51 protein-coding genes and 1 riboswitch (1 of these 52 only partly in view) are annotated in these 56,228 nt (G+C 70.7%); of the genes, 17 read left to right on the top strand and 34 right to left on the bottom strand.

Going from position 1 to position 56,228, the window contains the following annotated elements; translation table 11 throughout:
• Positions 1–41: 41 nt before the first annotated feature.
• From CXQ92_RS12425 to CXQ92_RS12415, 3 genes are all read right to left on the bottom strand, one after another.
• A complete protein-coding gene (locus tag CXQ92_RS12425) occupies positions 42–1,772 on the bottom strand; it encodes an alpha/beta fold hydrolase (protein ID WP_104168005.1) in 1,731 nt (576 codons plus the stop codon).
• Positions 1,773–1,800: 28 nt separating this feature from the next.
• Entirely contained in the window at positions 1,801–2,904 is a 1,104-nt protein-coding gene (locus tag CXQ92_RS12420; protein ID WP_104168004.1) for an acyl-CoA desaturase, read from the bottom strand.
• Positions 2,905–3,050: 146 nt separating this feature from the next.
• Positions 3,051–3,353 (bottom strand): hypothetical protein, encoded by a 303-nt coding sequence (locus CXQ92_RS12415; RefSeq protein ID WP_219815718.1) that lies wholly within the window; start codon positions 3,351–3,353, stop codon positions 3,051–3,053.
• A gap of 298 nt (positions 3,354–3,651) precedes the next feature.
• Between CXQ92_RS12415 and CXQ92_RS12410 the strand changes: the two genes are divergently transcribed.
• Entirely contained in the window at positions 3,652–3,951 is a 300-nt protein-coding gene (locus CXQ92_RS12410) for a hypothetical protein (RefSeq protein WP_104168003.1), read from the top strand.
• A gap of 72 nt (positions 3,952–4,023) precedes the next feature.
• Here the strand turns inward: CXQ92_RS12410 and CXQ92_RS12405 are convergent, their stop codons facing one another.
• From CXQ92_RS12405 to CXQ92_RS12390, 4 genes are read right to left on the bottom strand one after another with little or no spacing between them, the layout of a single operon-like run.
• Entirely contained in the window at positions 4,024–6,360 is a 2,337-nt protein-coding gene (locus CXQ92_RS12405; protein ID WP_104168002.1) for a glycoside hydrolase family 3 N-terminal domain-containing protein, read from the bottom strand.
• Between the two features lie 2 nt (positions 6,361–6,362).
• Positions 6,363–7,181, bottom strand: coding sequence for a carbohydrate ABC transporter permease (locus CXQ92_RS12400; RefSeq protein WP_104168001.1), 819 nt, complete (start codon positions 7,179–7,181; stop codon positions 6,363–6,365).
• Positions 7,181–8,128 (bottom strand): carbohydrate ABC transporter permease, encoded by a 948-nt coding sequence (locus tag CXQ92_RS12395; RefSeq protein WP_104168000.1) that lies wholly within the window; start codon positions 8,126–8,128, stop codon positions 7,181–7,183. Before CXQ92_RS12395 ends, CXQ92_RS12400 begins: the two co-directional genes overlap by 1 nt.
• A gap of 8 nt (positions 8,129–8,136) precedes the next feature.
• Complete coding sequence (locus CXQ92_RS12390; protein ID WP_104167999.1) at positions 8,137–9,438, bottom strand: ABC transporter substrate-binding protein; 1,302 nt, start codon at positions 9,436–9,438, stop codon at positions 8,137–8,139.
• 165 nt (positions 9,439–9,603) lie between these two features.
• Here CXQ92_RS12390 and CXQ92_RS12385 point away from each other — a divergent pair, with 165 nt between their 5' ends.
• Both CXQ92_RS12385 and CXQ92_RS12380 read left to right on the top strand, forming a co-directional pair.
• Entirely contained in the window at positions 9,604–10,662 is a 1,059-nt protein-coding gene (locus CXQ92_RS12385) for a LacI family DNA-binding transcriptional regulator (RefSeq protein WP_219815717.1), read from the top strand.
• An 86-nt stretch (positions 10,663–10,748) separates the two neighbouring features.
• Positions 10,749–11,909 (top strand): ROK family transcriptional regulator, encoded by a 1,161-nt coding sequence (locus CXQ92_RS12380; protein ID WP_258069890.1) that lies wholly within the window; start codon positions 10,749–10,751, stop codon positions 11,907–11,909.
• A gap of 108 nt (positions 11,910–12,017) precedes the next feature.
• On the opposite strand, the gene CXQ92_RS12375 is transcribed toward CXQ92_RS12380, so the two are convergent.
• Complete coding sequence (locus tag CXQ92_RS12375) at positions 12,018–12,257, bottom strand: DUF3073 domain-containing protein (RefSeq protein WP_104167997.1); 240 nt, start codon at positions 12,255–12,257, stop codon at positions 12,018–12,020.
• Between the two features lie 308 nt (positions 12,258–12,565).
• On the opposite strand from CXQ92_RS12375, the gene CXQ92_RS12370 reads away from it, so the two are divergent.
• Complete coding sequence (locus CXQ92_RS12370; RefSeq protein WP_104167996.1) at positions 12,566–13,750, top strand: septum formation family protein; 1,185 nt, start codon at positions 12,566–12,568, stop codon at positions 13,748–13,750.
• Between the two features lie 10 nt (positions 13,751–13,760).
• Here CXQ92_RS12370 and clpB read toward each other — a convergent pair whose 3' ends face one another.
• Both clpB and CXQ92_RS12360 read right to left on the bottom strand, forming a co-directional pair.
• The gene (gene clpB / locus CXQ92_RS12365) at positions 13,761–16,379 is read right to left on the bottom strand and encodes an ATP-dependent chaperone ClpB (RefSeq protein WP_104167995.1); all 2,619 of its coding nucleotides are present in this window, start codon (positions 16,377–16,379) and stop codon (positions 13,761–13,763) included.
• A gap of 74 nt (positions 16,380–16,453) precedes the next feature.
• The gene (locus CXQ92_RS12360) at positions 16,454–17,599 is read right to left on the bottom strand and encodes a serine hydrolase (protein WP_258069889.1); all 1,146 of its coding nucleotides are present in this window, start codon (positions 17,597–17,599) and stop codon (positions 16,454–16,456) included.
• Here CXQ92_RS12360 and CXQ92_RS12355 point away from each other — a divergent pair.
• Together CXQ92_RS12355 and CXQ92_RS12350 are read left to right on the top strand one after the other, a co-directional pair.
• Positions 17,598–19,583 carry a penicillin-binding transpeptidase domain-containing protein gene (locus CXQ92_RS12355; RefSeq protein WP_104168239.1) on the top strand — a complete coding sequence of 662 codons (1,986 nt, stop codon included), beginning with the start codon at positions 17,598–17,600 and terminating at the stop codon, positions 19,581–19,583. The genes CXQ92_RS12360 and CXQ92_RS12355 overlap by 2 nt on opposite strands.
• Before the next feature lie 141 nt (positions 19,584–19,724).
• Positions 19,725–21,209: a flotillin family protein gene (locus CXQ92_RS12350; protein WP_104167994.1), complete on the top strand. Its 1,485-nt coding sequence runs from the start codon at positions 19,725–19,727 to the stop codon at positions 21,207–21,209.
• A gap of 65 nt (positions 21,210–21,274) precedes the next feature.
• Here CXQ92_RS12350 and CXQ92_RS12345 read toward each other — a convergent pair whose 3' ends face one another.
• A complete protein-coding gene (locus CXQ92_RS12345) occupies positions 21,275–21,676 on the bottom strand; it encodes a YccF domain-containing protein (RefSeq protein ID WP_104167993.1) in 402 nt (133 codons plus the stop codon).
• A gap of 95 nt (positions 21,677–21,771) precedes the next feature.
• Positions 21,772–23,445, bottom strand: a complete 1,674-nt coding sequence (locus CXQ92_RS12340; RefSeq protein WP_104167992.1) for a DEAD/DEAH box helicase — start codon at positions 23,443–23,445, stop codon at positions 21,772–21,774.
• A gap of 293 nt (positions 23,446–23,738) precedes the next feature.
• Here CXQ92_RS12340 and trmB point away from each other — a divergent pair, with 293 nt between their 5' ends.
• Together trmB and CXQ92_RS12330 are read left to right on the top strand one after the other, a co-directional pair.
• On the top strand, positions 23,739–24,617 hold the full coding sequence (gene trmB, locus CXQ92_RS12335; protein ID WP_104167991.1) for a tRNA (guanosine(46)-N7)-methyltransferase TrmB: 879 nt from the start codon (positions 23,739–23,741) through the stop codon (positions 24,615–24,617).
• A gap of 27 nt (positions 24,618–24,644) precedes the next feature.
• Positions 24,645–25,679, top strand: a complete 1,035-nt coding sequence (locus tag CXQ92_RS12330) for a DUF695 domain-containing protein (protein ID WP_104167990.1) — start codon at positions 24,645–24,647, stop codon at positions 25,677–25,679.
• A 34-nt stretch (positions 25,680–25,713) separates the two neighbouring features.
• Here CXQ92_RS12330 and CXQ92_RS12325 read toward each other — a convergent pair whose 3' ends face one another.
• On the bottom strand, positions 25,714–26,307 hold the full coding sequence (locus CXQ92_RS12325) for a TetR/AcrR family transcriptional regulator (RefSeq protein ID WP_181033646.1): 594 nt from the start codon (positions 26,305–26,307) through the stop codon (positions 25,714–25,716).
• Between the two features lie 26 nt (positions 26,308–26,333).
• Between CXQ92_RS12325 and CXQ92_RS12320 the strand changes: the two genes are divergently transcribed.
• The gene (locus CXQ92_RS12320) at positions 26,334–27,518 is read left to right on the top strand and encodes an MFS transporter (RefSeq protein ID WP_104167988.1); all 1,185 of its coding nucleotides are present in this window, start codon (positions 26,334–26,336) and stop codon (positions 27,516–27,518) included.
• 28 nt (positions 27,519–27,546) lie between these two features.
• On the opposite strand, the gene CXQ92_RS12315 is transcribed toward CXQ92_RS12320, so the two are convergent.
• Entirely contained in the window at positions 27,547–28,230 is a 684-nt protein-coding gene (locus CXQ92_RS12315; protein WP_104167987.1) for an SDR family oxidoreductase, read from the bottom strand.
• A 98-nt stretch (positions 28,231–28,328) separates the two neighbouring features.
• Here CXQ92_RS12315 and CXQ92_RS12310 point away from each other — a divergent pair, with 98 nt between their 5' ends.
• Entirely contained in the window at positions 28,329–28,907 is a 579-nt protein-coding gene (locus CXQ92_RS12310; RefSeq protein ID WP_104167986.1) for a DUF5655 domain-containing protein, read from the top strand.
• Here CXQ92_RS12310 and CXQ92_RS12305 read toward each other — a convergent pair.
• The 6 genes from CXQ92_RS12305 to CXQ92_RS12280 form a co-directional block, all read right to left on the bottom strand.
• Positions 28,864–29,565, bottom strand: coding sequence for a PspA/IM30 family protein (locus CXQ92_RS12305; RefSeq protein ID WP_104167985.1), 702 nt, complete (start codon positions 29,563–29,565; stop codon positions 28,864–28,866). The two genes, CXQ92_RS12310 and CXQ92_RS12305, sit on opposite strands and share 44 nt — an antisense overlap.
• Positions 29,566–29,612: 47 nt before the next feature.
• Complete coding sequence (locus tag CXQ92_RS12300) at positions 29,613–30,179, bottom strand: hypothetical protein (protein ID WP_104167984.1); 567 nt, start codon at positions 30,177–30,179, stop codon at positions 29,613–29,615.
• A gap of 82 nt (positions 30,180–30,261) precedes the next feature.
• The gene (locus tag CXQ92_RS12295; protein WP_104167983.1) at positions 30,262–32,157 is read right to left on the bottom strand and encodes a glycoside hydrolase family 13 protein; all 1,896 of its coding nucleotides are present in this window, start codon (positions 32,155–32,157) and stop codon (positions 30,262–30,264) included.
• Positions 32,158–32,160: 3 nt separating this feature from the next.
• On the bottom strand, positions 32,161–33,102 hold the full coding sequence (locus CXQ92_RS12290; protein ID WP_104167982.1) for a sugar ABC transporter permease: 942 nt from the start codon (positions 33,100–33,102) through the stop codon (positions 32,161–32,163).
• Positions 33,102–34,697, bottom strand: a complete 1,596-nt coding sequence (locus CXQ92_RS12285; RefSeq protein ID WP_104167981.1) for an ABC transporter permease subunit — start codon at positions 34,695–34,697, stop codon at positions 33,102–33,104. The genes CXQ92_RS12290 and CXQ92_RS12285 overlap by 1 nt, the downstream gene beginning before the upstream one ends.
• 129 nt (positions 34,698–34,826) lie before the next feature.
• The gene (locus CXQ92_RS12280) at positions 34,827–36,125 is read right to left on the bottom strand and encodes a maltose ABC transporter substrate-binding protein (RefSeq protein ID WP_104167980.1); all 1,299 of its coding nucleotides are present in this window, start codon (positions 36,123–36,125) and stop codon (positions 34,827–34,829) included.
• 255 nt (positions 36,126–36,380) lie between these two features.
• Here CXQ92_RS12280 and CXQ92_RS12275 point away from each other — a divergent pair, with 255 nt between their 5' ends.
• The 3 genes from CXQ92_RS12275 (at position 36,381) to CXQ92_RS12265 (ending at position 39,584) form a co-directional block, all read left to right on the top strand.
• The gene (locus CXQ92_RS12275) at positions 36,381–38,123 is read left to right on the top strand and encodes an alpha-amylase family glycosyl hydrolase (protein WP_104167979.1); all 1,743 of its coding nucleotides are present in this window, start codon (positions 36,381–36,383) and stop codon (positions 38,121–38,123) included.
• Positions 38,124–38,208: 85 nt separating this feature from the next.
• Entirely contained in the window at positions 38,209–39,222 is a 1,014-nt protein-coding gene (locus CXQ92_RS12270) for a LacI family DNA-binding transcriptional regulator (RefSeq protein ID WP_104167978.1), read from the top strand.
• A gap of 113 nt (positions 39,223–39,335) precedes the next feature.
• On the top strand, positions 39,336–39,584 hold the full coding sequence (locus CXQ92_RS12265; RefSeq protein WP_104167977.1) for an SCO4226 family nickel-binding protein: 249 nt from the start codon (positions 39,336–39,338) through the stop codon (positions 39,582–39,584).
• A 165-nt stretch (positions 39,585–39,749) separates the two neighbouring features.
• Here CXQ92_RS12265 and pulA read toward each other — a convergent pair whose 3' ends face one another.
• Positions 39,750–42,830, bottom strand: coding sequence for a pullulanase-type alpha-1,6-glucosidase (gene pulA, locus CXQ92_RS12260; RefSeq protein WP_104167976.1), 3,081 nt, complete (start codon positions 42,828–42,830; stop codon positions 39,750–39,752).
• Positions 42,831–42,982: 152 nt separating this feature from the next.
• On the opposite strand from pulA, the gene CXQ92_RS12255 reads away from it, so the two are divergent.
• Complete coding sequence (locus CXQ92_RS12255; protein ID WP_104167975.1) at positions 42,983–44,041, top strand: LacI family DNA-binding transcriptional regulator; 1,059 nt, start codon at positions 42,983–42,985, stop codon at positions 44,039–44,041.
• Here CXQ92_RS12255 and CXQ92_RS12250 read toward each other — a convergent pair.
• From CXQ92_RS12250 to CXQ92_RS12215, 8 genes are all read right to left on the bottom strand, one after another.
• Entirely contained in the window at positions 44,038–44,478 is a 441-nt protein-coding gene (locus CXQ92_RS12250; protein ID WP_104167974.1) for a heat shock protein transcriptional repressor HspR, read from the bottom strand. The genes CXQ92_RS12255 and CXQ92_RS12250 overlap by 4 nt on opposite strands.
• A gap of 64 nt (positions 44,479–44,542) precedes the next feature.
• Positions 44,543–45,538 (bottom strand): DnaJ C-terminal domain-containing protein, encoded by a 996-nt coding sequence (locus tag CXQ92_RS12245; protein ID WP_104167973.1) that lies wholly within the window; start codon positions 45,536–45,538, stop codon positions 44,543–44,545.
• A gap of 161 nt (positions 45,539–45,699) precedes the next feature.
• Positions 45,700–46,362 (bottom strand): nucleotide exchange factor GrpE, encoded by a 663-nt coding sequence (locus CXQ92_RS12240; RefSeq protein WP_104167972.1) that lies wholly within the window; start codon positions 46,360–46,362, stop codon positions 45,700–45,702.
• Between the two features lie 2 nt (positions 46,363–46,364).
• Complete coding sequence (gene dnaK / locus CXQ92_RS12235; RefSeq protein WP_104167971.1) at positions 46,365–48,236, bottom strand: molecular chaperone DnaK; 1,872 nt, start codon at positions 48,234–48,236, stop codon at positions 46,365–46,367.
• Between the two features lie 138 nt (positions 48,237–48,374).
• On the bottom strand, positions 48,375–49,688 hold the full coding sequence (locus CXQ92_RS12230; RefSeq protein WP_104167970.1) for a DUF2252 family protein: 1,314 nt from the start codon (positions 49,686–49,688) through the stop codon (positions 48,375–48,377).
• 117 nt (positions 49,689–49,805) lie between these two features.
• Positions 49,806–50,366, bottom strand: a complete 561-nt coding sequence (locus CXQ92_RS12225) for a hypothetical protein (protein ID WP_146067465.1) — start codon at positions 50,364–50,366, stop codon at positions 49,806–49,808.
• Positions 50,363–50,737, bottom strand: coding sequence for a permease prefix domain 1-containing protein (locus CXQ92_RS12220; RefSeq protein WP_104167968.1), 375 nt, complete (start codon positions 50,735–50,737; stop codon positions 50,363–50,365). The genes CXQ92_RS12225 and CXQ92_RS12220 overlap by 4 nt, the downstream gene beginning before the upstream one ends.
• Positions 50,734–51,078, bottom strand: a complete 345-nt coding sequence (locus tag CXQ92_RS12215; RefSeq protein WP_104167967.1) for a PadR family transcriptional regulator — start codon at positions 51,076–51,078, stop codon at positions 50,734–50,736. Before CXQ92_RS12215 ends, CXQ92_RS12220 begins: the two co-directional genes overlap by 4 nt.
• Before the next feature lie 104 nt (positions 51,079–51,182).
• Here CXQ92_RS12215 and CXQ92_RS12210 point away from each other — a divergent pair, with 104 nt between their 5' ends.
• Positions 51,183–51,404 carry a hypothetical protein gene (locus CXQ92_RS12210; RefSeq protein ID WP_104167966.1) on the top strand — a complete coding sequence of 74 codons (222 nt, stop codon included), beginning with the start codon at positions 51,183–51,185 and terminating at the stop codon, positions 51,402–51,404.
• 31 nt (positions 51,405–51,435) lie between these two features.
• On the opposite strand, the gene CXQ92_RS12205 is transcribed toward CXQ92_RS12210, so the two are convergent.
• Positions 51,436–52,041 carry a LysE/ArgO family amino acid transporter gene (locus CXQ92_RS12205; protein ID WP_104167965.1) on the bottom strand — a complete coding sequence of 202 codons (606 nt, stop codon included), beginning with the start codon at positions 52,039–52,041 and terminating at the stop codon, positions 51,436–51,438.
• A 69-nt stretch (positions 52,042–52,110) separates the two neighbouring features.
• Here CXQ92_RS12205 and CXQ92_RS12200 point away from each other — a divergent pair, with 69 nt between their 5' ends.
• Both CXQ92_RS12200 and CXQ92_RS12195 read left to right on the top strand, forming a co-directional pair.
• Positions 52,111–53,007: a LysR family transcriptional regulator ArgP gene (locus CXQ92_RS12200; RefSeq protein WP_104167964.1), complete on the top strand. Its 897-nt coding sequence runs from the start codon at positions 52,111–52,113 to the stop codon at positions 53,005–53,007.
• 113 nt (positions 53,008–53,120) lie between these two features.
• A riboswitch (cyclic di-GMP riboswitch) is annotated at positions 53,121–53,195 on the top strand.
• 110 nt (positions 53,196–53,305) lie between these two features.
• The gene (locus tag CXQ92_RS12195; protein WP_104168238.1) at positions 53,306–54,121 is read left to right on the top strand and encodes a response regulator transcription factor; all 816 of its coding nucleotides are present in this window, start codon (positions 53,306–53,308) and stop codon (positions 54,119–54,121) included.
• Here CXQ92_RS12195 and CXQ92_RS12190 read toward each other — a convergent pair.
• From CXQ92_RS12190 to CXQ92_RS12175, 4 genes are all read right to left on the bottom strand, one after another.
• Positions 54,118–54,606, bottom strand: coding sequence for a hypothetical protein (locus CXQ92_RS12190; RefSeq protein ID WP_146067464.1), 489 nt, complete (start codon positions 54,604–54,606; stop codon positions 54,118–54,120). The genes CXQ92_RS12195 and CXQ92_RS12190 overlap by 4 nt on opposite strands.
• A gap of 168 nt (positions 54,607–54,774) precedes the next feature.
• Positions 54,775–55,035, bottom strand: a complete 261-nt coding sequence (locus CXQ92_RS12185; RefSeq protein ID WP_104167962.1) for a DUF6221 family protein — start codon at positions 55,033–55,035, stop codon at positions 54,775–54,777.
• A 10-nt stretch (positions 55,036–55,045) separates the two neighbouring features.
• Positions 55,046–55,738, bottom strand: a complete 693-nt coding sequence (locus CXQ92_RS12180; protein ID WP_104167961.1) for an AAA family ATPase — start codon at positions 55,736–55,738, stop codon at positions 55,046–55,048.
• Positions 55,739–55,838: 100 nt separating this feature from the next.
• A protein-coding gene (locus CXQ92_RS12175) for an efflux RND transporter permease subunit (protein WP_104167960.1) crosses the window boundary here: on the bottom strand, positions 55,839–56,228 show its final stretch. It continues 1,764 nt past the right edge of the window; only the last 390 of its 2,154 coding nucleotides appear in the window; its start codon lies off the right edge, out of view — the gene reads right to left on this strand; its stop codon occupies positions 55,839–55,841.

The following is a 56,228-nucleotide window of genomic DNA, read 5'->3' as shown; positions in this document are numbered from 1 at the left end:
GCCCACGACCCGCCGGGGCGAGGCGGGGCGGCGAGCATCGATCATGCGGTCCTGCGCCGCTGCAGGAAGTCGACGACGGCGGTGGCCACGGCGCCGGCGGCACTGTGGTGCGCGGCGTGGGGCGCGCCGTCGATGGCGGCGGATTCGCCGCGCTGTGCGGTGCGCGCGAGCCGGTCCGACCACGCAGCGCCGGCGACGACGTCACGTGAGCCGCGCAGGACGAGCACGGGCTGTTCCACCCGGGGCAGCCGGTCCTCGAGCGGATAGCTCATCGCCAGTCCGAGCTGGGAGACGTACCACCGCGGACCGCACCGCAGGACATCCAGGAACTGCACCATGCTCAGCAGCGGCTTCTCGAAGACGGAGTTGACGCCCAACCTCAGGGCCTGCTGGCGGGCGGTGCGGCGCTCGACGTCCACGGCGGCACCGATCAGCACGAGGTGCGAGACCAGGTCCGGGCGTGCGACGGCCAGCTCCGTCGCACTCTGCGCGCCCATGGAATGTCCGACGACGACGCAGGACGATGCCCCGGCCTCGTCGAGGAGCGCCCCGATCAGCTCCGCCGTCCCCTCGTTGGTCGTCGCGTGCGCCGGCCGCCCCGTCCATCCGTAGCCCGGCAGATCGATGAGGTGCACCTCGCCGTGGGCGGCGAGGAGGGCGCCGAGGCGGCGGAAGTACCGGTGCGACATGCCGATGCCGTGGATCAGTACGAAGACCGGCGCAGGTGTCCCGCCGTCGGGCCCGATGCGGGCCGCGGCGGAGTCGTGGCCGTCGGGATAGGAACGGCACTGCCTGTCCTGCACCGTGACGCTCCGCATCTCGAGGACCTCCTCGGTCGCGTACGGCCCGGGCGGGTAGGTCCTCGAGATGCGGGTGAGATGTGTCGGTGTCTCTCCTGCCCGGCGTGGAACACCGGCCGGCGCCGATGCCCGGAGCCCCGCCCCACGATCGGGGAGGGAGTCGAGAATCGCCTCCGCGATGTCCACGGCGCCTCCCCGGTGCGCCGTGTGCGGCCGGCCGGGAAGCTCGACCAGGCGGCCGTGGCGTGCCGTGCGCGTGAGCTTCTCGCACCAGTCGCGGCGCGAGATGATGTCGCGGGTCCCCCGGACCACCAGGACGGGGCAGGCGACCAGGGGCAGCCTGTCGTCCAGTCGGTACCCGAGCATGACCGGCAGTTCCTTCAGGTACCAGCGGATCCCGCAGCGTGCGTACGCTCCGCCGACCATCAGGTTGTTGACGGGGGGTTCCACGAGCGAATCCGCGGCGAGCATCAGGGCATGCTCCACCACGGACCGGCGTGCAGTGTCCGTGACCGGACCGATCAGCACCAGCTGGGAGACGAGATCGGGTCGGCTGATGGCGAGTTCGGTGACGAACTGGGCGCCCATCGAGTGGCCGATCACCACGCACCCCTGCGCGCCCTCCTCGTCCAGGGCGCGTGCGAGAACCGCCGCGTAGGCGTCGATGCCGAGCTGATGATCGGGAGTCGGCGTCCCGCCGAAGCCGGGTAGGTCCACGACGAGGGTGTCGCCGTGCTCGATGAGTGCGCCCTGCAGCCTGTCGAAGTAGCGGTGGGACATCCCGAGCCCGTGCACGAGCACGAAGAGCCGGCGCGGGCCCCCCGGTTCCGGTGCCCGCCGGGCACGATGCACGCGACAGGACAGTTCGTCGCGCACCGGCAGATCGGCGGTCGCGGCGGTCGCGGCGGTGCCGCCATGGGTGCTGTCCTCGGTGCTGTCATCGGTGGTGACAGGGGCGTGTATCGGGTTCACAGTAGTCCAGTGGTTCGGGATCGGGGGCTCAGGGGCGGCGGTAGCGGGTGAGCATGGGGCAGTCGAAGGGGTCGCGGGCAGCGAGGCCGACGCGGTTGAGGTAGGCGATGACGGCGGCGTAGGAGGCGGTGACGCCGACTTCGGTGTAGGGCACGCGGAGGCGTTCGCAGTGCTCCTTCACGATGACCGCGGCGCGGCGCAGGTGCGGGCGCGGCATGTCGGGGAAGAGGTGGTGTTCGATCTGGAAGTTCAGGCCGCCGTAGGCGTTGTTGATGAAGGCCCCGCCGCGGATGTTGCGGGAGGTCATGACCTGTTTCTGGAAGAAGTCCAGGGTGCTGTCCTTCGGGACCACGGGCATGCCCTTGTGGTTGGGGGCGAAGCTGGCGCCCATGTAGAGGCCGAACACGGCCAGTTGCACGCCCAGGAACGCGAACGCCATCCCGGCGGGCAGGAACCAGAACAGGACGCCGAGATAGGCGCCGAACCGGGTGGCGAGGAGGGCCAGTTCGATCCACCGGCCGGGGATGGTGCGGCGGGCGAACAGGGTGGCGATGGAGCGGGCGTGGAGGTTGAGGCCTTCGAGCATCAGCAGGGGGAAGAACAGGTAGCCCTGCCGGCGGGTGATCCAGGCCTGGAGGCCGCGGGCCCTGGCGGCGTCCTCTGCGAGGAAGGAGATGGTGTCGACCTCGATGTCGGGGTCCTTGCCGCGGGTGTTGGGGTCGTTGTGGTGGCGGGTGTGCTTGTCCATCCACCAGGCGTAGCTGATGCCCACGACACCGGCGGCGAGGATCCGCCCGGACCAGTCGTTCGCGCCGCGGGTGGTGAAGATCTGCCGGTGGGAGGCCTCGTGGGCGAGGAACGCGACCTGGGTGAGCAGGACACCGAGGACGGCCGCGATGAGGAGCTGGAACCAGGTGTCGCCCAGCAGGGCGAACCCGGTCCACGCCGCACCCAGGGCCAGGGCCAGGACCGCGAACACCGTGAGATAGAACCGCCGCCGCCGGGTCAGCAGCCCCTCCTTGCGGACCTGCTTCAACAGCACCGAGTACGACGCCACCACGTCATTGGGCCGGGACAGACGGACCGTACGCGAGGCTGCAGGCGTGGGTAGCGGGACGGCGAGATCGCTCATGAAGGTCCTTGGCGGTCGTGACGGGTACTGCGCGGGTCAGGGTCGGTGCGGCGCTGACCGGTGGCCGTCAGGATCGAGCGGGCAGGTGCGCGGGATACAGCTCATCCCCGTGCCTGGGATTCCAGGCACGGGGATGACGATGCGGGCTATGCGTTGTAGTACTCGCGGCTTCCGGACTTCGCCAGTCCGCGGGACACCATGTAGCCGATGGTCAGGTACGTGATCAGCTGCATGGCGTCGCGCCCGTCGAAGATGTCGTCGCCGCCACCTTCGCCATTACCGACCATCACGGAGGTGATGACCGTGGCAAGGACCATGGCGACATAGGCGAAGAACTCGGTGGTCTTGGTGGAGGCCTTCGTCTCGGTCGAGCGGCGGGTCTCCACCGCATGATCACCGGTGCCGGTGTTGTTCGAGTGGGCGTTGTTGTGCGCGTTGTTGTTAGCCAAGGGATTCTCCTGAAGAAAGGGGGGCCGGATTCCGGCGATGGACGCCCTGATCGGGCTCGTCCTGTGCGGGCGGGAGGTCCGCAGTGTGCTCTACGACCGCCCCACACCCTTGACGCTACGGTGTCGGGACCAGAATAGCAAGATGGCTTACTACTTCGGATCCGCCCACCAGCGCCTCCTCGCAGAAGGTAGGCTTGCTTGCACTAAGTGTCCGCCTGGGGCTGTTCCGGTTCCCCGGTGGTGTTTTCAAGAGCACGGACATGAATCGTTCACCGGTCGAAGCCTGAGCAGGCATTTCATGACCTCGCAGACCCAGCAGCAGAGCTCCTGGCTTGCAGCCCATCACGCGGAACTGACCGCCGGCGACCTGTGGCTCCATTACTTCAGCATCGGTGGATACCTCACGGAATTCGAGCTGGACGCCTACCTGCACGGCATGCTCCCGATCCCCCAGGGCGAGGGCAACACCGTGGCACTGGCCCTGAACGAACTGATCGACGATCTCCCCCGACGACCCAGGGCCGAATACGTGCAGGGTCCGTCAGCGGACCAGCGCCCGCCCGCGGCCCCCTGCGGTGGGGCCCCGGCTGACGAGTAGGCCACCCGGCCGGCCCGAGCGTGACCCGCGCCCGCCGGAGCAGGCGCGGGTCGTCGCCGGGCGACGTTCCCGTCAGAGTGCCGTGACCTGCACGCCGCAGTGCAGCCGGCGTGTGTGGTCCACCGACCGCACGCCCCCGGTCAGGGTGAGGGGCAGGGCTGCGCGGAGATCGCTGCTCGATGCCCCCAGGCGCAACTCGAGCGCTCCCGGTTCGACGATCCGCCCGCCGTCCCTGCCGGTGAAGGACGTGACATCGGCCGGGACCGTGAAGGTGATCCTGGCCGAGGCCCCCGCACCGAGAGCGACCCGCGCGTAGCCGATCAGGCGCTGCACCGGTCGTACGACGGACGCCACCGGATCGTGCAGGTACAGCTGCACCACCTCGACGCCGTCGCGCTCCCCGGTGTTCGTGACCGTCACGTGGACGTCCACCTCGCCGTCGGTCGCCGCGGTCTCGGCGGTCGCCGCCGCATCCGACCAGGCGAACCGGGTGTAGCCCAAGCCGTGACCGAAAGCGAAGGCCGCCGTCGGATCGATGTTCGACACCCCGCTCGCCTGCGCGAGCGGCGCGGCCAGATAGGTGGACGGCTGGGCGCCCGGCGACCCCGGGATGCTGACGGGCAGGCGCCCGGCCGGGTTGATCCGCCCGCTCAGCACACCGGCGACGGCGGCTGCGCCCTCCTCGCCGGGGAAGAATCCCTGGACGATCGCGGCCGCGCCGTCCGCCGCTGCGCCGAGCGCGTACGGCCGCCCGGTCAGCAGGACGACGACGACGGGCTTCCCCGTCGCGAGCAGCCCGTCGAGGAGCTGCTGCTGGACGCCCGGGAGCTCCAGCGATTCGGCGTCGCACCCCTCGCCGCTGGTGCCGCGCCCGAACAGGCCGGCCCGGTCGCCGAGGACGGCGACGACGACGTCGGAGCCCTGCGCGACGGCGAGCGCCTCGTCGAAGCCCGTGGTCGCGCTCCCGTCGATGGTGCAGCCGGCAGCGATGGTGATGTCGCTGTCCGGGAACTCGCCCTGGAGCGCTTCGGCGACCGTCGGGATGGCGAGGCCGATCTCGACGTCGGGGTGCTGCTCGCCGACATGTGCCGGGAACGAGTAGCAGCCGAGGAAGGCGCGATGCGTGTCCGCGTTCGGCCCGATGAGCCCGATGCGCGGCGTGGCGGCGAGCGGGAGGATGCCCTCGTTGAGGACCAGGACGATCGACTGCTCGGCGAGCTCGCGGGCGATGGCCCGGTTACCCGGGGAGTCGAGGTCGACCACCGGTGCGCCGCCGCCCTGGAGTGCCGGCGGGACGGGCGACCAGTCCGCGTCGAGGAGGCCCAGGTCCAGCTTCTGCCGCAGCACCCGCCGGAGCGCGCGGTCCACCAGGCCCTCGTCGAGCCGGCCGCCGTCGATCTCCGCGATCAGGTGCTCACCGAAGGTGTGGATGGTGGGCAGCTCGACGTCGACCCCTGCCGTGAGTGCCGCGCCGGCTGCTTCACCGAGGGTCGCGGCGACGCGGTGGAGCTCCTTGAGGAACGCGATGCCGAAGTAGTCGGCCACCACGGTGCCGTCGAAGCCCCAGGTCTCGCGGAGCAGGGCGGTCAGGAGGGACGCGTCGGCCGCCGTCGGTACGCCGTCGATGTCCGTGTACGCGTGCATCACCGAGCGCACGCCGGATTCGCGGATGGCCATCTCGAACGGCGGCAGGAGCACGTCCGCCCGCTCGCGGTCGCCGATGGACACGGGGGCGAGGTTCCGGCCCGCCTTCGACGCCGAATAGCCGACGAAGTGCTTGAGCGTGGCCACGATCCCGGCCCGCTCGAGCCCCTGGACGTAGGCGGTCGCGATGGTGCCGATGAGGTAGGGGTCCTCGCCGATGGTCTCCTCGACCCGGCCCCAGCGGGCGTCGCGGACGACGTCGAGCACGGGGGCGAGGCCCTGGTGCACGCCCACCGAGCGGAGGTCGGCGCCGATCGCGGAGGACATGCTCCGGACCAGGTCCGGGTTGAACGTGGCACCCCAGGCGAGGGGTACCGGGTACGCCGTCGCCTTCCAGGCGGCGAAGCCGGCGAGGCACTCCTCGTGCACGAGGGCGGGGATGCCGAAGCGGTTCGCGGCCGCGATCCGCTCCTGCGAGCGCTGCAGGGACAGCGCGCCGAGGCCGGGTTCCACCGGTGCGGTGCCGAAGGGGCGCGTCAGCTGTCCGAGGCCGTGCGGCAGGAGGTCGTCGAGGTCCACGGCCTCGTTCATCTCGTGCTGGTGCGGGGCCACCTCCCCGCCCTCGGTGTTGGCGCCGACCCACACGCCGACCAGCTGGGCGACCTTCTCGCGGAGGGTCATCGCCCCGATCAGGGTCTCGACGCGGTCTGCGGGGGCGGCGGCGGTGTCCCGCCAGGGGGCGTCGTTCAGTGTTGTCTCGGTCATGATCACTTTCCGCCAGCGCCCATGAGGCCCTGGACAAGCGCGCGGCGCGCGAAGAGGTAGACGAGCAGGACGGGCACCATCGAGAGGGTCACCGCGGCGAGCAGCCCCGGGATGTTGATGCCGTACTGGGTCTGGAAGTTGAAGAGGCCGAGGGTCACCACGCGGGTGCTCTCGGACTGGGTCAGGATCAGGGGGAACAGGAAGCCGTTCCATGCCTGGAGGGCGGAGAAGACCGCGATCGTGGAGATCCCGCCCTTGGACAGCGGGAGGACGAGCCGGAAGAAGGCGCGCGCGGGGCTGGCCCCGTCCATCGCCATCGCCTCGTACAACTCTCCCGTGATGTCGCGCATGGTGCCGCTCAGGATGAGCGTGCAGATCGGCAGGGCGAACGCCGCGGTGGGCAGGATGATGCCGATCAGGTTGTCGTAGAGCCCGACGGAGTTGATCAGGTAGAACACCGGGACGATCACGGCCTGCGCGGGGATGGCGAGGCCCAGCAGGAAGAACCGGAACACGAACGACGCCGCCCTGCTCTGGCTCCGCACGATCGCGTAGCTGAGCGGCGGGACGAGCAGGAGGACGATCGCGACGACACCGACCGTCACCACGACGGTGTTGAGGAAGTACCGGCCGAACCCGCTCATGATCGCATCCGCGTAGTTCTGCAGCGTGAAGCTCGTGGGGAAGGACAGCGGTCCGTTGTCGCCGAACTCCTCCCGTGTCTGGAAGGTGCCCGAGAGCATCACGTACAGCGGGATCGCGACGATCAGCAGCCAGACGAAGGAGCCGATACCGGCGACGTAGTTGGGGCGCGTTTTCATCAGAGGCCTTCCAGCGAGCTGTTCATCTTGTCGTAGCCGGACACCTTGACCACCACGAGGGAGATCAGGGTCGCGACGACGACGAGCACCAGGGCGATCGCGCTGCCGACACCGAAGTCGAAGCTCTGGAACGCCGTCTGGTACATGTAGAAGGCGGTGATCGTGGTGTCCGTGCCGGGTCCGCCGTTGGTCAGGATGAGCACCGTCTCGAAGGTCGTCAGACCGCCGACCACCATGAGGATGATCGAGGTGATCGCCGTGTTCCGCAGCTGCGGCAGCGTGATGGAGAAGAACTGCCGCACCATGCCCGCGCCGTCGATCGACGCGGCCTGGTAGAGCACGGCCGGGATGTTCTTGGCCGCACCCTGGTAGATGAGGGTGTGGAAGGGCGTGAACTGCCACATCCCGACGAAGATCAGGACGCCGATCGCGCCGGCCTGCGTGCCGAGCAGGTTGCCGTCCCCGAAGAGCCAGGGCAGCTGGCCCGGGATGCCGAAGTTCGGATCGAGGAGGGCCCGCCACAGGACGGAGATGGCCGCCGAGGAGAGCAGCAGCGGGATGAAGTAGATGGCGCTGAGGACGGCGCGGTTGCGCTGGTTGCCGGCGGCCCACACGCCGAGCAGGATGCTCAGCGGTGTCTGCGTGATGACACCGAGGACGATGAACAGGAGGCTGAGCCAGAGGCTCTTCAGCATCACCGGATCGGCGATCAGCGTCTTCCAGTTCTCGAGTCCCACGAATTCGGGATCCCCGAGGCCGCTCCATGAGGTGAAGGACAGCACGGCGACCGCGGCCAGCGGCACGAGGGCGAAGAGGGCGAAGAAGATGGTGGCGGGCAGGGCCCAGGCGAAGCCGGGGCGCCCCACGGAGGAGGCGCCCCGGCGGGCCGGGCGGCTCGGTGTGGAGCCGCCCGGCGTCGCCTGCCTGCGCGTTGCAAGCGTTGTCATGGTGTGTCCTACAGGCCCTGCATGGCCTGGATGAAGCCGTCTTCATCGATCTGGCCGCTGAAGAACTGCGCGATGGCCGTGTGGATGGTCACCGTGGCCTCGGGCGGGTACGCCTGGTCCCAGGAGAGCTGGAAGTGCGGGGCGTCCTGCACGAGGTCGAACTGGTACTTCGCGTACTCGGGGTTGGAGGCCTCATCGAGGAACTCCTCGGTGTTGGTGGTGGTGGGCAGGTTGCCGATGGCGATCTGCTCCTGCACGAATTCGTCCGAGTACATGAGCTTCAGGAACTCGGCCACCTCGTCGGGGTACCGGGTGTCCTTGTGGACCGAGTAGAAGTTGTTCGTGTTGCCGGCGAGGTTGGCGGGGTCGCCCTCGCCGCCCTCGATGGCGGGGAACTCGCTGTAGCTGAGCACGTTCTCCGCGAACTCGGGGTTCGCGTCCAGGTGGGTCGCGTAGGCCCAGGAGCCCATGAGCTCGAAGCCCGCCCGGCCGCTGGAGAGCAGCGTGGGAGACCCGCCGTCGGTGAACTTCACGGAGTCGAAGTTGGTCCCGAAGGCGCCGGCGTCGATCAGTTCGCGCAGCTTGCCCAGCGCCTCGCGGCTCTCCTCGGAGTCCCAGACGCTGGTGTCGCCGTCGAGCGCGGCCTGGAACAGATCCTCGCCCGCCACGCGGTCGAAGACGTACTGGAACCACATCTGCGTGGGCCACTGGTCCGCGCCGCCGAGCGCGATCGGGGTCACGCCTGCGGCCTTCAGCTTCTCGACGGCCTCCAGCAGTTCGTCCCAGGTGGCCGGGGGTGCGTCGATGCCGGCCTGCTCGAGCACGTCGGAGTTGTTGAAGAGCATCACGGGCTGCGTACCGCGCATCGGGATGCCGTAGCTCTTGTCGTCGATGACGGCGGTCTCGAAGACGGAGGGCAGGAAGGCCTCCTTCAGCTGAGGGTCCTCCTCGATGAAGTCGTCGAGAGGCATGAGCAGGTCGGCCTTCACGAAGTTCGCGATGCTTCCACCACCCCAGTTGAAGAAGATGTCGGGGGCCGACTCGGTGTCGATGATGGTCTGCAGCTTGGTCTGGTAGTCCGCGCCGGGGATCGTGTCGAGCACGATCTTCACGTCGGAGGTCTCGTTGAACTTCGCCACCATGGCCTCTTCGACCTTGTTGCTGGCGTCGCCGTACACGGCCAGGTGCAGCTCGTTCTCGGGCCGGCTCGACGCGTCTCCGCCTCCCCCACCGCACCCCGCGAGGGTGAAGCCCAGCATCAGGACCGCGGTGCCCGCAAGACTGCGGGACATCCAGGTTCGGTTGTTCATCGTTGAACGCCTTTCGAAAGTTTCGGCGATATGGCCGAAAGTTATGTAATGCGTTGAGTGTATGTAGCGCCTCTCCGGAAACGCAAGACATGCTGTGCAGCGGGTCACATTCTGCGACGAGCGGCAGCCTGCCCTGCGGAAAACGGCGAGGGTATGCTGTGGGTCATGTCGATCCCGGCCAAAGAACCGCGTGTCACCCTCGCCCAGCTCGCGACGGTGGCCGGTGTCTCCCTGTCCACGATCTCGAAGGTTCTCAACGGACGCGCCGACGTGTCTCCGACAACCCGGGCGAAAGTTGAGGAGCTCCTGGAGCAGCACGGCTACCGGCGGCGCAAGGTCTCCGCGGCGAAGGCGGGCCTGGTCGAACTGGTGTTCCACGAGCTCGAGAGCGCCTGGGCACTCGAGCTCATCCGCGGGGTGGAGAACGTCGCCCGCGAGCACGGCATGAGCGTGGTGCTGACCGAGACGGGCACGCGGCACGCCCCCGGGTCCGAATGGATCGAGGGTGTGATGTCGCGGCGGCCCGCCGGCGTGGTCCTCGTGTTCTCCGACCTGCCCCAGGACTTCCGCGGCAAGCTGGACGCCCGCTCCATCCCGTTCGTCATCATCGACCCTGCCGGGGACCCCTCCCCGGACGTCCCCTCCGTGGGCTCCGCCAACTGGGCGGGCGGCATGATGGCCACACGCCACCTGATCGACCTCGGGCACACGCGGATCGGCGCGATCAGCGGACCCGAGGACATGATGTGCTCCCTCGCCCGCATCGACGGCTACCGGTCCGCCATGGGCATGGCCTCCCTGCCGATCGACCCCGACCTCATCCGGTACGGGAACTTCCATGTCGACGGCGGACGCGACCACGCCTTCTCGCTGCTGCGCGGCCCCCAGCCGCCCACGGCGATCTTCGCCGGCAGCGACCTGCAGGCGCTGGGGGTGCTCGACGCCGCCCGGCAGATCGGACTCCGCGTCCCCGAGGAGCTGTCGATCGTGGGCTACGACGACCTGCAGCTGGCCCAGTGGTCCAGCCCCGCCCTGACCACGGTGCATCAGCCGCTCATCCAGATGGCCGAGGAGGCCACGCGCATGGTCCTGCGGCTGCGGGACGGCGAGCGGCCGAACAACCTCCGGCTCGACCTCGCCACGAGCCTCGTGGTGCGCCAGAGCACCGCGGGGCCACCCCCGTCCCGTGCACGGGCAGCCCGACCGGCGCAGCAGCGCGCCTGACCGGCCGCCCGCCGGAAGGGGTCTGGATACGATAGGGCCAGGCAACGCGCAGGAGGCTCCTGCAGGACGAAGGAGAACCCGAGGCTGTGCGGTCACTACCCAATGGGACGAACGGGACCGAGGGCCTGCGCGCGCAGAACCTCTCCCAGATCCTCACGATGGTCCACCGCAACGGACCGCTGTCCCGCTCCGAGCTCACCCGGCGCAGCGGCTTCAACCGCTCCACCGTGGGCGCCCTGGTGTCGGCGCTCACCGAGAAGAACCTCGTCCGCGAGACGGAACCGCCCGTCGGCGGCCGGGTGGGCCGTCCGAGCCCCATCGTGCAGGCGAACCCGGACGTCGCGGTGATCGCCGTCAATCCCGACATCGATGCCCTGACCGTCGGCGTCGTGGGGCTGGGCGGCCACGTCCACGCGAGGGTGCGCCGCGAGACCCGCGGCATCCCCTCGCTCGATGACGCGGTCGGGCTCACGCAGGAGATCGTGGCGGGCCTCGAGCCCACCCTGGCCGGGCTCGACCGCCTGCTCGGAGCCGGGATCGCGCTGCCCGGGCTCGTCAATGCGGGGACGGGGCGCGTGCTCGTCGCGCCGCACCTCGGCTGGCACGACGCCGACCTCACCGGCCCCTTCGGCGGCGCCCTCGGGCTGCCGGCCGTGGCCGCGAACGACGCCTCCCTCGGATCGCTCGCCGAGAGCATCTTCGGCGCGGCGCTGGGCGTCGACGACGCCGTCTACCTCAACGGCAGCGCGAGCGGTATCGGCGGGGGCATCGTGAGCGGGGGCGCGCAGCTGGTCGGCAGCCGGGGGTACGGAGGCGAGCTGGGCCACACGCTCGTCGGCCCGGCCGGGCGGGCGTGCCACTGCGGGCGCGCGGGCTGCCTCGACGCCGAGGTCCGCCTCGAGCGGCTGCTGGAGGCGGCCGGACTGGACGGCGGCGGCATCGAGGCCCTCGAACGCGTGCTGTCGGGCGACCCGCCCGAGGCGGTGCGGGTGGAGGCCGACCGGCAGCTGGAACTGCTCGCCGTCGCGCTCACGGACTTCGTCAACATCTTCGACCCGGAGCTGATCGTCCTCGGCGGATTCCTCGGGTCGCTCGTCGCTTTCCGGGGCGAGCAGCTCGCGAAGGCCGTCAATGCGGGCTCGCTGGCCGGGCGGGTGACGGTGCGGCGCGCCGCGCTGGGCCCGGAGCTCCTGCTCGTCGGTGCCGCGGAGCTGGCGTTCCAGCCCCTCCTCGCCTCGCCGTCCTGACGCCTGCCGACACCCGGGCACGCAGAACGGCGCACCGCCCCCGGAGGGGCGATGCGCCGCGTGGTTCAGGGTGCGCTGTTCAGTTCATGCGGGATCGACCGACCGGGGTCAGCCGGTGCGGCGCGAACCGCTCTCCTCGCCGTCGTCGTCGAGCTCGTCGGCGTACTTGTCCGCATACTCCGAGTAGTCCGGTTCGACCGGCTCGAGAGGTTCGGTACGTCGGGTGGATGCACGACTACCCGGGCCTGTGAGCTCTCGCTGCAGTGCCGAGTAATCAGTGGCCGGGCTGAAGTACTTCATGTCCCTGGCCTGCTTGGTAGCTTTTGCCTTTTGACGGCCGCGCCCCATGGCGTGACCCCCTTTGTGCGTCGATCCGAGGTGGTCACTGGGGCACGAGGCCCAAGGCTGCAGCGAGGCCCCGGAGTATTTGGTCGTTTTGTCGTAAGTATAGGTTACATGTTTTCGAGGGGACCCGAGTGCGCGGCCGTCGAGGTCCCGTGGGAGGACCGCCGACCACCGGAGCGCGGTGCGCGGTGCAGGATCTCCGCTGGACCGCCTCTCCGCAGGTGATCTTGGATAGAGTCGACTCGACGTCGGAGCGCCGGCCATGGTAGTGGCCATCCGGCACCAGGAGTGCAAGGAGACGACAGCCCACCATGAGCAACGAGGAGCAGGCACCGGTGGACCCCGGTCACGAGCCAGGAGCGGACCGCAGGGAGGACCCCGGGAGCACGGCGGCGCCCGATCCCGACACCGCCGTGCTGGACCCCGACACCGTGGTCCTCGACGACCCGGACATCTCCGGCGAGGCGCTCGAGCCGGAGCTGACCGTGTCCGCGGACACCCTGGATCTCGAGGAACCCGCCCTCGGACCCGCGCAGATCAGCCCGGAGGTCGCGGAAGCGGCGTCGCTCGACGCTGCTGCCGCCGAAGCCCGCGCCGTCGCCGCCGAGGCCGAGAGGGCGGGGACCCTGGTGGGCGGACCCATGCCGGCCGATGCCCCGTCCGTCGAGGCCGCTCCGGCCGGCACCGCGCCCGCGGGAGGGACCGCCGGTGATCCGGCGGGCTCGGCGGACGGCAACACGGAGAGCAGGCCGGAGGAAGCGGGGGTGCCGGCGGAGGACCCCCTCGGGGGGGCCTACCCCCTCCCTCCGCAGGGCGGCGCGCCCGGCACGGACCATCCCGGCGCCTATCCCGGCAGTGCTCCCGGCAGTGCTCCCGGCACCGGCCCGGCACGCACCGGATCCTCGGCCCCGGGGGCCCCCGGAGAATCCCGCGAGGACCGGGACGCCGCATCCCGCACCGGCCGGGGCCCGACGGCGGCGGGGGACGAACCGGCGGCCGAGGAGCACCCGACGCGGGATCGGACCCGCTCGGGCAGCGGTGTCGTCCCGCTCCTGCTCCTCGTCGGCGCCGCTGCCGTGCTGCTCGGGCTCCTCGTCTGGCTGCTCGTCTCGCTGCTGGGCGGATCGGAGGACGAGGGCCGCGTGGACCCGTCGTCGCTCGCGGCCGGGGAATGCCTCGCGGAGTTCACGGACATCACGGAGGAGGCCGTCCGGGTCGACTGCTCCGACCCGCACAACGCGCAGCTCGTGGCGAGCGAGGACTACGCCGACGACGCCGAGTTCCCGGGACGCGACCGGCTGGGCCTGCGTGCGGAGGCGGCGTGCGCCGCGGCATCGGCCGGCATCGACCCGGACGTCGCCACCGAGGACCTCCAGGTGACGCTCCTGCACGCCACGCCCACGGAGGGGACCTGGGCGGACGGGGACCGCCGCGTGGACTGCTTCGCGGTCGTCGAGGCCGGCGGTCCCGTCAGCCGGAGCCTGCTGGCGCGCTGAGGGATGCCGGTCAGCGGACGGCGTGCACCAGCAGGCCCTCGGCGTCGGACCCCCCGAGGGCGTCCACGTCCGGTTCGGGCCGGTCGACGAGGACGGTGTCGCCGTCGACGATCTCCCCGGCGAGGATGCCCTTCGCCAGCCGGTCACCGATCTCGCGCTGCACGAGCCGGCGGAGGGGGCGGGCCCCGTACGCCGGGTCGAACCCGGTGAGGGCCAGCCATTCGCCGGCCGCCGCCGTGACATCGAGTTCGAGCCGGCGCTCGTGCAGCCGGTCGCCGAGTGCCCTGACCTGGAGGTCGACGATCCTCGAGAGCTCATCGAGGCTCAGCGGATCGAAGACGACGACGTCGTCGAGCCGGTTCAGGAACTCGGGCCGGAAGTTGGCGTTCACCGCGGACATCACGGCAGCGCGCTTCGCGGCGTCGTCGAGGGACGGGTCCACGAGGAACTGCGAGCCGAGGTTGGACGTCAGGACGAGGATCACGTTCCGGAAATCGACGGTCCGGCCCTGGCCGTCGGTCAGCCGCCCGTCGTCGAGCACCTGCAGCAGCAGGTCGAAGACCTCCGGGTGTGCCTTCTCGACCTCGTCCAGCAGCACCACGCTGTACGGGCGGCGCCGCACGGCCTCGGTGAGCTGTCCGCCCTCCTCGTAGCCCACGTAGCCCGGAGGGGCACCGACGAGGCGCGCCACGGAGTGCTTCTCCGAGTACTCGGACATGTCGATCCGGATCATCGCGCGCTCGTCGTCGAACAGGAAGTCCGCGAGGGCCTTGGCGAGCTCCGTCTTGCCCACGCCCGTGGGCCCGAGGAACAGGAAGGACCCGGTGGGGCGGTTCGGGTCCGAGACACCGGCCCGCGCGCGCCGGACGGCGTCGGAGACCGCGGACACCGCCCGCTGCTGACCGATCAACCGGGCGCCGATGACCTGCTCCATGGCGAGGAGCTTCTCGCTCTCGCCCTGCAGCATGCGCCCGGCCGGGATGCCCGTCCAGGCGGAGATGACCTCGGCGATGTCGTTCGCCGTGACCTCCTCGGCGACCATCAGCTCGGGGGTGGTCGCGGTCTGCTCCTCGGCGGCCTGGGCCTCGCGCAGTTCGCGTTCCACGCGCGGGATCTCGCCGTACAGGATGCGCGACGCCGTCTCGAGGTCGCCTTCGCGCTGGGCACGGTCCGCCTGCGAGCGCAGCTCGTCGAGGGAGGCCTTCAGGTCACCCACGCGGTTCAGGCCCGCCTTCTCCGCCTCCCACCGTGCGTTCAGGGCGTCGAGCTCCTCCTGACGGTCGGCCATCTCGGCCCGCAGGGCCTGCAGCCGCTCGAGGGACGCCTCGTCCTTCTCGCGGGAGAGGGCCATCTCCTCCATGTGCATGCGTTCGAGCGAGCGGCGCAGCTCGTCGATCTCCACGGGCGCCGAATCGATCTCCATGCGCAGGTGCGAGGCGGCCTCGTCCACGAGGTCGATCGCCTTGTCCGGGAGCTGCCGCCCGGGAATGTACCGGTGGGAGAGGGTGGCCGCGGCGACGAGCGCGGAGTCCGCGATGGAGACCTTGTGGTGGGCCTCGTAGCGCTGCTTCAGCCCGCGCAGGATGCCGATGGTGTCCGCCACGGACGGCTCGCCCACGTAGACCTGCTGGAACCGCCGCTCCAGCGCCGGATCCTTCTCGACGTTCTCGCGGTACTCGTCCAGCGTCGTCGCGCCGATCAGCCGGAGTTCGCCGCGCGCCAGCATGGGCTTGAGCATGTTGCCGGCGTCCATCGAGCCCTCGGACGCGCCGGCCCCCACCACGGTGTGGAGCTCGTCGATGAACGTCACCACCTGGCCGTTCGACCCCTTGATCTCCTCGAGGACCGCCTTCAGGCGCTCCTCGAACTCGCCGCGGTACTTGGCGCCCGCGATCATCGACCCGAGGTCCAGGCTGATGAGCCTCTTGCCGCGGAGGGATTCGGGGACGTCCCCGGCGACCATGCGCTGAGCCAGCCCCTCGACGACGGCGGTCTTGCCGACGCCGGGCTCGCCGATGAGCACGGGGTTGTTCTTGGTGCGGCGGCTGAGCACCTGCACCACGCGGCGGATCTCGGCGTCGCGGCCGATGACCGGGTCGAGCTTCCCGCTGCGGGCCACCTCGGTCAGGTCGACGCCGAACTTCTCGAGCGCCTGGAAGGTGTTCTCGGGATCCGGCGTGGTGACGCGCTTCTCGCCCCGCACACCGGGCAGCTCGGCAGCGAGGGCCTCGCGGGTGAGTCCGACGGAGCGCAGGATGCCGCCCGCCGCTCCCCCGTCGGCCGCCAGGGCCAGGAGGAGGTGCTCGGTGGACACGAACTGGTCCCCGAGCGTCTCCGCCTCCTGCTGCGCCGCGCTGACGACCTGCAGGGCGCCGCGCGAGAACTGCGGCTGCGCCACGGACGAACCGGACGACGACGGCAGGGCCTTGATCGCTGCGCTCGCCTGGACGCTCACGGTGTCGGGATCCGCGCCTGCCGCCCGGAGCAGGGCGACGGCGATGCCGTCCCGCTGGTCGAGCAGCGCCTTCAGGAAGTGCGGCGCCTCGATCTGGGCGTTGCCCGCCGTGGACGCGTTCATCGCAGCGGCTGACAGCACCTCACGGCTCTTGGTGGTGAAGTTGGTATCCACGCGCGGTTCCTTTCTGGCCTGGGTGGAGATCCTGGTGACGCCTTGAGTGTACTCGACTCAACTTTGCCGGGGAGTCAGGAATTCCCCGGCCGTCGGGGCTCTGCGTCGACGGCAGCGGCGAACGTCCGGATGACCGGCCACGCGCCCTCGGTGCTGTTGCCCAGCACGCTGAGCGTGGTCCGGGTCCCGGGGATGTGGGTGGAGCGGAAGGACGCCCCGGCGTCGTACCCCTCCAGGACGAGGGCCGGGTGGACCGCGTGCAGCCAGAAGCCCATGCCATAGCGCAGCCCTTCCCCCGGCACGTCGTGGCGCGGGCGGATCATTTCCGCGACGGTGTCCCGGGTGACGATCCGCCCGTCGAGGAACGCGCACCAGAACCGGTGCAGATCCGCCGCCGTCGTGAATGCTCCGCCGTCGCCGTTGCCGAGCACCGGCAGGTGCAGCGTGTTCACGAGGTCGCCCTCGTCGAGAACGTAGCCGGGAGCGGCGTCCCCCGGCAGGTCGTTGAGCGGCAGGAACCCGGTGCGCTCCAGCCCCGCGGGATCCACGACGAGCCGCCGGACGGCGTCGTGATACGTCATCCGGGTCACCCGTTCCAGCAGGACCGCCAGCACCATGTACCCGCCGTTGCAGTAGGCGAACCGCTCCCCCGGTGCCGCTTGCTGCGGGTGGCCGCCGAGCAGCGGCAGGAACGCCTCGGCCGTGGTGAGCATGTGCACCGGGACGGTGAGTACGAAGTCGGTGGCCTCCCAGTCTGCGCTCTCGTCCAGGTAGTCGCCGATGCCCGAGGTGTGCGTCAGCAGGTGCTCGATCGTGACGGCGTCGGCGATCAGGGGCAGGTCGTCACCGAGGAGCCCGCGCACCCGCTGCCCGAGCCCGATCGTGCCGTCCTCGACCAGGCGCATGACCGCGAGGGCGGTGAAGGCCTTGCTGCCACTGGCGATCGCGATGCGCGTGTCCGCCGTCATCGGCACGCGGAGCCCCCGGTGCAGGAAGCCCTCGCAGCGCTCGAGGGTGCGGCGCTCTCCGACGTCGACCGTGGCCACGCCCGTGAACGCGTTCCGCGCGACCGCCTCGTCGAGTGTTCGTGCCTCGATGTGCATCATTGCCCCCGGCGGGTCGTGGACCTCGAATGGTACGCCGCGTCCGGGGCGGGCGCGACGCCCCGGCGAGCCGAGGGAACGGGGCGTCCCGGCGTTCTCGGACATAATGGGCCGCATGGGGAAACTTCAGCGTGCCACGTCCGTCCTGACCACCGTCGCCCTCGCCCTCACCCTCGCGGCCTGCACGGACGACCGGCCGACGGCCGAGGACGCCGCCGCCACGCTGGCCGAGGGACTCGCACGGCTCGACGTCGGGCAGTCCGCCTTCACCGCTGCGGAGCCCGCCGACGTGACCGCCCAGCTGGCCGCGATCACGGAGGGCTTCGCCCCGGGACCCCCGCAGGTCAGGGTGGCCGGCGTCGAGGAGACCGGCGAGGACACGGCGACCGCGACGCTGGACTACGTGTGGGACCTCGACGCGACCGACCAGGACTGGACCTACAGCACGACGGCGGACCTCACGCGCGTCGAGGACTCCTGGCAGACGGCATGGGACCCCGGCGTCCTCGCCCCCGACCTGCTGCCGGAGGAGAAGCTCACCCTCGTGCGCACGCCCGGGGACCGCGGCGACATCACGGGCGCGGACGGCGCCGTCATCGTCACGCAACGGCCCGTCGTCCGCGTGGGCATCGACAAGACGCTGGTCCCGGAGGCGCAGCAGGCCGCCTCCGCTCGCGCCCTCGCGACGCTGCTGGAGCTCGACGCCGCCGGCTACGAGGAGCAGGTGGCCACGGCCGGCGAGGAAGCCTTCGTGGTGGCCCTCGTCCTGCGCGACGACGCCACCCGCACCGTGACCGACGCGCAGATCGACGCCATCCCGGGAGCGCTCCGGCAGGCCGACACGCTCGAGCTCGCGCCCACGCGCACCTTCGCCCGCGAGCTGCTGGGCAGCGTCGGGGAGGCCACCGAGGAGCTCGTCGAGCAGACCGACGGCACCGTCAGGGCCGGGGACATCACCGGCCTGAGCGGGCTGCAGCTCCAGCACAACGCCCGGCTCGCCGGTACCCCGGGGCTGTCGGTGAACGCGGTCCCCGCGGGTGATCCCCCGACGGCTCCCCGGAACCTCTTCACCACGGCACCGGTGGATGGCGAGGACCTCGCCACGACCCTCGACCCCCGGTTGCAGAGCCTCGGCGAGGAGGTGCTCGCGGACGAGCCGTCGGCGTCGTCGATCGTGGCCATCCGCCCCAGCACGGGTGAGATCCTCGCGGCGGCCAACGGGCCGGGGAGCGAGGGCCTGCAGACGGCGCTGCTCGGCCAGTACCCGCCGGGCTCCACGTTCAAGATCGCCACGAGCCTCGCGCTGCTGCGCAAGGGTTTCACGCCCGAGACACCGACCGAGTGCAGCGAGGAGGTGACGGTCGACGGCCGGACGTTCAGCAATGCCAGCACCTTCCCCGCACAGTCCGTCGGCACGATCCCGCTCCTCGAGACCTTCGCGCAGTCCTGCAACACCGGCTTCATCTCCGCACGGGACACGATCAGCCAGGCCGACCTGGAAGGCGCCGCCACCGACCTCGGCATCGGCGTCGAAGCGAGCATCGGGACGCCGGCCTTCTTCGGGTCCGTACCCACCGAGGCCGAGGGTACCGCCCACGCCGCCGCCATGATCGGCCAGGGCGAGGTCCTCGTCTCGCCCCTCTCGCTCGCCACCATGGCGGCGTCCGTGGGCGCCGGGGCCCGCGTCACGCCGACACTCCTCGCACCCGGCGAGTCCACCGGCGAGGGGACCGCCTCGCCGTCGGGCTCGGCGTCGGCCACCGCGGATGCCCCCTCCGACGACGCTTCCTCCACCGCCGCTCCCTCCGCGGCGGCGACGCCCAGCGCGTTCACGGCCGCGGAGTCGGGGATGCTGAAGACGCTCATGGGCGCCGTCGTCACCCAGGGTGGCGCGCAGCTGCTGCAGGACGTCCCCGGGGCCCCCGTGCTGGCCAAGACCGGCACCGCAGAGTTCGGCAGCGAGACTCCCCCGCGTACCCACGCCTGGGTCGTCGCCCTCCAGGGAGACCTCGCTGTCGCCGTCTTCGTCGAGGAGGGCGAGCTGGGCTCCACCTCCGGCGGGCCCCTCATGCAGGCGTTCCTCACCGGAGCCGCCTCCTAGGACCACGGACCCGCAGCATGCGGGTCATCCACTTCGACGACATGGGGGTCGGGTCGGCACAGTGCACGCAGTAGCTCGATCACGCTCCGGCGCGCACCCGCGCCGCCGGGGCCTCTCCGAAGACCATTGAAAGGGTCGCAAGTGGATCTCACGTTCATCCCGCTCATCATCGGCGCGGTGGTACTCCTCGTCCTCGTCGTCGCCGCCGTCGTGCTCGCCCGCATGGCGCTGCACATCGCCAGCCCGGACCAGGCACTCATCATCTCCTCCAAGGACAGCAAGGGGCAGCCCGATCCGGACAGCCAGCGCGTCGTCTTCGGCCGCATCTTCATCAACCCGTTCTCCCAGCGGGCCTACCCGCTGTCCCTCGCCTCCCGGCAGGTGTCCCTGCGCATCGAAGGCATCTCGAAGAACGGCATCAAGCTCCACCTCACCGGCGTCGCGCAGGTCAAGGTGGGCGGCGACGCCGACGCCGTCCGCAAGGCGGCCCAGCGCTTCCTCAACCAGCAGGACGCCATCGACCACTACACGCAGGAGACGCTGTCCGGTTCGCTGCGCTCCATCGTGGGCACCCTGACCGTCGAGTCGATCATCCGGGACCGGGCCACCTTCGCCAAGAGCGTGAAGGAGGAGGCGGAGCACTCCATGCACAACCAGGGTCTGGAGATCGACACCTTCCAGATCCAGTCCGTGGACGACGACTCCGGGTACCTGAAGAACCTCGGCCGCCCCGAGGCGGCCCTCGCCGAACGGAACGCGAAGATCGCCGAGGCGCGGTCCATGCAGGAGTCGGAGCAGGCACGCGCCCTGTCCGACGAACAGGTGGCCCTCGCGCAGCAGCAGCTGATCATCCGCCGCGCGGAACTCAAGGAGGAGGCCGACGCCCGCCAGGCGCGGGCCGACGCCTCGGGACCGCTCGCCCAGGCGGAACAGCAGGAGCAGGTCATCATCCGCGAGCAGCAGGTGGCGCAGCGACGTTCGGAGCTGCGCGAGCGCGAGCTCGACACCGAGGTGCGCAAGCCCGCGGACGCCGAGAAGTACCGCCTCATCCAGCAGGCCGACGCGAAGCTCGAGGAGCGCCGTCGCGCCTCCGAGGCGACCGAGATCGAGGCCCGCGTGGACCTCGCGCGCCGCAAGCTCGTCGCCGAGGGTGACCGCGTGGCCGCAGAGGCGGACGCCGCGGCGAACACCGCGCGTGGTACCGCCGAGGCGTCCATCAGCGAGGCCAGGGGCCGCGCCGACGCCGCCGTCATCGCGTCCCGCGGTAGCGCGGAGGCGGGGTCCGCGGAAGCCCGCGGCAAGGCCGAGGCCGCGGGGATCGCCGCGCAGGCGGAAGCGTACGAGAAGTTCAACCAGGCCGCCATCCTGTCGAAGGTCCTCGAGGTCCTGCCGGCGATGGCCCGCGAGATCGCCGCCCCGATGTCCGCCATCGACACCATGACCGTGGTCTCCACCGACGGCGCGAGCCAGCTCAGCAGGAACGTCTCCAGCGGCGTCCACCAGACCACGCAGATGGTCAAGGACACCACAGGACTCGACATCATCGCCCTGCTCGGCGACCTGCTGAAGAACGCGGACAAGCCCGGGCAGAACGGGTCGGCGGTCCACAGCTCCGCGTCGGACTGACCGCCGGATGCGGGCCGTCGCCGGGCGTCCGGCGGCGGTCCGTCAGCGGCACGTCGGCCGGGAGGTCAGCGGTAGGTCGGCAGGTAGGTTCCCTGGGACGGGACGATGACCTTGCCGAGCGGCGCCAGCGACACCGGGATCAGCTTGAGGTTCGCGATGCCCAGCGGGATGCCGATGATGCTCACGAACATCGGGATGGCCGTGACCACGTGGCCGATGGCGATCCAGATGCCCGCGACGAGCAGCCAGATCACGTTGCCGATCGTGGACCACGCCCCCATCTGCCCGCCCCGGTTCACGACGGTCTGGCCGAACGGCCACAGCGCGTACACCCCGATCCGGAACGACGCGATACCGAACGGGATGGTCACGACCAGCAGGCAGCAGATGACGCCCGCCGCGAAATAGCCGAGGGCGAGCCAGATGCCGCCGAAGAGGAGCCAGATGACGTTCAGGAGTGCGTTCATCCGGCCATTCTTCCCCACCCGGCGCACGCCCGCACCACCCGGGACGCGTGAGGCCCCCTACCCGGACGGGTAGGGGGCCTCATCGGCGTGTGGTGCTAGCGCGGGCGGCGGTCGTTCGACGCCGGGACGCTCGCCCTGCGGGAGCCACCGGAGCGGCGGGCACCCTCGGAGCGTGCGGCCGACGGCGCATGGCTGCGCTGGCCACCGGCCGCGGGAGCCCCGGCGGCCGTCCGGGGGACGGCGTCGCCGACGCGCTGGCCCGACGCCGGACGGCGGCTGCGCGACGTCGTCTCCGAGGCGGTGCGGGGCTCCTCGGTACGACGGCGGGTACCGCCGGTCTTCGCCGCGGCACCGGTGTCGGTACCGAAGCGGGGTGCCTGCGGCTGGTCCTTGCGGCGATCGGCGCGGTTGCCCTGGGCGGCCTGCGGATCCGCGGAGACGCGTCCCCGGCCGCCGCGGCCCCCCCGACCACCCGCGGTCGGTGCCGGAGCACCGCGACGGGCGCGCTTGCGCTCGGCGTTCGCGCCGGTGGACGTGCCCTGGCCGCGGGCGGCCTCACGGGAGACGAGGAGCGCCGCACGGGTGCGGGGGTCGATCTTCTCCGCGAGGTCCCCGGTCAGGGACTGGACCAGGGGCGAGGTCGCCTTCACGTTCTCGAACGCGACGTCGACGCCCGCGGCCTTCATGAGCTTCTGCACCTCGGACTTCTGCTCGGGCAACGTGATCGTGACCACGGTGCCCGACGAGCCGGCGCGGGCCGTGCGGCCCGAGCGGTGCAGGTAGGCCTTGTGCTCCGTGGGCGGGTCCACGTGGACCACCAGTTCGACGTCGTCGACGTGCACGCCGCGCGCGGCGACGTCGGTGGCGACGAGCACGCGGACGTCACCCGAGGAGAACTCGGCGAGATTGCGGTCGCGGGCGTTCTGCGACAGGTTGCCGTGCAGGTCGACGGCGGGGATGCCGGCGTCGGTGAGGGTCTTGGCGAGCTTCCGCGCGTGGTGCTTGGTGCGCATGAAGAGCAGGCGGCGGCCGGAGCCGGAGGCGAGCTGGACGATCAGCTGCTTCTTCTGCGTCTGGTCGCCGATCAGCAGCACGTGGTGCTCCATGGTGGTGACCGCGGCCTGGGGGTCGTCGACCGAGTGGGTGACCGGGTTGGTCATGTAGCGGTTGACCACCTTGTCCACACCGTTGTCCAGCGTCGCCGAGAACAGCAGGCGCTGGCCGTCGGCCGGGGTCGTGTCGAGCAGCTTCTTCACGACGGGCAGGAAGCCGAGGTCCGCCATGTGGTCGGCCTCGTCGAGGATGGTGATCTCCACGGACTCGAGGGTGATCAGCTTCTGCCGCATCAGGTCCTCGAGGCGCCCGGGACAGGCGATGACGATGTCGACGCCGGCGCGCAGGGCCTTCTCCTGGCGCTGCTGGGAGACTCCACCGTAGATGACGGTGGTGTTCAGGCCCAGTTCCTTGGCTAGGGGTTCGACCGTGGCGTTGATCTGCGTGGCGAGCTCACGTGTAGGAGCGAGGACCAGGGCCAGCGGGCGCCCGGGCTTGCGGCGGTAAGCCGCTTCCTGGTCGGCGAGGCGCGCGACCATGGGGAGCGCGAAGGCGAGGGTCTTGCCCGAGCCGGTGCGGCCGCGGCCGAGGACGTCGCGCCCCGCGAGGGAGTCGGGCAGCGACTTGACCTGGATGGGGAAGGGTTCGGCGATGCCCTGCGCGGCGAGGTTCTCGACCAGCGCCTTGGGCACACCGAGGGCGGCAAAAGTAGTCATGTGGAGTACACGAACTTTCTTCTCATGTTCCCCGGCGCCGGTCGGCGCAGGGGTTCGCCGAAGAAGAGTCAGACAGTGTCCACCGCGCTCACGATCGTGCGAGCTGGATGCGGGACAAAAGAATGCGTTCTATCGACGCAGGCTGCGCGCTGTTCTGGATGACGCCAGTCTGGATGACATGGTCGGCCGTGCGCAGGCAAGTTCTCCCAGTTTACCAGCCGGAGCGCCGGAACCCCGCATCGCGGGCCCTGCCCGAGCGCCGCGACGACCCGCGGCCGGTAGCCTTGGGAGTGATGGATCCTCAAGTACAGACCCCCGACCAGCCGCACCGCACCCAGCCCGTGTCCTTCGTCCGGCGGGGCTCGCGCCTCCAGGGCAGGCGGCGCGAGGCCTGGGACGAACTCGCCGAGGCCTTCCTCCTGGACGTCCCGCGCGTCCACAACGCCGACACCTCGGTGGCGCCCGGCTTCGTGCTCGACGTCGAGGCCGCCTTCGGCCGGTCGGCGCCGCTCGTCGTCGAGGTCGGGTCCGGACTGGGCGAAGCCATCGCGCACGCCGCAGAACTCGACCCGGACCGCGACTACCTGGCTCTCGAGGTGTACCGCCCCGGGCTGGCCCAGACCATGCTGCGCATCAGCCAGAAGGACCTGACGAACGTGCGGACCGCTCAGGTCAATGCGGCGGAGGCCTTCGAGGGGATGATCCCGGCGTCGTCCGTCGCCGAGCTCTGGACCTTCTTCCCCGACCCCTGGCACAAGGCCCGCCACCACAAGCGCCGGCTCGTGAAGGAGGACTACGTCGAGCTCGCCGCCCGCATCATCGCCCCCGGAGGGCTGTTCCGCCTCGCCACCGACTGGTCGAGCTACGCCGTGCAGATGCGCGCCGCCCTCGACGCGCATCCGCAGTTCGAGAACCTCCACGACGGCGAACGCAGCGGCGCGGACAGTCCGCTCACCCGGGTCTGGCAGAGCGGGGTGGAATCGGTGGTCGGCGGTGCGCCCGTGCGTGAGGGCCGTGATCCGGTGAGCACCGGGAACACGGGCGTCAACGAGGGGACGGACTCGCTCGGCGGCTGGGCCCCCCGTTTCGGGGGCCGCACCCTCACCAGTTTCGAGAACAAGGCGATCGAGGCCGGGCGCATGGTGTTCGACCTCACCTACCGCCGCCGCTGAGCGCCCGCGAGCACCGGGGACGCAGGAGTGAGAGGGATCTTCAGCCGCCGCAGGGGTTCCGCCCGCAGGGCCGGGACGGACCCGATCGAAGCCTTCTGGCGCTGGTGGGCGGACGACGGCGAAGAGCTCCTGACCGATGCCACGCGGGCCGGCGACTTCGATGCCTACGTGGACGTCATGACCCGGCGTGTGCAGGCGATCGCGCGTGGCCTCGAATGGGAGACCCGCACCGGCACCGACGCCGAGCACACGCTGTGCGTCTCCAGCGGTGGCGACGCGTCGCTGCGTCCGGTGGCCGAACGCTGGTACCGGGCGTCCCCGCCGCCCGGCCCCCGGTGGGACTTCGTCCCCGCCCGCAGCGCCAAACCGGACATGCTGGAATCCACCATCACCTACCGCGGCCGGACCTTCGACCTCCGCCGGACCCGCGTGCATGCCGCGGTGACCCGCGCGGGTGACGGCTTCATCGTCTCCGTGTACAACCCCGGCTTCACCGGGCAATGGGACGACGAATACGGATTGTGCGTCCTGCTGCTCGAATGGCTGCTCGGTGAGGACGACGTCGAACGCTGGATCCGCCGCGTGGACTGCATCGCCCGTGACGTGGTGGACAGCATCCCTGCAGCGGACCTGCCGGCCCGGGTCGCGGACCTCGCCCGCACCCTCCCCGCACCGGACTGGCTCCTCCTGCAGGGGACCCTCGGAGCGGGCCATCCGATCCTCGTGCGGGTCCTGCGCCCGCTGCGGTGGATCGACCATCCGCGCTTCGACCTCCACACGGCACTGCGGGTCCCGTTCGACGCCGACGAGCAGGGCCTCCCCCGCCCCGCGGCGTTCGACGCCCTGAACGGCCTCGAGGACTCGCTCGTGACGGCGCTCGGGCTCCGGGGGATGCTGGTGGCCGCCGAGACGTCCAGGGGCGTCCGGACCCTCCACTTCTACTCCGACTCGGAGGACCAGAACGGCAGGGACGTCCTCGACGCCGCGGCCCGCGAACGGCGCGACGTCACCGCGCGGCACACCTTCGATCCCGGCTGGAAGAAGGTCCGGGACTTCGCCTGACCGCGCGCCGAGCGGCACCGACCCGTGCCGGCGCTCAGCGCCCCGGGGACGTCGGTCCGGTGAAAGCGCGCAGGGTAGTGACGGCGATGTGCCGGCCCTCGGCGGTGGCGGTGTCCACGTCCGTTCCGCGCAGGATCATCCCGAGGACGCCGGTGTAGATCAGGACGAGCCGACCCGCCAGCAGCGGCGCCTGCTGCGCGCCCAGGAGGGGGACCGCCAGGTCCTCCAGCCGGCCCAGGAGCAGCCGGGTGTCGGCGGCGAGCGCGTCCTCGAGGTCCCGCCCGGGGTGCGGGGTCTCCGCGGCGACGCCGAGGAACACGCACCACCGCGAGGGCGTGAGGGCATGCCGGTGCCGGGAGAGTGCGGTGAAGACGGCGAGCAGCTTCTCCTCGGGGGTGAGCGCCTCGTCGACGCATTCCTGCCAGGTGGTGTCCCACCGGGTCAGCCGACGGCGCAGGGCCTGCGTGATCAGGCCTTCCTTGTTGCCGAAGTGCGCGTAGAGCGTGGCCGGCGAGACCCGGGCGCGCTGGAGGATCGCGTCGACGGGGGTGACGCTCACCCCCTGCGTCGCTGTGAGGTCCTCCGCCGCGTCGAGCAGCCTGTCCCGTGCCGTTGGTTGTAGTGCCATGGGACAAGGGTATAACGTTCGTTTCAATGAAACGATCGTTACAGTCATCTGCCCGGCCCCACTCCCTGTTGTTCGCGACGTCCGGCGTCGCGCTCATCGCTGTCACCTACGGCCTGGCCCGCCTCGGCTACGGACTGTTCCTGCCGGCGTTCTCCGCGGCGTTCCCCCTGACGCCCGCGGTGAGCGGACTGCTGGCGTCCGGTGCCTCGATCCTCTACTGCGTGTCCGCCGGCATCGGCTTCCGCCACGCCTCCCTCCGTCCCCGCGCGGTGGCCGTGCTCGCCGGGCTCTCCGCGACCCTCGGCAGCCTGGGTATCGCCGCCGCCCCCAGCACCCCGGTGTTCGCGGGAGGAGTCCTGCTTGCCGGGATGGGAGCGGGGTTTGCCTCCCCCGCCATGGTGGAGCTGGTCGGCCGCAACGCCGACTCCTCGGCCCAGGGGCGGCTCCAGTCGGTGGTCAATTCGGGGACGGGGTTCGGCGTGGTCCTCGCGGGGGCCCTGTCCCTCGTGCTCGGCGAGGCATGGCGCCTGGCCTGGGTGCTGGTGGCGGTCCTCGCCGTGGCGTCCATGGTCGCTGTCCTGCGGCTGGACAGGGGGACCGGCACGCCCGGCCTCCCTGCCGGGCAGCGGGCCGCGCCCTCGCTCGTCGCGCGGTCGGGTTTGCACGGACTGGCCAGGCCGCTCGGCGGCGCCCTCGTCTTCGGGAGCGGGTCCGCCGCCGTGTGGGTCTACGGCAGGGCGACGCTCGAGCAGGCGGGCGGTATGGGCGTCGGCCTGTCCGCCGGCGCCTGGATAGCCCTGGGGCTGGGTGGCGCCGGAGCCGCCGCGGTGTCCCGCTGGCTCGCGGGGCATTCCATCCCCGTGACGTGGTCGCTGTCGACCATCGTCACGGCGGCGGCGACCACGCTCGTGGGGACAGCGCCCGGTTCCCTCCTCCTGGCCTATATCGCCGTCTTCTGCTTCGGCCTCGCCTACACGGCAGCGACGTCCGTGCTCATCCTGTGGGCCGCCGCCACGGCGGCCGACAGCGCGGCCGGGACGTCACTCCTGTTCATCGCCCTCGTGCTCGGGCAGGCGGTCGGGGCATCGCTCACGGGGCTCCTGCTCCAGGCGGGCAGCGCCGCTGTCGCCTTCCCGGCGGCGGCTCTCGCGTGCGCGGTCAGTGCCGTCGCCGCCGTCCCGATGCCGGCCCGCGTCGCACGGGTGCGGTAGGACGGGGCCGCTCCCCGGGCTGACGGCCTCAGAACGCGGACGAGGCCAGGTCCCGTTCACCGTCGCGGATGGCGCTGACGATGCGTCCGGCGACGGCCACCGGATCCTTGCCCTGCGGCAGCCTGGGGGCCTCCCCTGCGATAGGCCGCGTCGCCAACCCGGTCTCCGTGTGCGGCGGACGCGCGTCGAGGACCCGGACGCCCTGCCGGCGCAGCTCCAGCGTCAGTGCCTTCCCGTATGCGCTCAGCCCCGCCTTCGTGGCCGAGTACGCGGCCATACCCGCCGTCGGGCTCTCGGCGACGACGGCACTGATCTGCGCGATGAACGAGTCCTTCCCGAGCGAGGGGGCGACCGCACGGACGAGCCGCATGTAGCCGAGCAGGTTCACGAGCACGAGCTCGTCGAGGGTGTCGTCGTCGACCTCGGTGGCGGGCCCGAAGGCCACCACGCCGGACGCGAACACGAGTCCGTCCAGTTCCCGGCCGTACACCGCGGCGGCGATGTCCGCCGGGCCCGTGGGCCTGCCCAGATCAGCGGCGACGCGACCGACGACGGCCTCCCCGAGTTCCTCCGCGAGTCCCCCCAGTTTGTCCTCGGACCGCCCGGAGAGCGTGAGCCGGGCCCCCTGTGCCGCGAGCTGGCGGGACAGCTCGGCCCCGAGGACGCCGGTGGCGCCGACGACGAGGACATGGGCACCGCTCAGCTCAGTCATGCGCCGAGTGTAGCAACGCCCGTCGGCGCCTTTCCGGCACGCGGACCGGCCGTGCGGACCCGAGGATCGTGCGCCACCGCTGCCGCTACAGTGTGGGCATGGCCGAGATGCAGAGCTGGCAGTCGATGGTGGACGCGAACGCGGCACGCCTCCTCCGTACCACCGGGCGGACGCCGTCGGACTGGGCCGGCGACGCCCGCGCCGCGGGCATCACGACGCACGAGGACCTGGCCCGCTGGCTCAGGGAGCAGGGGGTCACGGGGTACAGCCTGATGAGCGTCGACTGGGAGGTCTTCGGGCTCCCCGAGATGTTCCTCCGGTCCGCCGACGAGCTCTACGACGCCCAGTACGCGGACCGGCCGGCCCTCAAGCCCGTCGCCGACCGGATCCTGCTGTGGGCCGCGGCGACACCCGGGACGATCATCCAGATGCGGAAGACCTACGTCTCGCTGCAGTCGTCGCGGCGGAAGTTCGCGCAGCTCGCCCCGACCACCCGTACCGCCGTCGATCTGTCCTTCCGGCTGGCGGTGCCGGACCTCCCCGGACTCGAACCGGTCCGCGGCGACGACCCGTTCGCCTGGCGCATCCGGCTCCGGAACGAGGACGACATCAACGACGCCCTCCTGCGGGCGCTCAGCGCTGCACTGGAGGATAGCCTCGGTCGTTCCTCCGCTTGAGGTCCTCGAGCTCCTGCTGCGTCGCCGCCTCCGCCTCGAGTTCCTCGAAGGCCTGCTGCAGGCGCGGGGAGGACGGGTCGGTCCAGGAGAGCTCCTCGCGCGCTCGCGCCTGGGCTTCGAAGCGCCGCACCTCGAGCTCGGCGTTGCGGCGCGCGGCGTCGATCGCCGCCCCCTCCCGCGAGGAGGAGGCGAGGGCGTCGTGCACGCCGATGGCGGCCTGCGCTGCGGCACGCCGGGCCAGCATCGCGTCGTACTCCATGGCGTTCTGCTGCACGCGCTGTTCGAGCCGACGGACGTCCTGCTGCAGACGGCGGGACTGCTCCTCCGCCTCGCGGAGCTGCCGGGTGAGCGTGTCGAGGCGTCGGCGTGCCGTCATCGACTCCCGGATCGCGGCCCGGGCGGCGTCGTCGTCCCCGCGCTGGACGGCGGCCGCGGCGGCCGCTTCGACCCGGTTGAGGTAGGCGGCGGCGTCATTGGCGGCGAGACCCACGCGGTGGTGGTGTGCGGCGACGTCGGCCGCCCCGCGGCGCGCCTGATCCAGCAGCGAGTGCTGGGACACCTGGGCGTTCTGCGCCTGGACCCGGGGGTCCTGCTTCGCTTCGACCGCCGCGTTCCGGTTGGCCTGCACGATGCGCGTGATGCGGCGTTTGATCGACATTGCTCGGACCCCCGGCTGGTTGTGGTGTGGCTACCTGATCAAACCTCTCACCACGTCTGCCGGTTCCCGTACGTGTCCCGCCAGGCCCCCATGGCCGAGATCTCGGTGCGCAGGCGCGTGGTGGCACGCTCGAGCTGGAGCGTGTCGATGGAGCGTGAGGTCTGCAGGAGGCTCCGGCGCAGGTCGGCGGAGAGTTCGTCGAGGGCCTGCGCCTGGGCGGAGAGATCCCTGGTCCATTCCTGCTTCAGCGCCCGGTTCGGTTCCCGGTCCGCGGCCCGCAGCAGGTTCTCCAGGGAAGCGGCCGCCTGGTCGATCTCCGCGGCGGCCCGCGGCAGGTCGCCGACCGGACGGCCCTGGGCCTTCGCCTCCGACAGGGCCAGGTGCGTGGCACGCGAGGATCGCGCGAGGTTGCCGATCAGCCGTGCGGGTTCCCGGGTCAGCGCGTCCGGGGAGTAGGCGCGGGCGGCCAGCATGCCGCGATCCCTGGTCCGCTCGATGATGCGGGAGCTCCTGACCTTCCGCACCACCACCCAGCCGGCGACGCCGGTACCGGCGCCGAGGGCGAGGAGCACCCCGAGACCGATGGCGAAGGCTTCGACGAGCTCCTCAAGCATGATGGTGTCCCGAGATGTGGTTCATCCATCCAGTCTGCCCGCCTCCCCTGACAAATTCCACCCGTCGAAGGGCCTGCCGTCCCTAGCGTCCGGGGGTAGGGACGCCCGGGAGGCGCCACACCTGGACTCCCGGTCCGCGGCCGGAGACCACGAGCGCGTCCGCCGTCTCCTCAACCGATACCCCGTGCGGGCCGGGACCGACGGGCCGGGCCGGGGCCCACGGGCCGGGCAGCAGGTCGAGCGGCACCCGGACGCCGTCGTGCTCCGCCCGTGCCGCCGCGACCACGAGGCATTCCACCTCGTGTTCACGCACGAACACGACGGCGTCGGGCGTCGCGGCCAGCCAGCGCACCGCGCCGTCCCGCAGCGCCGGAGAGGCGCGCCGGAGCGCCGCCAGGTCCGCGATCAGGGCGCGCTCGTCGGCGGGCCGGCGATCGGGACCGTCCCACGGCATGGGTGTCCGGGCGTCCTCGCCGTTGGTGCCCCGTAGACCGAACTCGTCGCCGGCGAAGAGCGTGGGCAGACCCGGCAGCAGGAAGGCGAGGGCCAGCCCGACGGCGGGGCCGCCGTCGATCATCACCGTGGCGGCGCGTGCGGTGTCGTGGGTGTTCAGCGCCGTCATGTTCTGCGAGCGGACCCGCCAGGAGAATCCGGAGGACAGCGCGGTGTGCGTGGCGACGAGGTCACCGCCGTCGATCCGGGGGACGCCGCGCGCGGGCGTGCCGAAGAAGTTGATGCCCGCCGTCGCCCGGCCCCCGCGGGCCAGCCACTGCCAGAGCGGCCGCGTGAAGTTCGAGTAGGTCATGCCGCCGTCCCAGGTCCGCCCGGAGAGGTCGTCGGTGGCGTCACCCGTGGATTCGGCGAGGAGCATCAGTCCGGGCCGGACGGCGTCCATGGTGCCGCGGATGAGCGCGGCCACCTCCCGGTTGAGGTCCACGGGCCCGTGCCGCCCGGTCATGTTGGCGACGTCGATGCGCCAGCCGTCGAGGTTGAAGGGCGGGAGCAGCCACCGGGCCACCACCGACTCCGGGCCCTCGACGAACCGCCGACGCAGTTCCGGCGAGGACCAGTCGAGTTTGGGCAGGCTGGGGACGCCGAACCAGCTGGCGTACTCCGTGCCGTCCTCGCTGAAGTAGTAGAAGCCGGCCTCCTCGCAGGTCGGATCGGCCGAGGCCTTCCGGAACCAGTCGTGGGCGTCGCCGGTGTGATTGACGGTGAGGTCCCCGAGGACGGCGAGGCCGCGGGCGTGGGCGGCCTCGACCAGCCGGACGAGGGCGGCGTTCCCGCCGAGGAGCGGGTCCACCTCGTCGAACGTCGAGGCGTCGTACCGGTGGTTGGACCGCGCGGGGAAGAAGGGCGTCAGGTACAGGACCGTCGCGCCCAGCGCCTGGAGGTGGTCGAGGCGCTCGGTGATGCCGTCGAGGTCTCCCCCGTACACCTGCCGGGGTGTCAGCGCGCCGCGCGGCTGCACCGGCTCGTCCCAGGGGCAGCCGACGGCCCAGTCCGGGAGGGCGTCCAGGGGCGCCGCGGCGGAGGACCTCGCGAACCGGTCGGGGAAGACCTGGTAGATGACGGCGGCGCGGGCCCACGGCGCAGGCGCGGGGCGGCAGTCGATCCGGAAGTCGTCGCGGTCGGGAGTGTCCCGGCCGGACACCCCGGTGGCGTTGAGCCACCGGAGCAGGGGCCCGTGGGCGCCCGGCAGTTCGAACAGGAACCGGTAGCGGAGCGTGGGATTGACGGCGGTGACGCGCGCCTCCCAGCACGCCCAGCCGCCGTCGTCCCCGTCAGCGGGAAGGAGTCGCGCCTCGTCGTAGTGCCCTTCGCCGTCGCGGAGGGACCGGACGAACACCCGCGAGGGTGTGCCCCACCGGGCGGGGACCCGCACGCGCACCGCCAGGGTGTCGCCCACACCCGGCGACTGCTCGGGCACGTACAGGGGCGAGCCGTCGTGGTGGGGTGCGAGGAACGGGTCCTGCACGGCTCAGCCCTTGACGGAGCCGGAGACGAGGCCGGTGGTGATGTACTTCTGCAGGAAGAGGAACAGGGCCATGACCGGCACGGCCGCGAGCACCGCGCCCGCCGCGAAGACGCCCCAGTTCTCCGACCGCTGCTGCGCCACGTAGGAGTACAGGCCGACGGCGAGGGTTTGCGACTCGGGATCGGTCAGCACCACGCTGGCGATCACGAATTCGCTGCTCAGTCCGATGAACGCGAGGAGCCCCACCACCGCGAGGATGGGCGTGACGAGCGGCAGGATGATCGTGAAGAACACCTGCACGTGGCTGGCGCCGTCGATGCGCGCGGCCTCGTCCAGGGACTTCGGGACGGTGTTGAAGAACCCGTACATGAGGTACGTGTTCACGCCCAGGGCGCCACCCAGGTAGACCATGATCAGGCCGAGCTGGCTGCCGAGGCCCAGCCACGGGACGACGTCGGTGATGGCGTTGAGGAGCAGGAAGATGGCGACGACGGCGAGCAGCTGCGGGAACATCTGCAGGATCAGCAGCGAGAGCAGGCTCACGCGGCGACCCTTGAAGCGCATGCGGCTGAACGCGTAGGCGGCGAGGGCGCCGAGGAACACGGTGGCCGCCGAGGTCACCACGCCGATGATCATGGTGTTCATGAACCACCGCCCGAAGGGCCTGCTCGGGTTGCTGAACAGCGCCTCGAAGTTGCCGGTGTCGAACCTGCTGAACAGGACGTTGGAGCCGGCCATGGTGCCGTTGGAGTTCAGCGCGGCGGAGAGCACGTAGAGCAGCGGGAACACGGCGAAGAGCGTGGTCACGACGCCGACGACGTGGCGCCAGCCCTTGTGCCTGAACCACTGGCCGAACGTGCGCCTGCGCTGCTCCGGCACACGGCCGGACCCGCCCGCCCGCGTCTCGGCGGGGGCGGCTGCCTGGGGATCGGTGAACGTGGTCATCAGTTGATGTCCTCCAGGGCCTTGGTCTGCCGGAAGCTGAGGGCGGAGATCACGGCGACGATGAGAAAGATGATGATGGACAGTGCGCTGGCCAGGCCGTAGTCGCGGCCCACCCCGGTGCCGAACGCGATCTCGTAGACCATGGTGATCAGGATGTCGGTGTGGCCGATGTTCGCCGTCGTGCCCGAGAAGCGGGGGCCGCCGTCGGTCAGCATGTAGATGACGTTGAAGTTGTTGAAGTTGAAGGCGAAGCTCGCGATCAGCAGCGGCGCGACCGACACCAGCAGGAGAGGCAGCTTGATGGCGGTGAAGGTGCGCCACGCGGTCGCACCGTCCATGCGGGCGGCTTCGGTGACCTCCTCGGGCAGGGACTGCAGGGCCCCCGTGCACACCAGGAACATGTACGGGAAGCCGAGCCAGAGGTTCACGACCAGGACGCTGATCTTCGCGAGCAGCGGGTCCGTCAGCCACGGGATGTCCGCGCCGCCGAAGAAGGTGTTGTTGACGAAGCCGAACTCGGGGTTCAGCAGGCCCGACCACACGAGGCCGGCGAGGAAGGCCGGGAAGGCGTAGGGCAGGATCATCAGGATGCGGTAGATCCGCTTGCCGCGGAGGTCCGGCAGGTTGAAGGCGTTCGCGAGGAACAGGCCGAGCGCGAACGTGGACAGGACGGACACGATCGCGAAGGTGAAGGTCCACAGGACCACCTGCAGCAGCGGGCCGCGGATGTTCGGGTCGGTGAACGCCTTCACGAAGTTGTCGAAGCCCACGTTGATCTTCCAGCCGGTGCTCAGCTGCTCGCCGTCCGCGGACCGGAAGGAGCCCTCGCCGGTGTCGGAGTAGGTGGTCCCGGTCTCGAGGTCGGTGAAGGTGCTCGTGGTCTCGTCGTAGCTCAGCGCCGGGCGGTAGACGTAGGCGTTCGAGCCGTCGCTGGTCTTGAGGCTGCCGTCCTCCGGGTCGTCGGAGAACGGGACGGTGATCGCGAGGATGTCCGCCTGGTTCGCGAGGACCTCCCCGAACTGCAGCGTGCGGTAGCCCTCGAGTTCCATGCCCTTGCCGGTGCCGTCGGTGACGGCGTCGTCGGCCTCCTCGAGCGGCACGCCGGTGGTGCCCACCGACACCCCGCCGTCGGGGTCGGTGGCGAGGAGGTGGAATACGCCGTCGGCCTCGAGGACCGAGACGCGGTAGGCGGGGGAATCCGGGACCCGCTGCTGCGCGGAGAGCTGGATGGCGTTCACAGCGTCGGCCTTGGTGCTGTTGTGGCCGTCACCGTAGTTGGTGAAGGCCACGTAGCCGCTGTAGATCATGACGAACACCTGGAAGACCACCAGGAAGAAGATCCCGGGGGCGAGGTACTTCGCCGGCAGGCCGCCCCTGCGCAGGTAGATCCAGTTGATGAGGACCGTCACGGCTGCCCCGACGAGGAGGATCACCCACTTCTCCTGCAGGAAGAGCGTGATGAGGACGTAGACGGCGAAGGCGTCCACGAGGCCGAGCAGCACGATCTTCGCGAGCAGGCCGAGGGTCGAATCGGAGCGGACGGCTGGCTTCGTCGGACGCGTGGCGGCCGGGCCGGGAGGGGCCGTTGTGAGCATGGCGGGAGCTTTCGGTGATCGGCGCGGAAGGCCGCTGCTGTGGTGCCGCCACCTCGAAGCGGTGGCGATGAGAAAGGTGGCGCCCGTCGCCGGGGCGACGGGCGCCGGGGTACTGCGCTACTGCGGGTCCTACTGTTCGGCGATCTTCGCCTCGATGTTGCTCACCATGGTGGTCCAGGCCGCGGCGGGATCCGCGCTGCCCTTGATCAGCGCGAGCTCGGTTCCTCCCCAGTCGGCCCAGACGGCCTGCATCTCGGGCAGTGCGGGCATCGGGACGCCGTTGGCGCCGATCTCACCGAACGCGGCGACGATGGGATCGGACGCCGCCTTGTCGAAACTGGCCTTGAGGGCGGGCGGGCGGCCTCCGACGTCGTACATCGCGTCCTGGGCGGCTTCGGTGCTCAGGTAGTTGACGGCGAACTCGTTCGCCGCGAGCGCATTGGCGCTCTTCGACGAGATGAAGAAGCCGTTGACGCCGATGAAGGGCTGGGCGTCCTGGTCGCCGACCGTGGGGAGCGTGTCGACGGCGAGGTTCAGGCCTGCGGCCTGCGCGTCGGGGACGTTCCAGGGGCCGGTGAGGAAGTAGGGCGACTCCCCGGCGTTGAACTTCTCCTTGGCGATGTCACCCGTGATGTTCGAGTTGATGATCTTGGATCCGGTGTCACCCCACTCCACGAGCTTCTTGGCGAATTCGACGCCGTTGGGCTCGCCGAGCAGCAGCTCGTCGGGGTTGTAGCTGCCGTCCTCGTTCTGCCCGAACACCGGCACGCCCATCGAGGTCTGCAGCGGGTACAGGTGGTAGGGGTCGCCCTGCTTGGGGTCCATGCCCACCAGGAACGGGTAGGTCGCCTTCCCCTCGGCGACGGCGGCCTCGCCGTTGGCGATGACCTCGTCGAACGTGGCGGCGGCCTCGGGGACGAGGTCCGTGTTGCGCAGCAGCGCGATGTTCTCCAGCGCGTAGGGCACGCCGTAGACGTTGCCGTCGTAGGTCATGGCCTGCACGGCGGACTCCTGGAACTCGGACGCCTTGTCGCCGAGCTCCACGGGGGCGACGACGCCGTTCTGCACGAACGTGCCCAGCCAGTCGTGGGGGCCCACGATCAGGTCGGGTCCCTTGCCGGTGGGCACCTGGGTGATGAAGTCGTCGCGGACGGCGGCGAAGTCCTTGACCGCGAGCTTGACCTCGATGCCGGTGTCCTCCTTGAAGGACTTGGTGATCTCCTCGAGGGCGGGGGCGCGCTCGGCGTCGACCCACATGGTGAGGGTGGTGGCGCCGCCCTCGGCGAGATTCGGGGCGGCGGAGCTGGAGCCGGCCGAGGAGGACTCGGCGGCCCCTCCGCCGCAGGCCGTGAGGGCCAGGACGGCCACCGACATGACGCCGGTGATCAGAGCGTGCCGACGGGTCGGCTGGGGGGATCGCACCTTCATTGGTGTTCCTTTCATGAACGGCTTCTGTCGATCTCCCGATGAAGCACGGGGCTTCGCGGGCCGGGAGATGGAGGTGTCGCAGCCGCTCCTACTCGGAGGCGACGGTGACCCGAGTCACAACTGTAAACGCTTGCATCGGATTTCTTCAAAGAAGGTCCTCCGACGCGCCGAAACCGAAGGAAAGTCGCAGATGCAAGAGCATTCTCGTTGAAAGCGCTTCCATATTCCGGCCCCCCGCGGTCTAGGATGATTCGCATGTCTGAGATCGCCCCGCTCCTGCACGGTGAGGACCTGTCCTCCCCCGATGCCTTCCACGCACCCCTCCATGCCCCGTCCGAGGGCGACCAGTGGTGGCGCTCGTCCGTCATCTACCAGGTGTACCCGCGGTCCTTCCGCGACTCGAACGGCGACGGCATGGGCGACCTCCCGGGCATCACGGCCGAACTCGAGCACCTCGCCGAGCTCAGCATCGACGCCCTCTGGCTCTCGCCGTTCTTCACCTCCCCCCAGCGCGACGGCGGCTACGACGTCGCGGACTACTGCGACGTCGACCCCCTGTTCGGCACGCTCGCCGACTTCGACGCCCTCGTGGCCCGCGCCGACCGCCTGGGCATCCGAGTGATCGTCGACCTCGTCCCCAACCACTGCTCCAGCGAGCACGTGCTCTTCCAGGCCGCCCTCGCGGCTCCCGCGGGCTCCGCGGAACGGGCGATGTTCATCTTCCGTGACGGCCGCGGTACGGACGGCAGCGAGCCGCCCAACAACTGGCAGTCGCACTTCGGCGGGCCGGCCTGGACCCGCGTCATCGACGCCGACGGCACGCCGGGCCAGTGGTACCTCCACCTGTTCGACTCCTCGCAGCCCGACTTCAACTGGGACAACCCGGCGGTGCGGGCCGAGTTCGAGCGGGTCCTGCGCTTCTGGCTCGACCGCGGCGTCGGCGGCTTCCGCGTCGACGTGGCCCACGCCCTCATCAAGGCCGAAGGGCTGCCGGACTGGGGCGGACGCGCCGACGGCGGATCCTCCGAGGGCTTCCCCGGCTGGGAGGCGCCCATGTTCGGCCAGGAGGAGATCCACGACATCTACCGGCAGTGGCGGGCCATCCTCGCCGAGTACGACGGCGAGCGCATCCTGTGCGCGGAAGCCTCGATCGACCCCCTGCCGCGGCTCACGAACTGGGTCCGCCCCGACCAGATGCACCAGGCGTTCAACTTCGCCTACCTCCACCACCCGTGGAACGCCCACGGACTCCGGCACGTCATCTCCTCCTCCCTCACCGCGTTCGACGCCGTGGACGCACCCACCACCTGGGTGCTCAGCAACCATGATGTCGTGCGGCACGCCAGCCGCTTCGGGCTGACGGACGGCCCGCCGCGGGGCGGCGACGGCATCGGCAGCTCGGACGCGCAGCCCGACACCGCGACCGGCCTCGCCCGCGCCCGCGCCGCGTCGCTCGCCATGTTCGCGCTGCCCGGTGGGATCTACCTCTACCAGGGCGAGGAGCTCGGCCTGCCCGACCACACGGCAATGCCCGACGACGCCCGGCAGGACCCGACCTTCGTCCGCACGGCCGGCGAGAGGATCGGCCGCGACGGATGCCGCGTCCCCCTCCCCTGGCAGGCCGAGGCGCCGGCGTTCGGGTTCGGTGACGCCGAGGCGCCCGTGGCCCCGTGGCTGCCGCAGCCCGAGGGCTGGGCGGAGTACGCGCGCGACGCGCAGTCCGCAGACCCCGAGTCCACCCTCTCCCTGTACCGAACGGCCCTGCAGCTCCGCCGGGACCTGCGCCTCGGCGCCGGCTCCCTCAGCTGGTCCCGTGAGTTCGAGGCGTCCGACGTTGTCGCCTTCCGGAACGGCGAGGTGATGGTGGTGCTCAACATGGGCGAGTTCGCCGCTCCCCTGCCGGAAGGCACCGTCATCGCCGCCAGCACGCCGGGCTCGGTCACGGAGGGCATGCTCGCCCCGAACGCCTGCGTCTGGCTGATGGCCGCCGCCGGGTAGGAGATCCGCACAGGATCCGCAATGATCGGACGGGGACACCCTGGCGGGGTGTCCCCGTCACTGCTGACCACGCGGAGAGGGGACCATGGCCGGCATCAAGGACGTCGCCCAGCTGGCCGGCGTGTCCACCGCCACCGTCTCCCGGGCCCTCAGCGGCAACGGCCGGGTCTCCGAGCGTGCGCGCGCCCGCGTGCTGCAGGCGGCGAGGGAGCTCGACTTCGTCGTCAGCTCGACCGCCTCGTCCCTGGCCTCCGGGCGGCACCGCAACATCGGCGTCGTCGTGCCGTCCGTCGCTCGCTGGTACTACTCCCAGATCGTGGACAGCCTCGCGGCGTCCCTCCTCACCGCCGGCTACGATCTCACGCTCTACAACCTGAACGAGGACGCCGCCATCCGCGACCGGGTCCTCTCCGAGTTCCTGCTGCGCCAGCGCTGCGACGGCGTCATCCCGGTCTCCCTCGAACTGAGCCGCGAGGAACTGGGACAGCTCCTGGCCGTCGGGAAGCCCGTCGTCGGGATCGGCGGCCCGCTCCCCGGCGCGGAGACCTACAGCGTCAACGACCGCGAGATCGCGGAACTCGCCACCGAGCACCTCATCAACCTCGGGCACCGGCGGATCGCCCACATCGGCGGGTCCGACGCCTTCGAGAACGATTTCCGGATCGCCGGCACGCGCCGCCACGGCTACGAATCGGCGATGGCCGCGGCAGGCTTGGAGATCCTCGACTCCTGGCGTGTGGATGCCGACTTCACCATCCAGGGCGCGCACAGCCAGGCGAAGCAGCTCCTCGGCTACCCGCGGGACACCCCGACCGCCGTCTTCTGTGCCTCCGACGAGATGGCCATCGGCGCCATCCTGGCCGCCCGCGAGCTGGGCCTGCGCGTCCCCGAGGACGTCTCGGTGATCGGCATCGACGGGCACGAGCTCGGGGAGGCGCTCGGCCTGACCACCGTCGCCCAGTTCCCGCAGCAGCAGGGCAAGCGCGCCGTCGAGCGCCTCCTGCAGATCCTGCAGGACCCGGACGCGTACCGTCCCACCAACCACTCCGCCCGGACCGCGCTGATCATCCGGTCGAGCACCGCCGCCCCGTCGGCATGACCCGGACCCGGCCCGACACCAGGGCGGGCCTCTTGACGACCCTCCGTCAGGCATCTATCCTGCAGACCTCACACCCCTGCAGCCAATATCAACCACGATCGAGGAGGGTTGTCATGCCTTCATTCATGGATGTCCACCACAACATGAAGGGCCTGACGAAGGAGGATCTGGAGGCGGCTCACGCGGCAGATCTCGCCATTCAGGGCGAGGAGGACGTCGTCTTCAGGAGCGCCTGGGCCGACCCTGAGGCGGGCGTCGTCTATTGCCTGTCCGACGCCCCGTCCGCGGACGCCGTGAAGCGCATTCACGAACGCACAGGTCATCCCGCGGACGAGGTGCATCCCGTCCCCCTGGCGGTGTAGCGCAGACCTCCGCGTCACGCACCCGGCTCGAGACGGTACTCGTCGTGCGAGCCACCGTGGTCTCCGGGTTCAGCCAGGTCCGATCGTCGCGGCGACGCGCGCCGATTCTTCCCGGGACGCACGGGGCCCGGCACCCCGGAAGGGATGCCGGGCCCCGGGGGCGGACTACCGCGCCTCGAACACCGCAACCGTGCGGGCAGGGACGGTGAAGGTCCCGTCCGCGGTGGCCGCCGCCTGGCGGACGATGTCGTCGCTCCCGTCCGCCTGGACGGCGTGCAGCGCGAAGCCCGTGCCGGCGGCGGCGGGGACGCGCTGGGTGGTGGGCTCGTCGGAGGCGTTGAAGACCACGACGATGCCCTTCCGCCCTGGATCGACATCGGGACCGACGGTGTCGTCCAGGTGCATCACGATGACGCCGGGCGTCTGGTCCGGGCCGCTGCCCGGGAAGGACAGCTTCTGCTGGACGAGCGCGGCCGTGCCGAGGCTGAACAGCGGGCTGCCCTGCCGGATCCGCAGCAGCTCCTGCGCCTGCCCGCTCGCGGCGTCGATGTCAGCCGGTGACGGCTTGAGCGCCGGGTCGGCCAGCAGCGGCCGCATGAACGCGTACTTGCCCTCATTGTCAGCCCGCGGCGGCAGCCCCCGGCCGAAGCCGTTGTCCGTGCCCGTGTGGTCGAGGATGTTGAACCAGTCGCCGGAGTCGTAGCTGTTGCGGTCCAGCGACTTGCTGCGCAGCGCCTCGCCCCCCGCGTGCCAGAAGGAGACCCCCTGGCCGAGGGCCGTGGTGGACAGCGCCAGCGTCTGCATCCTGATGCGGTCGGCCATCGGGGTGTCGGCCGGCAGCTTGAACGCGAGCGCGTCGAAGAGCGTCTCGTTGTCGTGCGCCTCCACGTAGGTGATGCTCTCCTGCGGGTCCGCGGCGTACCCGGTCGGTGACCCGTTGTAGTCGACGTCGGCGCCCGTGACCTGCCGGCCGGTGCGGTCGGTGAACATGTAGTCCCTCAGGTTGCCGGTGAGCCCCACCCGGATCTGGTCCTGCGACAGCAGCAGCTCGGCGCGCTGTTCGGCCGTGGTGCCGTTGCCGGCGACGCCGTTCGGGTCGGTCAGCAGCCCGGAGGCGAAGCCCTGGATCCGGGGGTCGTCGTCGAAGGGTCCGCCGCCGCGCACGGCATCGCGGAGCCGGTCGTTGAACGTGCCGATGCCTGTGCCGGCCATGGTGGCCTGCGTGGCCTGGACGAACCGGGCGTTGTCCGCGACCTCCCCGAAGTTCCAGCCCTCGCCGTAGAGGTAGATGGACGTGCCGTCCACGCCGTCGCGCTCGAGGGTCAGCGTGTCGAGGGCCGCACGGACGTCGAGGATGTTCTGCTTCGAGTGGTGCCCCATGAGGTCGAACCGGAAGCCGTCGAGCTTGTAGGTGCGCGCGAGCGTCACGATCGAGTCGACCATCAGCTTGCCCATCATGGTGTGTTCGGTCGCCGTGTTCGGGCAGCAGGTCGAGGTCTCGACGGCACCCGACTCGGGGTCGAGGCGGTGGTAGTAGCCGGGCACGATCCGGTCGAGGTTGTTCTCCGACGACTGGCCGGCACCCGCGGTGTGGTTGTAGACGATGTCCTGGATGACCCGCAGCCCGGACCCGTTGAGCGAGGCGACCATGCCGCGGAACTCGCGGATGCGCGTGGCGTCCTCGGGGTTCGTGGAGTAGGAGCCCTCCGGCGTCGTGTAGTGCAGCGGGTCGTAGCCCCAGTTGAAGCCGTCCCGGGCGGCGACGTCGGTGACGCACTGCTGCTGTCCGGTGCTGTCCGGGGCGAACGCCTCGAGGTCGCAGGCGGGTTCGGACTGCCGCGCCCGGTCCTCCTCGATGGTGCCGATGTCGTTCACGGGCAGGAGGTGGATGGCGTTGAGCCCGTTGTCGGCCAGCTCCGAGAGCCGCTGCATGCCGGCGCTGTCCGGCCGGCTGAACGCGGCGTACGTGCCGCGTTCGGCCTCGGGCACGGTGGCGTCGGAGATGGAGAAGTCCCGCACGTGGAGTTCGTAGACGGACAGCTCCTCGGGGCGCTCGAGGACAGGTTTCGGCAGGGTGGCCCACGACGACGGCATGAGCCCCGGATCCGTGAGGTCCACGATCAGTGAACGCTCCGAGTTCGTGGACAGGCCGACGCTGTAGGGGTCGGTCACGAGGTTGCGTTCCACGGCGCCGGTCTCGGGGACGAAGACCTCGACGTCGTAGAGGTAGTACGCACCGTTCCAGCCCTTCTCGCCGTCGACGCTCCAGACGCCGTCCTTACCCGCGCGCAGGGGGCGCGTGGCGATCGGCTCGCCGGCCGAGCCGTCGCGGAAGACCTGCACGGAGACGCTGCGCGCCGTCGGGGCCCACAGGTCGAGGTGCGGCTTCCTGCCCTTCCAGCTGAGGCCGAGCTGCCGGCGTTCGGCTCCTGCGTAGAGGTCGTCGAGCACTCCGGGCACCTGGACACCGGTGGTGGCCAGGACCTTCCCGTCCGGCCCGACGGCGGCGAGGAGCAGCTGACCCCTGAGGAGTTCCCCGGCCTTCCGGGCGTCCTTCTTCCCGAGCGTCACGGTCATGAGGTCGGCCAGGTGCGGGTACCGGGCGGCGAGATCCGCAGGCAGGTCATCGCTGCCGCGCTGGAGGTCGAGGTAGGTGCCACCCGTGACACGATCGTCCTCGGCGACGAGTCCGCCCTCCGGGGCGGAGTACAGCCGGAAGCGGGCGTCCTCCGGCAGCTCCGCGCCCCAGGCGAGGGTGTCCGCGGTGAGCCAGTGCGCCGCCGTCGACCCCGTGGGCGCCGGGGGCGCGTCGCTCGAGATGACGTGCGTGCGGTGGTCGTAGGTGAAGGTCACGGGGCCGCCCGGAGCCTGCAGCGCGAGATTCGCGCCACCGGCAGCGCCGTCGGCGCCGTAGTTCTCGCCCCAGGACTCATTCAGCGCCACCTTGTACTCGTAGGATCCGGCGGGGACGTCGAAGGTCGCCGACCAGGTGTCCGGCGAGCCGTCCACGGGTACGAGTCTGGTGGCTGCGCACTCCGGCTGCCAGTCGTCGGGACAGCCGAGTTCCGCTTGCAGGGAGCCCACGAGCGCGACCGTACCCGGCGGCGTCGTGTGGTCGGCCAGTGCGGGCGCAGGCATGAGGGTCGCGAGGAGCGGCGCGGTCAGGACGACGGCGGCGAGCCGGGACCGGCGCCGAAGGGGCGGCCTTCCGCCGGTCCGGCCCGTATCCGTGGTGTTCAGGGTCATGGTGGTCCTTCCCCGGCCATGCGTCGCTGCAGGCCGGACTGAGGAGGAGTGGATACTCCTACCCTAGGGACGCCGGGGGCCGAGCAGAAAGTCTTTGCAAAACTTTCACGCAATCTTTCGGGCGGCCCCGCGGCCTGCGCTAGATTAGGGCCATGACCCCCGGTAAGCGTCGCGAGCGGCCACGCCTGGACGACGTCGCCCGCACTGCCGGCGTCAGCGTCCCCACCGTGTCGCGCGTCCTGAACGGCAAGGGCGGTGCTTCCCAGGAGACCCGGGAGGCCGTCCTCGCGGCGATGGACAGCCTGGGCTACGAGCGGCCCTCCCGCACGGCCGGGCGCTCCAAGGGGCAGATCGGCGTCGTGGTCCCGGACCTCGTGAACCCCATCTTCCCGGCCTTCGCCGGCGCCATCGCGGCCCTGCTGGCACCCAACGACTACATCCCTGCCCTGTGCACCCTGCCGGGCGGGGGCATCACCGAGGACGAGTACGTCGCCCTCATGCTGGACCAGGGCGTCAGCGGGATCATCTTCGTCTGCGCCGCCCACTCCGACGGCCGGGCGAGCATGGAGCGCTACCGGCGCCTGCGCGGCCGGGTGCCGTTCGTGCTCGTCAACGGGGCCAGGCCCGAGATCGACGCGCCATCCGTCTCCAACGACGACGCCACCGCCATCCGCACGGCCGTCCGGCACCTCGTGGCGCAGGGCCACCAGCGCGTGGGCTTCGCGACGGGCCCCGACCGTTTCATCCCGAGCCGTCGCAAGCTAGAGGGTTTCCGCTCCGGGCTCGTCCAGTTCCTCGGCGAGGACGACGCCGAGCCGCACGTCGCGACGAGCATGTTCACCATCGAGGGCGGGCAGAGCGCAGCGAACGAGCTCATCGACGCGGGACACACGGCGATCGTCTGCGCCTCCGACGTGATGGCCCTCGGCGCCGTCCGTGCCGCCCGGACCCGCGGCCTGCGGGTGCCGGAGGACATCTCGGTGGTGGGTTTCGACGATTCCCCGCTCATGGCCTTCACCGATCCGCCGCTGACGACCCTGCGGCAGAACGTGGCGTCGATGGCGGAGGCCGCCGTCCACGCGCTGGTCACCGAACTGGACGGGGACCGGGCCTCGCGGAACGAGATCCTGTTCCAGGCGGACCTGGTGGTCCGCGGCTCCACCGGGGCGGGGCCCGCGGTGCGGACCGGCCCCGGGTCCTCCGGGGGCTAGTTGAACGCCTGGGTGGAGGTGCGCGCCGACTCGGGGCGCCACACCATGAGGGCCTGGCTGCGGGGGCGGGGACGCTGCCCGCGGACGAGGGTGACGACGTCCCCCGCGAGACCGGCGGCGAAGACCCGGCTCGATTCGGCGTGGACGTGGCGGGCCGCCAGTTCGGAGGTCAGTTCCGCGACGCGCGCCTGGAGCGCCGCGACCTGGTTCTCGAGGTCGAGGATCCGCCGGATACCCTCCAGCGACACCCCTTCGTGCGAGAGGCGCTGGATCTCGCGCAGCGTACTGACGTCCTTCTGGGAGTAGCGCCGCGCACGGCCCGGCGCCCGGCTCGGCGTCACGAGGCCCAGGCGGTCGTACTGGCGGAGCGTCTGGGGGTGCATGTCGGCGAGCTCGGCGGCCACCGAGATGACATAGATGGGCAAGGTGTGGTCCATGGCGGGTCTCCTTCCGTTGCCGATGCTCCCGGATGCTGCTCGGAGGTACTGCGCGAACGTCCTGCTACAGGCGCGCCTTCGCGGCCAGGCCCGCCCGCGGATCCGCGTCCTTCGTGGCGGCGCGGAACGTCTCCACCGCCGCTTCCGCCTCCTTCGAGAGGTTCTGCGGAACGACGACGTCGACGACCACCAGCAGGTCACCGGTCGTCTTCGAGGTCTTGACCCCACGGCCCTTGAGCCGGAGGGTCCTGCCCGACGGCGTGCCGGCGGGTACCCGCATCGTGACCATCTCGCCGCTGAGCGTCGGCACCTGGATCTCGGCGCCCAGCGCCGCCTCCGGGAAGCTGACGGGCACGTGCAGGCGAATGTTATCGCCGTCGCGCTTGAAGAGCGGATGCTCCTTCACGCTGACGCTGACCATGAGGTCACCGGGACCGGCCTGGCCCGGCTGGCCCTTGCCCTTGACCCGGACCTTCTGGCCGTCGCGGATCCCGGCCGGGATCCGGACGTCGATCTGCTCCCCGGAGGGTTCGCGCAGGCCGATCGTCGTGCCGTTGATGGCACCGGCGAAGGAGATGGACGTACTTGCCGTGCGGTCCGCGCCCTTCTGCGGGCGGGTGGACTGGAACCCGCCGGGGAAGCCGCCGCCACCCATGCCCCCGCCACCGAACAGGTCGGCGAACTCGGGCGGCAGGTTGCCGTTCGAGAAACCGGTGCGCTGGCGGGTGCCTGCGCCCTGGCCGAAGAGGTTGCCGAAGACGTCCTCGAAGCCGGCGTTGGCCCCGGCGCCGCCGCCTGTTCCGCCTGCGGCGAAGCGCGCGCCGCCGCCCATCGCGCGGATGGCGTCGTACTGCTGGCGCTGCTCGGCGTCGGACAGGACGGAGTAGGCCTCCGACACATCCTTGAAGGTGCGCTCCGACGCCGCAGCCCCCTGGTTCTGGTCCGGGTGGTGCTTGCGCGCGAGCTTCCGGTACGCCTTCTTGATGTCGTCGCCGGACGCGTCCTTGGAGACACCCAGGATCTTGTAGAAATCCTTGTCGACCCAATCCTGACTAGCCAATGGGCGTCTCCTTCCGTTGTTCTTCCGATTCGAAAAGTGGGTAAGCGTGCTACGCCGGGACAGTTCCCGAGGAAGGCGGCTTCAATATTCCAAGGGCCACCAAGGCCCGCAGGAATTTCGTTGCCGCCGTTCGGGAACTGTCCCGGCGCCCGTGCCGCTGATTACTCCGGCACTGCCACGATCACCTGGGCGGCCCGGAGGACGCGCTCCCCCTTGCGGTAGCCCGCGCGGAGGATCTGGCTGACGCTGTCGGCCTGGACGTCCGCACTCGGCTGCTGGATGAGCGCCTCGTGGACGTTCGGGTCGAACGCGACGCCGATCTCGTCGATCCGGGTCAGTTCGTACGTCTTCAGGACGTTCTCGAGCTTGCCCGCGATGGCCGCGAACGGTCCCTCCGCGAGATCGCCGTGCTGGCGGGCGGCGTCGATGTCGTCGAGGACGGGCATCAGCGAGTTGAGGACGCCGATGACCGCCTGGTCGCGGGCGACGTCGCGGTCACGCTCGACGCGGCGCCGGTAGTTGACGTACTCCGCCTGCAGGCGGAGCAGGTCGTTGCGGAGCTCCGCGACGACGTCCACCGCCGGGTTGCTCTCGCCCTCGGCACCGGCCTCGTTCAGAATGGCCTCGGCCTGGGCCAGGGCGTCCCCGTCGGAAGCGTCGGCTGCGGGCGTGGCCTGCGCTCCGGCCGCGGATTCCTCCGCGGCCGGCTCGCCGGCGTCCTGCTGCTGCCCACGGACTTCGCCTGTCTCGGGGTCGATCCTCCGGCTGTCGGATGAGTTCACCGGTTCCGACTGGTGCTCTTCTTCGTTTCCGTGGTGCGGCATGACTACTTCTTTTCGCTGGTGTCTTCGTCAACCACTTCGGCGTCGACGATGTCCTCGTCGGTACCGGCGGAGGCTGGCTGGTCGTCGGCGGGCGCTGCGCCGGCCTGGCCGGCGTCCTGCTGCGCCGAGGCGTAGATCGCTTCGCCGAGCTTGGACTGCGAGGCCTGCAGCTTCTCGAAGGCCGCCTTGACCTCGTCGTCGTTGTCCTGCGTCTCCAGGGCCTTCTTGAGGGCGTCGACGTCGGCCTGGACCTCGGTCCTGACCTCCTCGGGCAGCTTGTCCGCGTTGTCGGCGATCAGCTTGTCCACCGAGTAGGCGAGCTGCTCGGCGCCGTTGCGGATGTCGGCGGCCTCGCGGCGCTTCTTGTCCTCGGCGGCGTGCTCCTCGGCCTCGCGCACCATGCGGTCGATGTCCTCCTTGGAGAGCGAGGAACCACCGGTGATGGTCATCGACTGCTCGGTGCCGGTGCCCTTGTCCTTGGCGGACACGTGCACGATACCGTTGGCGTCGATGTCGAAGGTGACCTCGACCTGCGGGACGCCGCGCGGAGCCGGCGCGATGCCGGTCAGCTCGAACGTGCCCAGCGGCTTGTTGTCACGCGTGAACTCACGCTCGCCCTGGAACACCTGGATGGCCACCGACGGCTGGTTGTCGTCCGCCGTGGTGAAGGTCTCGCTGCGCTTGGTGGGGATGGCCGTGTTGCGCTCGATGAGCTTGGTCATCATGCCGCCCTTGGTCTCGATGCCCAGGGACAGCGGGGTGACGTCGATGAGGAGGACGTCCTTGCGCTCGCCCTTCAGGACACCGGCCTGCAGCGCGGCACCGACGGCCACGACCTCGTCCGGGTTGACGCCCTTGTTGGGCTCCTTGCCGCCCGCGAGCTCCTTGACGAGCTCGCCGACGGCGGGCATGCGGGTGGAGCCGCCGACCAGGACGATGTGGTCGATGTCGGCCACCTTGATGCCGGCTTCGGTGATGACGTCGTGGAACGGCTTCTTCGTGCGGTCCAGGAGGTCCTTGGTGAGGTCCTGGAACTTGGCGCGGGAGAGGTGCTCGTCGAGGTGGACGGGGCCGTCCGGCGTCACCGAGAGGTACTGCAGGGAGATGTTGGTGGACGTCGCCGAGGACAGTTCCTTCTTGGCCTGCTCGGCGGCTTCCTTCAGCCTCTGCAGGGCGATCTTGTCCTTGGAGAGGTCGGCACCCTTGGCCTTGGCCTGCGAGAGCAGGTAGTCCACGACGCGCTGGTCCCAGTCGTCGCCACCGAGGCGGTTGTCACCGGCGGTCGAGCGGACCTGGATGGTGGAGAAGGCGTCCTCGTCCTTGCCGACTTCGAGCAGGGAGACGTCGAACGTTCCGCCGCCGAGGTCGAACACGAGAATCAGCTCGTCCTCCTTGCCCTTGTCCAGGCCGTAGGCGAGGGCCGCGGCGGTGGGCTCGTTGACGATACGCAGCACCTTCAGACCCGCGACCTCGCCGGCCTCCTTGGTGGCCTGGCGCTCGGCGTCGTTGAAGTACGCCGGCACGGTGATCACGGCGTCGGTGACCTTCTCGCCAAGGTAGCTCTCGGCGTCGGTCTTGAGCTTCTGGAGGATGCGCGCCGAGATCTCCTGCGGCGTGTACTTCTTGTCGTCGATGGCGACGTTCCAGTCGGTGCCCATGTGGCGCTTGACCGACGCGATGGTGCGGTCGATGTTGTTGACGGCCTGGCGCTTGGCGATCTCGCCCACCAGGACCTCGCCGGACTTGGAGAATGCGACGATCGACGGCGTGGTGCGGGCGCCCTCGGCGTTCGCGATGACGGTGGGCTCGCCGCCTTCGAGAACCGAGACGACCGAGTTGGTGGTTCCGAGATCAATACCTACTGCACGTGACATGCAAATTCCTTTCGACTGCCCGGGGTTTGCGAGGCGCTCATCCGCCGGGCGCGTAGATTGAGCGTTCTGCACTCAAGTATACGGGCCGGCCGGGTCAGGTCCAAACGGAGTTGAGTCCGATCGACTCAACTCCGGCCCCTAGGCGGCCGGTACGGCGGTGATGAGTCCTTCGCGGAAGGCGTCCACGAAGAGCGCGTGGTCCTCGCGCACCGTGGCCGCGTAGGCCTCTCCGAACCCGACGATGTCCTCGAGGAAGTCCTCGCGGGAGCGGTCCACGGCGGCCAGGATGGCGGTCTCGGTGCGGAACGGTACGAGGTCGTGGTCGCTGTCCTCGTCGGTCGAGCAGTGGATCTTCGCCGTCGCCTGCCCCAGCGCCTCAAGCACCGGCACCATCTGCTCGGGCTCGGTGAGGTCCTCCCAGGAGAGGTCCCGCTTGTAGGGTGAGAGCTCCGACACCACGAAGGAGACGCCGCGGATCGTCGTGTAGCCGAGGAACGGGTCGGTGTGGGTCTGCAGGGACCGCTGGCTGATGACGGCGCGGTGCCCGTCGTCCACGAAGTAGCCGCGGACCCGCTCGTCGTCCACGATCCGGCTGGGTGCAGCGATGTTCGACTGTTTCATCGTGAGGATGATGTCGTTCTCCTGGGCCTCGTCGAACCCCTCGATCAGCACGTTGTAGGTCGGCAGGCCGGCACTGCCGATCCCGAACCCCTTCTTGCCCACGATGCCCTTCACCCGGTAGAACACCCGCCGGCGGGACCGCTCGCTGTCCGGGATGGTGGAGAGGTAGCGGTCGAAGGCGTCGGCCACCTCCCGGTGCTCGTCGTCGTCGAGCACCCGGATCGACCCGTCGTCCCGGAACTGGCGCTCGTAGTCCTCGATGAGGGTGAGCGCGTCGAGCAGCCGCGTCCTGCGCGCCGCCCGGGCCTGCTGCAGCACCCGGTAGACGGGTCCGTCCGTGTTGTCGAGCCCGAAGGCGAAGGTGGACTGCTCGTCCTCCACGTAGTCCGCGACCCGGCCGAGATAGGCCTCGAGGTAGATGCGCGAGAGGTCGCGCACCGACTGCGACGGCAGTGCCTTCTGCCAGCACAGCAGCGTCAGCGACGCGACGAAGCGGCGCAGGTCCCACGAGAAGTGGCCCACGTAGGCCTCGTCGAAGTCGTTGACGTCGAACGTGAGGCGGCCCTCGTTGCTCATGTAGGTGCCGAAGTTCTCCGCGTGCAGGTCGCCGTGGATCCACACCCGGCTCGTGCGCTCGTCCGCCCAGGCGTCGTCGAGCTGTGCCATGTCGGTGTAGAACAGGGCCGCACTGCCCCGGTAGAAGGCGTACGGATCGGCGGCCATCTTCCGGAACCGCGCCCGGAAGGCGAGGGGGTCGACGCCCATGAGGTCCTGGTGGGCCTCCACGAGGGTGCTCACGATGTGCTGCTGACGGGACTCGGTGGCTGCCATCACGCCACCGTACGCGCGTTCCCTGTGGATCCCGACCGCGGGTGGAGAAGCGGGTGGAGGATCAGTGATGCGTGAGGACGGCGCGTTGCGGCGTGACGTGCGAGGCGCGTCGCGCCTTCAGAAACCCGTCCACCACATCCCAGGCGACGAACAGGACCACCACCCCGGTGATGATGGAGGCGATGGTCCAGCCGCCGCCGGTCGCGGCGGCCGGATCCCACCCGACGGCGTCGACGAAGTCGGGATTGAGCAGCCGCCCCCGGACCACAGGAGGACCGCGGGCACCGCGAAGGCGAGGGCGAGGACGAGATTCACGACGGCGGCCGCCCAGGACCAGTCCCGCAGGTACAGCCAGGCCGCGAAGACGGCCTCGGCGGCGATCAGCCCGAGGAACCACGGGAGCCAGAAGGACCACAGCGCGGGATCGAGCAGCGGGACAGCGCTTCCGTCCGCGGCCCTGACGACGGAGGACACCTGCTGCCAGAGGACGGCCACCGCCAGGGCGGCGAGGAAGACGAGGGATGCGATGAACTCCGGCAGCCGGCTGCGCCGGGAGTGGTCGGGCAGTGCCGGGAGGCGGTCGGGCGACCACTCCACCCCGGTGTCGGTGACGCTCGCACGCTCGAGGACGGCGAACACCAGCGTGGTCCAGAAGCTGACGTGCACCGTGACGCTCAACGCGGTCGCCACCGCACTGCCGATGGCCGCACCGAGATCCCCTGGCTCAGGAACTGCACGAGGAAGACCACCGGGGTGGCGATCGGGACCACGATGGACAGGAGGGTCTTCAGGAGCCGCATCCAGTCGAGGTAGTACCGGGGCCCGATCAGCAGGAGCGGGCGTTGCACGTAGTCGGCCGCGAGGCGTTCCGGGTCGCCCAGCTCCGTGAGGGCCGAGCGTTCGGCGGTGCCGGGCTCCTCCCCGGCGGTGCGGTGCGCGTCGACGGCGTCGCCGATCATCTCCCGGATCTCGGGTTCGATCTCGGCGCGCTGGGAGTCGGGCACGGTGCGGACGGCTGCCCATACATAGCGATCGGTCAGCGTGGTCATGGCAGTTCCCCTTCGGCGAGGCGGTGCAGCGAGGCGGTCAGCCGATCCCAGTCGGCGGTGAGGGTGGCGGCGAGGTCGTCGCCGGCCGGGCTCGTCCGGTAGAACTTGCGCGGACGGGATTCGGCGGTGTCCCACTCGCTGGTCAGCAGGCCCTGCTTCTCGAGGCGCCGAAGGAGTGGATAGAGCGTGTTCGCGTCGACCTGGAGGTCCAGGTCGTCGAGCGAGCCCAGGAGCGCATACCCGTAGTCGGGCGTGCGCAGCCGGGTGAGGCACGCCAGGACGACCGTCCCGCGCCGCAGTTCCTGCAGATGTCCGGCGACCAGGCCCTCGTCGATTTCCATGTCAACACTATGGTGTGCGACGCACAGTGTAGGAAGACGTGGCCGGTTGTCGTCCCGGCGATCACCCTCCGGGGGTGATCCGCGGGGGTGCCATACTGTCGCCCATGGATCTCGAACAATGGTGGAACAGCGTCACGCCGCAGACCAGGGAGTGGCTGATCGCCCACAACGGTGAGGCGCTCACGCCCGAGGTGGTCGCCGAGATCAGCAGGGCCGGCGGCCTGGTGGCCTCCGAGTCGTGGTGGATGGGCGAACGCGGCCCCGACGGCATCCTGCTCTCGGACGCGGCGACGGACTGGATCGAGGAGCGCGCCAACGAGGAATAGCCGCGGGTAGCGCCGCGACCACCGACGCGCGCTACCGCAGGACGAGGAGCACGGCCAGCAGGAGCATGACCGCGGCGATCAGTGCATCAAGGATGCGCCAGGCCCAGGGGCGGGCGAAAACGGGGGCGAGGAAGCGCGCCCCCACGCCGAGCGCCGAGAACCACAGGATGCTGCCGAGGGCGGCGCCCGCGCCGAACCACCACCGGCCCGGCGTGCCGTGCGTGTTCGCGAGTGATCCCAGCAGCAGCACGGTGTCGAGATAGACGTGCGGATTGAGCCAGGTGAGGGCGAGGCAGGTTCCGAGCGCGGCACGCCAGGACGTCGTCGCGGGCCCTCCGTCGACGTCGAGCCGCTCCCCCTGGAGCGCGCGCCGCCCCGCGAGGACGGCGTATCCCGTGAGGAAAGCCGCCCCGGCCCAGCGCACCACCTCCACGAGCACGGGGGCCTGCTCGATCGCCGCTCCCAACCCGCCGACGCCGAGCACGATGAGCACGAGGTCCGAGACGGCGCACACCACCACGACCAGCGCGACATGGGACCGCCGCAGGCCCTGGCGCAGCACGAAAGCGTTCTGCGAGCCGATGGCGACGATCAGGGTCAGTCCGGCGGCGAGGCCGGTGGCGGCGGTGGAGATCACGGAACCAACCTAGGGCCGGCACTTATGCTTAGACAAACTAATGCTTCTTCACCGAGATAAGAGTTGCTTATGCGATTAGTCGATCCGGGACAGGCCGAAGCCCTTGCGGCGATCATCGAGAAGGGCAGTTTCGAGGCAGCGGCCTCCACGCTGTCCGTCTCGCCCTCAGCGATCAGCCAGCGGATCCGGGCCCTCGAGGTCGCCGTCGGGCGCCCGGTCCTCACCCGCACACGCCCCCTCCGCCCCACCGGAGCGGGAGAGGCGATCGTCCGCTTCGCGCGGCAGCTCGAACTGCTGTCGGCGGACCTCGCCACCGAGCTCGACTCCGCCCGCGACGGCCCCCGCCGGCGGATCACGATCGTGGCCAACGGCGACTCCCTGCACACCTGGGTACTGCCGGCCCTCGCCCGCGTCGCAGACACCCTGCAGCTCGAGATCCTCCGGGAGGACGAGGACTACTCCCTCGACCTGCTGCGCAGCGGTGCCGCCTCGGCGGCCATCACGTCCGTGGCCGCTCCCGTGCAGGGATGTTCCTCGCAGCCGCTCGGCGTCATGCGCTACGTGCCCGTCTGTTCCGTGGACTTCCGGGACACCTGGTTCGCCGACGGGGCGACGCCGGAACGGCTCTCCCGCGCCCCCGTGGTCCTCTTCGACCGGAAGGACGACCTCCAGGACCAGTACCTCCGTTCGCGCATCCGCAGTGCCTTCGACCCGCCGCGTCACTTCCTGCCCGCGGCGCAGGCCTTCGCGGACGCGATCCGCTTCGGCATGGGGTGGGGCCTCGTGTCCGAACTGGAGTTGCGGTCCGACCCCCAGGGCCTCGTCCTGCTCGACCCGGGAGGCCACGTGGACGTCCCCCTGTACTGGCAGCAGTGGCGCCACGGATCCACGTCCCTGGCTGCCGTCAGCGACGCGGTACTGCGGTCCGCGGCGCTCCTCCTCCACCCACCTGCGCGGAGGAGCTGACGGCGAGGGAGACCCCCTGCGTGGGGTGCGGTGGCGCCACGGACCGACGGCGCTCCCCGTCGTTCATGACGGCGTCGGTGGGGGTTGCTACTATCGTCGAGCGAGCAGCCGCTCGTCGACAAAGGCAAACCCGGTGCGAGCCGGGGACGCAAAGCCACGGGACCCCTGAGGTCAGCCGGGCCGCCGAAGAGAACAGGTCCACGGAGTATGCCTCGGACACGCCACGTCCCCCCAGTTCCCAGACCCGCCCGCCGGCAGACCCCGGCCGCCCCACGGAACCGCCCCGGTGCAGCACGCGATGAATAGCTCCCCACCGGGCGATCGTCGGGCCGCCGTCGTCATCGAGGACGATCTCGACATCCGGAACCTGGTCTGCGCCGTCCTGGAACAGGGCGGCTTCGTGGTCAGTGGTGCGACCACCGGGCGCGAGGGTGTCGACGTGGTCCGCCAGCAGCACCCGATGCTGGTGACCCTGGACATCGGGCTCCCCGATATCGACGGTTACGAGGTCCTGCGCCGGATCCGCAACACCACCGACTGCTACGTGATCGTGCTCAGCGGCCACAGCGACGAGATGGACATCCTCACCGCACTCCAGGCCGGAGCCGACGACTACGTCCTGAAGCCGTTCCGGCCCCGCGAACTGCGGGCCCGCATCGACGCGATGCTCCGCCGCCCCCGCATCGGGCAGAACACGCACTCCCCGCCGGCCCGGACCGAGGCACTCGCAGCCCCCGCGCCCACCCCGTCCGACGACGATGCCGTCCCGGCGAAGTCCGCCAACGTCCTGCGAAACGGCGGCATCACGGTGGACGGCGACGCGCGGATCGCCAGCTGTGCCGGCGTGGAACTGCCGCTCACGAAGACCGAATTCAATCTGCTGTACGAGCTGATGCGCGGCAACGGCGCCGTCCGGACCAAGGAGGAGCTGGTCCGGGTGTCCCGGGGCGGGGACTACCGGGGGTACAACTTCGTCAGCCGTACGGACGAGCGGGCCATCGAGGTGCATATCGCGAATCTCCGCCAGAAGCTGGCGCGCGTGGACGGCGGCCCGGACCTCATCACGACGGTGCGGGGCGTGGGGTTCCGCGTCGTGCCCCGGGACAAGGACTAGCTGAGAGCTGCCGCCGCCCCGGGGTGGTCCGGGTAGCCTGCCCGCAGTACCCCGAGCGTGTCCGCTGCGCACGCACGCAGCAGGGCGCTCGCGCGCCGGGCGCCGTCGAGGTCGTGGGCGACGATCATCCGGTGGACCACCCGCGCAGCCTGGTCGAGGCGGACCGCGCCCACCATCATGGCCGACGTCGTCACGCTGAGGACGGCGTCCTCGGCGCCCGTGGCATCGCCGGCCCCGATCCTCAGCTCCAACCGCTCGAGCTTGCCCTCGAGCGTCGCGGAGAAGTCACGCGCGAACCGGAGGACGACGGCGGGGTCGGAGAAGTCGCGCGCCATGTCCCCGAGGACCGAGGGGTCCACGAGGGGCGCCGCCTTGCCCGGCGCGTCGAGGGACGGGGCGGCATCGTGTGGGAGGGGTGCCGCGCCGTCCACCGGATACCGGCCCTGATACTGGTCAGGGCCTGACGGAGTCGAAGGTAGGGGCACACTCCAAGCCTAGCGATGGCAGGTGGGCGGCGTGCACCTGCACGGAGTTCTTGCGCAAAGCTTGCGCTGGAGCAGGACGTTTGCCGGTACGACCGCTGCGCTTCACCGTCCCGTCACCCGGTGCCGGCCGGGCGGCGTCGGGCTGCGGGCGCCTGAGCCGTCCTCCGGTCAGGCCTTCCACTCCGGCCGGTAGCCCCCGTGGCCGGCCCAGGGACCGGCGAGCAGCTTCAGCACGCTCGACCCGTGGGGCTCACCGAGGTCGGCGAGCGCGAACCGCAGGAGACGCCGCTTGGCCTCGCATTCCGACAGGACCCGCGCGGGCTCGTACCAGCCCCGCGCACCCCACACTTCTTCCGGGAGGGTGCCCGTGCGGGCGGCTTTCTCGTCCTCGGTGATGCGTGCGTCGAGGAAGGCGGCGATCTCATTCATACCTGAAACCTTATCCAGCGGGAGCAGCTGCATCGTCCACCCCACGCGGAGGACGGTCCGCCGTCGCGCACCAGGCCGCGACCCGGCCGGCCCCGCCGACGATCCCCTCGAGCTCCTCGACGACCCGGGGCTGCGCGCCGTCGGCATCCACGCGCCGGAAACCCGCGAATTCGGGAAGCCCGCGGTAGGCGTCGCGGTAGGCCCGGAGGTGCTCCACGCGTTCGGTGTCGGCGCCCCGCGCGGTGATCCGGCGGAGGGCCTCCTCCGGGCTGACGTCGAGGAACACGACGACGTCCGGGGCCGGCAGCGTGCGGGCCAGCGCAGCGAGGAACCTGCCCCGCGGCAGTCCGCGGGTGGTGCGCAGCGCCTGCTGGCAGTGCAGGTGCCGGTCCAGGATGACGACGCCGTCGAACCGGTGGGCGCGCAGGTGGTTGGTGAGCACGTTGACCGCCCGGACCACGGATTCCAGGAGGTCGAGGGACCGTGGCGGAACGTCGAGGCCGAGCCGCGCGGTCCACGCCGTCATGGTGCGCCGGCCCGATGGATTGGCGAGGACCATGGTGGGCGTCGTGGTGCCGAGGAGCCCGCCGAGCGCCGAGGCGGCCGTCGTCTTGCCCGCGCCGTCGATGCCCACCAGGGCGACGACGAAGCGACGCACCGGACGGCGGGCTCGCTTGTCGGGGGTTCTCGTTCGGGGAGTCATCCTCCAGTTATACGGGTTGATCCTAGGAGCCCTCCCGGCCCGGGCTGTGCCGGAGCCGGGAGACGGGCCGTTCTCCGCGGGACCGGGTCGGCCCCGCCCGTTACCGCGGGGACGGCACCCTGCCGAGCCGGGACGGCCACCAGATCCTCGGGCCGATGTCGTACGCCAGGGCCGGGATGAGCAGCGAGCGCACCAGGATGGTGTCGAGGAGGACACCGAAGGCCACGATGAACGCGATCTGCGCGAGGAACAGGATCGGGATCACGCCCAGTGCGGCGAAGGTCGCCGCCAGGACCACGCCGGCCGAGGTGATGACGCCGCCCGTCACGCCGAGCCCCCGCAGGATGCCGGGCCGCGTGCCGATCCGGAGCGACTCCTCCCGGACCCGGGTCATCAGGAAGATGTTGTAGTCCACGCCCAGGGCCACCAGGAACACGAAGCCGAACAGCGGCACCGATGCGTCGGCCCCCTCGAACCCGAGGACGGTGTT

The sequence above is a fragment of the Arthrobacter sp. SX1312 genome (assembly GCF_002929295.1).
Lineage (GTDB): Bacteria > Actinomycetota > Actinomycetes > Actinomycetales > Micrococcaceae > Arthrobacter_D.
Note: the sequence above shows the minus strand (reverse complement) of the source record. Positions and strands in the feature narration are given on the sequence as shown.

Coding starts and splice junctions, on each gene's coding strand:
- CXQ92_RS12420 (WP_104168004.1), bottom strand. CDS start 2,904: ATGAGCGATCTCGCCGTCCCGCTACCCACGCCTGCAGCCTCGCGTACG.
- CXQ92_RS12410 (WP_104168003.1), top strand. CDS start 3,652: ATGACCTCGCAGACCCAGCAGCAGAGCTCCTGGCTTGCAGCCCATCAC.
- CXQ92_RS12405 (WP_104168002.1), bottom strand. CDS start 6,360: ATGACCGAGACAACACTGAACGACGCCCCCTGGCGGGACACCGCCGCC.
- CXQ92_RS12400 (WP_104168001.1), bottom strand. CDS start 7,181: ATGAAAACGCGCCCCAACTACGTCGCCGGTATCGGCTCCTTCGTCTGG.
- CXQ92_RS12395 (WP_104168000.1), bottom strand. CDS start 8,128: ATGACAACGCTTGCAACGCGCAGGCAGGCGACGCCGGGCGGCTCCACA.
- CXQ92_RS12390 (WP_104167999.1), bottom strand. CDS start 9,438: ATGAACAACCGAACCTGGATGTCCCGCAGTCTTGCGGGCACCGCGGTC.
- CXQ92_RS12385 (WP_219815717.1), top strand. CDS start 9,604: ATGTCGATCCCGGCCAAAGAACCGCGTGTCACCCTCGCCCAGCTCGCG.
- CXQ92_RS12375 (WP_104167997.1), bottom strand. CDS start 12,257: ATGGGGCGCGGCCGTCAAAAGGCAAAAGCTACCAAGCAGGCCAGGGAC.
- CXQ92_RS12370 (WP_104167996.1), top strand. CDS start 12,566: ATGAGCAACGAGGAGCAGGCACCGGTGGACCCCGGTCACGAGCCAGGA.
- CXQ92_RS12355 (WP_104168239.1), top strand. CDS start 17,598: ATGGGGAAACTTCAGCGTGCCACGTCCGTCCTGACCACCGTCGCCCTC.
- CXQ92_RS12360 (WP_258069889.1), bottom strand. CDS start 17,599: ATGCGGCCCATTATGTCCGAGAACGCCGGGACGCCCCGTTCCCTCGGC.
- CXQ92_RS12345 (WP_104167993.1), bottom strand. CDS start 21,676: ATGAACGCACTCCTGAACGTCATCTGGCTCCTCTTCGGCGGCATCTGG.
- CXQ92_RS12340 (WP_104167992.1), bottom strand. CDS start 23,445: ATGACTACTTTTGCCGCCCTCGGTGTGCCCAAGGCGCTGGTCGAGAAC.
- trmB (WP_104167991.1), top strand. CDS start 23,739: ATGGATCCTCAAGTACAGACCCCCGACCAGCCGCACCGCACCCAGCCC.
- CXQ92_RS12325 (WP_181033646.1), bottom strand. CDS start 26,307: ATGGCACTACAACCAACGGCACGGGACAGGCTGCTCGACGCGGCGGAG.
- CXQ92_RS12320 (WP_104167988.1), top strand. CDS start 26,334: ATGAAACGATCGTTACAGTCATCTGCCCGGCCCCACTCCCTGTTGTTC.
- CXQ92_RS12315 (WP_104167987.1), bottom strand. CDS start 28,230: ATGACTGAGCTGAGCGGTGCCCATGTCCTCGTCGTCGGCGCCACCGGC.
- CXQ92_RS12310 (WP_104167986.1), top strand. CDS start 28,329: ATGGCCGAGATGCAGAGCTGGCAGTCGATGGTGGACGCGAACGCGGCA.
- CXQ92_RS12305 (WP_104167985.1), bottom strand. CDS start 29,565: ATGTCGATCAAACGCCGCATCACGCGCATCGTGCAGGCCAACCGGAAC.
- CXQ92_RS12300 (WP_104167984.1), bottom strand. CDS start 30,179: ATGCTTGAGGAGCTCGTCGAAGCCTTCGCCATCGGTCTCGGGGTGCTC.
- CXQ92_RS12290 (WP_104167982.1), bottom strand. CDS start 33,102: ATGACCACGTTCACCGATCCCCAGGCAGCCGCCCCCGCCGAGACGCGG.
- CXQ92_RS12285 (WP_104167981.1), bottom strand. CDS start 34,697: ATGCTCACAACGGCCCCTCCCGGCCCGGCCGCCACGCGTCCGACGAAG.
- CXQ92_RS12280 (WP_104167980.1), bottom strand. CDS start 36,125: ATGAAGGTGCGATCCCCCCAGCCGACCCGTCGGCACGCTCTGATCACC.
- CXQ92_RS12275 (WP_104167979.1), top strand. CDS start 36,381: ATGTCTGAGATCGCCCCGCTCCTGCACGGTGAGGACCTGTCCTCCCCC.
- CXQ92_RS12270 (WP_104167978.1), top strand. CDS start 38,209: ATGGCCGGCATCAAGGACGTCGCCCAGCTGGCCGGCGTGTCCACCGCC.
- CXQ92_RS12265 (WP_104167977.1), top strand. CDS start 39,336: ATGCCTTCATTCATGGATGTCCACCACAACATGAAGGGCCTGACGAAG.
- pulA (WP_104167976.1), bottom strand. CDS start 42,830: ATGACCCTGAACACCACGGATACGGGCCGGACCGGCGGAAGGCCGCCC.
- CXQ92_RS12255 (WP_104167975.1), top strand. CDS start 42,983: ATGACCCCCGGTAAGCGTCGCGAGCGGCCACGCCTGGACGACGTCGCC.
- CXQ92_RS12250 (WP_104167974.1), bottom strand. CDS start 44,478: ATGGACCACACCTTGCCCATCTATGTCATCTCGGTGGCCGCCGAGCTC.
- CXQ92_RS12240 (WP_104167972.1), bottom strand. CDS start 46,362: ATGCCGCACCACGGAAACGAAGAAGAGCACCAGTCGGAACCGGTGAAC.
- dnaK (WP_104167971.1), bottom strand. CDS start 48,236: ATGTCACGTGCAGTAGGTATTGATCTCGGAACCACCAACTCGGTCGTC.
- CXQ92_RS12230 (WP_104167970.1), bottom strand. CDS start 49,688: ATGGCAGCCACCGAGTCCCGTCAGCAGCACATCGTGAGCACCCTCGTG.
- CXQ92_RS12220 (WP_104167968.1), bottom strand. CDS start 50,737: ATGACCACGCTGACCGATCGCTATGTATGGGCAGCCGTCCGCACCGTG.
- CXQ92_RS12215 (WP_104167967.1), bottom strand. CDS start 51,078: ATGGAAATCGACGAGGGCCTGGTCGCCGGACATCTGCAGGAACTGCGG.
- CXQ92_RS12210 (WP_104167966.1), top strand. CDS start 51,183: ATGGATCTCGAACAATGGTGGAACAGCGTCACGCCGCAGACCAGGGAG.
- CXQ92_RS12200 (WP_104167964.1), top strand. CDS start 52,111: ATGCGATTAGTCGATCCGGGACAGGCCGAAGCCCTTGCGGCGATCATC.
- CXQ92_RS12195 (WP_104168238.1), top strand. CDS start 53,306: ATGAATAGCTCCCCACCGGGCGATCGTCGGGCCGCCGTCGTCATCGAG.
- CXQ92_RS12185 (WP_104167962.1), bottom strand. CDS start 55,035: ATGAATGAGATCGCCGCCTTCCTCGACGCACGCATCACCGAGGACGAG.
- CXQ92_RS12180 (WP_104167961.1), bottom strand. CDS start 55,738: ATGACTCCCCGAACGAGAACCCCCGACAAGCGAGCCCGCCGTCCGGTG.